The organism is Mycobacterium sp. ML4 (assembly GCF_054515735.1).
On sequence record NZ_JBTNSY010000030.1, the window covers coordinates 1 to 55679 of the forward strand.

Genomic DNA, 55679 nt, shown 5'->3' on the forward strand with positions numbered 1-55679 from the left:
GTTCCTAGCGGTCATCACGGTCGTCATCGGCGCCGCGCTCGTCTACTGGCGACTGCAGTCACCAGAGACTTATGAGGAACGGTTCGCAACGCCTGCCCGACTCCTGCGCTGGCGCCTTTGGGCGCAGCTCTCATGGCAGAAGCTCTGCAAGCGCTGCGGCTTGTCCGCTGCGGAGCAGCTCACGCGCCGCGACAGCGAAGGCCGACAGGTCACGTCGACCCGTTGGTCTCATCCAAAGCTATTGGCCACAGACGTATCTCGCACCGCCCTGCGTCTGACTGTCCGGGCCAGGATGGGGCAGACCGTCGAAGACTTGGAGCGTGCCGTTCCAGCGATTCGCGACGCTGCGGGCGCTCACTCGGCACGGTCGGTTGTCGTCTCCCCCGGCACGCTGCGGATCGAACTGGTGATGCAGGAACAGCTCTCGACAGTAGGCAACGCGGTGCCGCCGACAGCGGTAACCACGGCGCGGGTCACGCTCGGGCGATGCGAGAACGGCTCAGCGTGGAGTCTGCAATTGAGCGGTCGACACACCCTTACGGTGGGCTGCTCAGGTGCAGGCAAAGGCTCCGTCTTCTGGGGAATCGCCTGTGGTCTCGGTCCTGCTGTCGCCGCAGAAGTGGTTCGACTGGTGGGAATCGACCTGAAATACGGAATTGAATTGTCGGTCGGCTCTGATCTGTTCACGAAGATCGCCATCACGGAAGCCGATGCCGTGGAAACCCTTGCCGCGCTGGAGAAGTTGATGGACCAACGCGGGCAACTCATGGCCGGACGCTCACGCCAGCACAGCGCGAGTCGTGATACGCCGTTGGTGGTGCTGCTGATCGACGAACTCGCCGGTCTGACCAACTACTTGTCCGATCCGGCCATGTGCAAAGCGGCCAAAGCATCGTTGTCACGGATCTTGTCCAAAGGTCGCGGGCTTGGGATTGTGGTGGCCGCATTCGTACAAGATCCCCGCAAGGAAATCATTCCCATGCGGGAATTGTTCACGCAGACCATCGCGCTGCGGCTGCGTTCACGCGACGAAGTCGCCATGGTGCTCGGCGATGGCATGGTCGACAAAGCGCCCGCGCACCGAATCAGCCCCGACCAACCCGGCACCGGCTACGTCATTGCCGAAGACGGACAGGTGACCAGGGTCCGGTCCGACTTTTGGAGCGACGACCAAATCCGCTGCACCGCAATACGATACGGCCGAGCACGCACACCCGGAGGAAAGATCGATGAGTGACGACTGGCCACTCTTCGAATCGCCCGATGAGCATAAGTTGGCGAGGCACGCCGATCTCATCCACCGCGCCCAGCTCGTCAGCAGAGACGGATGGGGCCGGTACCGGTGCCTCTGGTCGTGCGGCGAAGTCATCGGAACCGCCCTGGTCCTGGGTGACGACGCCGAGCTCCAGCGCTGCGGCGAGACGAGGCACTCCGCGCTGGAGCGGTGGGCATTCGATCTATGGGGAATGACTGGCGGCCAAGCCGACGCCGAGGCCGGATTGCTACGCACCCGAGCCTGGTTCGACTCCATCCGTGCAGCGAGGTGAGAGGGTGGTCACTCACGGCCTGCGCGAGTCTCTCGTCAGTACGGGCAACTTCCCAGAATTGCTTACCGCCGAACAGGTTTCAACGCTCCTGGGGGTATCTGCCGCGACACTCAACCGCTGGGCGGCGCTCCGCGAAACAACCGGCGAGCAGATCGGCCCACCCTGCTACACACTGTCAGAGCGGGTACGCCGCTGGGACTGCGCAGAAGTCAGGTCCTGGCTGAAGCAGGTGCGCCGGTAATGGCGGGCAACACCCCTCGCGGCATCCGAAAGCGCCTCAACGCAGCCGGCCAACCCCGCTACCAAGTTCGCTACCTGATTCGTGATCCGGACGCGCCATCGGGCTGGGTCGAAACGTCGGCCACCTTTCCGACTCTGCGCGAGGCGAAGGCGTTCAAATCCGAGCGTGACAACGAAGCCGCGCTCGGTGCACGTCGATTCGACCCACGCCTCGGACGCACACCGCTGAACCGGATCTGGGTTCAGTTCTCCGATTCCAAGAAGCCCGCGGTGTCGCCGAAGACCTGGAGCGGATACGTCCAACACTGGGAACTGCGAATCGCGCCCCAATTCGGTCACATCCCCGTCGACGAGATCACTCGCGCCGACGTCCAGGCGTTCGTTGACGGCCTGACGGTAGGCCCGTGGGCGAAAGTTTCCACGCTTCGGCTCATGCGCTCGATTCTCGACGTCGCCCACCAGGACGGCCGCATCCACCGCAACCCGCTCTTGGCGTCTCAGCGGGTCGCATTCCCGAGGGGGATCGTCATCGCTACCTGACCGCACAGGAGGTCCAGACGCTGGCCCGCGCCTGCGGTGACCAGGGCGACATCGTGATCATCCTCGCCTACACCGGCCTGCGCTGGTCCGAACTCGTCGGCCTCCGCGTCAAGGACATCGACCTCGTCGCTCGTCGCCTCTACGTCCGACGGGCAGCACCCGAAGTCGAAGGCCACATCGTGATCGGGCCACCCAAGACCCGAGCCGGCATCCGAACCGTCCCGCTCCCCCAAGTCGTCGTCGAGATCTTCAAGGCGCGCATCACCGGGCGGGAACCTGACGAGCCTGCCGTCACCTCACCCAATGGCGCGATGCTGCGCTCCAACAACTGGCGTCGCCACACCAACTGGAACAAAGCCCTCAAGAAGACCGACCTGGCGCCACTAACCATCCATGACCTACGGCACACCTACGCCAGCCTGGCCCGCAAATCCGGCGCTGACCTTCGATACGTCCAGAAGACCATGGGCCACTCCACGCCGACCGTCACCGCGAACATCTACAGCGACCTCTATGCCGACGAGCTGGACCAGGTCGCCACGAACCTCGATCAGCTTCACGCGACCGAGATTCACACACCCAAGACCGGACAAGAACCGGACAAAGAAAACTGACAACCGAGTGCATAACCCGTGTCTATGCAGGTCATAAGCGGTGGCCAGGGGCGGGATCGAACCGCCGACCTTCCGCTTTTCAGGCGGACGCTCGTACCGACTGAGCTACCTGGCCGGAAGCCGGCAGGCAGCGTGTGCCTCGCCGTGCTGGCGACCCTGACGGGACTCGAACCCGCGACCTCCGCCGTGACAGGGCGGCGCGCTAACCAACTGCGCCACAGGGCCTTGCTGTACTGCTGTGCTCCGCGGGTACCCGCGTCGCCCGTACCCCCTACGGGATTCGAACCCGCGCTACCGCCTTGAAAGGGCGGCGTCCTAGGCCGCTAGACGAAGGGGGCCAGAACCGAATCTCTCCGGGGCACTGCCAACGCGATTACTGTTGGGAGCCAAGTCAGCTTAGGTCACCCCGGCCCCAATCCTCAAACGAGCCCTCCATCGGTACACAGTATTGTGATTCAGCGCCGCCCCTATAGCTCAGTTGGTAGAGCTACGGACTTTTAATCCGCAGGTCGTAGGTTCGAGTCCTACTGGGGGCACCAAACCTGCGCCTAGCTGGCCTGGTGGTTGCTCGATGCCCGATGGGCGAAACGATTCCGGACGCACCGTTTGGTTGCCGTCACGCTTAGTTATGCTCGCGGCTATGCTTCCGGACGTGAACCCAGCTGAGGTCCAACCCAACGCCCCCGTAGCCCTGGTGACGCTGGAGATCCGTCACCCGGCGACAGACTCCCTTACCGAGTCGGCAAGCCGCGAACTCAAGCAATTCCTGGTCAACGACCTGCCGATCGAACGTCAGGCCCAGGATGTCCAGTGGGGCATGACGGCCCCCGGCCAGGCGCCGCAGCCCATCGCCGACCGCTTCGTGCGTTACTCCAATCGGGACAACACCACCGCCGCCTCGCTCAAGAACCAGGCGATCGTCGTCGAGACCAGCGCCTACAGCAACTTCGACAGCTTCCTGGACATCGCGATGCGGGTGGTCGACGCGCGTTCGGCGGTCTCGTCCATCGTGGGCATCGAACGCATCGGTCTGCGCTACGTCCTGGAAATCCGGGTTCCCGCGGGCGTCGATGGACGCATCGAATGGACCAACTGGATCGACGACAGCCTGCTGGGCCCCCAGCGTCTGGCTCCGGGTGGACTGACCCTCACCGAATGGCAGGGCGCCGCGGTCTACCGGGAGGCACAACCGGGCAAGTCGCTCATCGTGCGTTACGGGCCGGGCGTCGGGCAGGCGCTCGACCCGAGCTATCACCTCCGTCGCGTCACCCCGCCGCAGGCCGGGCAGTTCTTCCTGATGGACATCGACAGCTTCTGGACTCCGCCCACCGGCGCGATCCCGGAGTACAACCGGGAGGCCCTCGTCTCGACTTACCGGGATCTCTATGCGCCCGCGCAGGCGGTTTTCCAGGACATGCTCACCCCGCGGCTGAAGGACGAGCTGCTGCGCAGCCAGTAGGCTCGCTACGGCCGCAACACCGCGCTGGCGAAGGTCATGTCAGCGAACGCTTCCGCAAGTTCGTCGTCGGGGTAGCCGAAACCGTTGAGCGCGTGCAGTTCCTCGGTGGTGTGATGCGAGGCGTGCCAGCCGCTGCGGGCCAAGTGGTCAAGGATGTGGCTGCGCTCCGCGTGGTAGACGAGATCGTTGAAGTCGATGTCGAAGCCGAGTTCGGCCATGCGGTCATGGTGTGCGCGCCACCGCTCATCCTGGAAGATCCGGGTGTCCGGGACAAATTCGAACGACAGCCGGCTGCCGGTTGCGCTCAGCGCAGTGATGCTGTCGAACAGCGCGTCCTGGGCTTCGTCAGGGAGGTAGAGCAACAGCCCCTCCGCGCTCCACGCTGACGGGGCGCGGGTGTCGAACCCAGCCGCCCGCAACGCCGAGGCCCAGTCGTCGCGCAGATCGATGGCGACGGGCCGGCGCTCAGCCGTGGGTTCCGCACCGAGGTCGCGCAGCGTCCGTGTCTTGAACTCGACCACCTCCGGCATGTCGATCTCGTAGACCACGGTGCCGGCCGGCCACGACAGCCGGTAGGCGCGAGCGTCCAGACCGGAGGCCAAAATGACCACCTGGCCGATGCCGCTACGGGTCGCGTCCAGAAAGAACTGGTCGTAGAACCTGGTCCGGCAGGCCATCCCTCGGGCCATCCGCTCCGGATCGAATTCGGAGTCGTCCTCGACGGGAATCTGCCCGTCGACCAACCGCGTGTAGACGTCGATGCCAACCGCACGCACCAGCGGCGCCGCGAACGGGTCGTCGATGTAGGCGTACTCAGGGTCGGACGCCAGCGCGCGTTGCGCGGCAACCATGGTCGCCGTCGCGCCGACACTCGTTGCAAGATCCCAGCGATCCCGATCGGTACGCGGCACGGCACTCCCTCGTATTCCAGAAAATATAGACAATCTAGTAAATATCACAGAACCGCCAATGATTCTTGCGGGCTAGTCTGCGCATGTGACCGACTTCGCGCAGCGAACCATCGACCTCGCCCGCCAGAATGTCGCTGAAGGGGGTCGCCCGTTCGCGACGGTGATCGTCAAAGATGGCGAGGTGCTTGCCGAGAGCGCGAACAAGGTGGCACAGACCAACGATCCGACCGCCCACGCCGAGATCCTGGCCATCCGCGCGGCGTGCACCAAGCTGGGCACTGAACACCTCGTCGGTACTACGTTCTACGTGCTGGCCCATCCGTGCCCGATGTGCCTGGGATCGCTTTACTATTGCTCGCCCGACCAAGTCGTATTCCTAACGGCACGCGACGCCTACGAACCGTATTACGTCGACGACCGCAAGTATTTCGAGCTCGGCACCTTCTTCGACGAATTCGCGAAGGACTGGCGGGCCCGACGACTGCCGATTCGCGAAGAAACCCGCCCGGAGATCCAACAGGCCGCCGTGGACGTGTACCGAACCTGGCGGGAGCGCAACGGCGGGCGGCGCCAGGCGACTGTCGTTCCGCCCGGCTGACCGCGGCTCAGCTTGACAGCGGGCGCCACCCTCCAACATTATCTACGTATGCATGCAGATAGTAGACCTCATCGTCTGCCTGATGATCAGGTCGGACTGGTAGTCGAGGTCTTCCGCATGCTGGCCGATGCGACTCGAGTGCAGGTGCTGTGGTCGCTGGCCAAACACGAGATGTCGGTCAACGAGCTGGCCGAGCATGTCGGCAAACCGGCGCCGTCGGTCTCTCAGCACCTGGCGAAGTTGCGCATGGCACGCCTGGTCCGCACCCGCCGCGAGGGGACCACGATCTTCTACAGCCTGGAGAACGATCACGTGCGACAACTCGTCATCGATGCGGTCTACAACGCCGAACACGCCGGTCCGGGCGTTCCGGGCCACCACCGCGGGGACACCGGCATCCAGGCGGTCAAGAACTAAAGAGCCGCAACAATATTCACGAATAGGAGACTACGAACATGTCAGAACACACCCACGACGGGGCCCACGCCCACGAGCACCAGCACGGCGACGTCCACCACAGCCACGCCCACACCACGCACGAACACGAGCACGTCGCGCACGAACACAGCCACTCCCACGGCGACGGCACCGAACACACCCATGAGCACGTGCACCAGTCCGGACTCGAAGAGGTGCACAGCCACTCGCACTGACGCCTCAGACGCTGGGACAGTAGTGCTTCGGATTGCCGCGCTCGTCCAGCGGGGGCAGGTTCCTGGCCGGCGTCTGCGGCAGCGGGGCGTCGGCCGGAATCCGCCCCGATGCGCGGTCGAGACCGGCGCGGGCCCGGGGGTGCTTGCGGTACCGGGGCGGCACGAACGTAAAGATCACCCGTACCAGGTCACCGAAACGCCGGTGTAACCACGCATCGCGGCGCGACCATCGATAGCCCAGCCGTTCGCGGACGGCCGGGTGATACAGGCCGACCGTCAGCCAGACGAAGAACGGCGCAGTCAGCTCGGTCAGGCCCGTCCAGAGCCAATCCGGAAGCCATGGCGCGATCGGCGGCTTCCCATACTTCGTCAAGTCGAGGACGGCCCGGGTCGCGAAGTTGTCCTCCAATACGTTGCGGCACATGTGGTCCCAATAGACCTGGAACTCCTCCCAGGTTTTCGGCACCGGCCGCATGCTCATGCCGTACATCCGGTACCACTGGACGTGCTCGTCGAACAGTTGCCGCTTCTCTGCTTCAGTCAGGCCGCCGCAAAACCATTCAGCCACGTGGATCGTGCCGACGAAAAAGGTCGAGTGCGCCCAATAGAAAACGTCGGGGTTCAGCGCGTGGTAGCGGCGCCCCTGGTCATCGACGCCTTTGATGTCGACGTGGTAGTCGCGGACCTCGGCGCCGGTGATCGGAGCGCGGTCACCGTCGAAGACGACGCCGCCGATCGGGTACAGCGATCGCATCACCCGCGGCAGCGGCTCCCGTAAGAACGTCGAGTGGTCCTCGACGGCGGCACCCAGCTGGGGATGCATGTTCTGCATGGATCCCGCGAACGGCCCCTGCAGGATGCCCCGCCAGTCACCGAAGTATTTCCAGGTCAGCGAATCCGGTCCCAGCGGTGTTGGCGGCGCCTCATAGCCCGACCCGGAGACCGGACACCCCATGGCCACGCCGCGGTCGTCCTCCGGGGTTGCGGAAGCCGGTCCGTCAGCGCTGGTCACCGGGCAGGCCGCGGACGTATCTTGATTCACTGGTGCTATTCCTTAGCTGTCAGAAATCTGACTACAGGCGTTGTCAGACTCGATTCTAGGAGCGATGTGCAAGCGGGGCAACGACGGGGCCGCTGGTCGGGCGTTCCCTTGCAGGACCGCCACGCGTTGCGCCGTGACACCCTCATTGCCGCCGGCGTCCAATTGCTCGGCAGCGAGGCAGGACCCGCGCTCACAGTACGCGCGGTCTGCCGGCAGGCCAGCCTGACCGAGCGCTACTTCTACGAAAGCTTTACCGACCGCGACCACTTCGTTCGCGCCGTCTACGACGACGTCTGCACCAGAGCGATGGCGACACTGACGTCGGCGAAGACCCCGCGGGAAGCCGTCGAGCAATTCGTGGCGCTGATGGTCGACGACCCGGTGCGCGGCCGCGTGCTGTTGCTGGCGCCGGCTGTGGAGCCGGTGCTGACCCGCTCCGGGGCGGAGTGGATGCCCAACTTCATCGACCTGCTTCAGCGCAAGCTGTCCCGGATTGTCGACCCCGTCGTCCAGAAACTGGTGGCCACCAGTTTGGTTGGCGCACTCACGGCCCTCTTCACCGCATACCTCAACGATCAATTGGGCGCGACCCGTCAGCAATTCATCGACTATTGCGTCGACATGCTGCTGGGCACGGCCGCTACCTACGTCCCGGCCCGGGACGCCAAGCTGGCCGAGTTTCCGCTCGCGGCCGCGCCGCGGGATTAACCGCCGCCCGGACGGGGCACTCCTCCTCCCATAGTCGACCGGAGTTACCGCACCGTGATGCGCCACACCCTGGGCAAACTTGATGCTACTGATAGGCACAGATATATTGACTGCAACCAAAAGACACAGATAACTGGAGTTGCCATGTCAGGCGAGCTGACCAATCTGCAGCTGCTACAGGAACTCGAGCCAATGGTCGAGAAGTACCTGAACCGGCACGAGAGCATGCACAAGGACTGGAACCCGCACGACTACATCCCGTGGTCGGACGGGAAGAACTTCTATGCGCTGGGTGGACAGGATTGGGAGCCCGGACAGTCCAAGCTGTCCGACATCGCCCAGGTGGCGATGGTGCAGAACCTGATGACCGAAGACAACCTGCCGTCGTATCACCGCGAGATCACCATGAACTTCGGCCTGGACGGCGCCTGGGGTCAGTGGGTCAACCGGTGGACCGCCGAAGAGAACCGGCACGGGATGGCGTTGCGTGATTACCTGGTGGTGACCCGCGCCGTCGACCCTTATGAGCTGGAGAAGCTGCGCATGGAAGTGGTGAACCGGGGGTTCAGCCCGGGCCAGAACCACCAGGTGCGCGACGACCTGTTCGCCGAGAGCCTGTTCGACTCGGTCATCTACGTCACCTTCCAGGAGTTGGCCACCCGGATTTCGCACCGCAACACCGGCAAGGCATGCGACGAGCCGATTGCTGACCAGATGCTGGCCAAGATCTCGGCCGACGAGAACCTGCACATGATCTTCTACCGGGATGTCAGCGAAGCCGGGTTCGATATTGCCCCCAACCAAGCGATGAAGTCGCTGCACAAGATCCTGCGCAACTTCCAGATGCCGGGATACCAGGTGCCCGAGTTCCGCCGCAAAGCCGTGCTGATCGCCGTCGGCGGCGTCTACGACCCACGCATCCACCTCGACGACGTAGTCCTGCCGGTGCTGAAGAAGTGGCGCATTTTCGAGCGTGAGGACTTCACCGGCGAAGCCGCCGCGCTCCGCGACGACCTGGCCGTGCTGATCAAGGAGCTGGAAGCGTCTTGCGACAAGTTTGAGGTGTCCAAGCAGCGCCAACTCGACCGGGAACTACGCACCGGCAAGAAGACCACCGCATTCGAACTGCATGAGACCGCGGGCAAGCTGACGCTGAGCGGACGGTAGCGCCCTTTGCGCATCGGCGCCATCGAGCTCGCCAGCCCGGTAGTGCTCGCTCCCATGGCCGGGGTGACGAACGTCGCGTTCCGGACGCTGTGCCGCGAGCTGGAACAGGCGAAAGCCGGCACGGTCAGCGGACTGTACGTCTGCGAAATGGTGACCGCGCGTGCGCTAGTCGAGCGGCATCCGGTCACCATGCACATGACGGCGTTTGCTCCGGATGAGTCGCCGCGTTCGCTGCAGCTGTACACCGTCGACCCGGACACCACCTTCGCGGCGGCCAGGATGATCGCCGACGACGGCCTGGCCGACCACATCGACATGAACTTCGGCTGCCCGGTGCCCAAGGTGACCAGACGCGGCGGCGGAGCGGCGCTGCCGTTCAAGCGCCGACTGTTCGGCCAGATCGTCGCCGCCGCGGTACGCGCGACCGCCGGCACCGACATACCGGTGACCGTCAAGTTCCGCATCGGCATCGACGACGAACACCACACCCACCTGGACGCCGGGCGGATTGCCGAAGCCGAAGGCGCCGCAGCGGTCGCCCTGCACGCCCGCACGGCCGCCCAGAGGTATTCGGGCTCCGCCGACTGGAATCAGATCGCACGGCTCAAGCAGCAGGTTTGCACCATCCCGGTGCTGGGCAACGGCGACATCTACGACGCCAGCGACGCGCTGGCCATGATGGCCGCCACCGGATGCGACGGCGTGGTCATCGGCCGGGGCTGCCTGGGCAGGCCCTGGCTGTTCGCCGAGCTGTCGGCCGCCTTCACTGGCGCCCCGGCACCCACCCCGCCCACTCTCGGTGAGGTTGCCGACATCGTCCGCCGGCACGGCGCGCTGCTGGCCGCCCATTTCGGCGAGGACAAGGGCATGCGTGACATTCGTAAGCATGTCGCCTGGTATCTGCACGGCTTTCCGGCGGGATCCGATCTGCGACGGGCATTGGCGCTGGTCAAAACTCTCGACGAACTCGACGAGCTGCTCAACCGGTTGGATCGCGACGTTCCGTTCCCGGAAGCCGGCAATGGCCCGCGCGGCCGTCAGGGCTCGCCCGCCCGGGTGTCCCTTCCCGACGGCTGGCTCAACGATCCCGACGACTGCCGGGTGCCCGAAGGCGCCGACGTGATGCACTCCGGCGGTTGATCCGCACGTTCGAGTAGCGCAACCGAGACGCTCTCGAAATCGCGTCTGAGCCGATAAATCAGTACGATGTGAGCCCTAATGCAATTGTGCGGCGCCGTGCACGGCGGTGCTGCCTTCACGCGTGCTTGCAATGCCCGAACAACCACCACCACCGGTGGGGACGTCCGCGTAGTGAGTTTCGGAGGTCGGTAGGACATGAGTGACGGCGAGAACGGCGCCACTCCTGCCCATCGGCGCACCGGTGATGGTGACTTCCTTACCGCAAACGCCCAGCCATTACCAGGCGCCGCGCCGTGGGAACGCTTCTCGACTGCGGAGGCCGACGACGAGCTGTGCCGCTGGTCCGCGGCGTCTCGCACCCGCGCCGAGGTGTCGAAGCAAAGCCCGGCCGCACCGCAACCAGACGAGCCAGGCAGCCACAACGAGGGCGTACTGAGCGTTGCGGATCTGATCGCCAAACTGGGCGCGACCCTTCCGGACCGCCCCCGGCACCGGCATCTTGCCGACGAACCTGTGGCCGCAGAGCCCGACGTGTTCGACGAGTCGCAGGCACCCCACGAGCCGGAGGCCGCCGACCTGCCCGCGGTCCCCGAACCCGACGACCTGCTCGACACGCAGGTCATTCCCACCCCGGCCTACTCGCTGCAGCTGCTGTCCGAACTGCCCGATCTCGGGGCAGCCAACTACCCGGAGGACGCCTGCACTGAGAAGGCGAATCGTCGCAAGCGACGCCGCGGGACCTCGCCGGCTCGCGCATCGGCCGCGGACCCCGAGAAGTCCCGGCGGAAGCGGCCGATTCTGGTGGCGGGTCGCTCCCTGGTGGCGATGATTGCGTTGCTGTCGCTGGTGCTGACCGGTGGCGCCTGGCGTTGGAGTTCGTCGAAGAACAGCCAGTTGAACACGGTAAGCGCGCTCGACCCCGGTTCGTCGGACATCGTCGACCCCAACGCGCAATACGGCGACGAGAATTTCCTGATCGTGGGGATGGACTCGCGACTGGGCGCCAACGCCAACGTCGGAGCCGGTGACACCGAGGATGCGGGGGGCGCACGGTCGGACACCGTGATGCTGGTGAACATCCCCGCGAGCCGCAAACGGGTCGTCGCGGTGTCGTTCCCCCGGGACCTGGCGATCACCCCGATCCAGTGCGAGGCCTGGAATCCTGAAAACGGCAAGTACGGGCCCATTTATGACCCGAAGACCGGCAAGACGGGCCCGCGGATGGTCTACACCGAGACCAAACTGAACTCGGCGTTCTCCTTCGGCGGCCCCAAGTGTCTGGTGAAGGTCATCCAGAAATTGTCGGGTTTGAGCGTCAACCGGTTCATCGCCATCGACTTCGTCGGTTTCGGGCGGATGGTCGAAGCGCTCGGCGGAGTCGAGGTGTGCAGCACCACGCCGCTGAAGGACTACGAGTTGGGCACGGTGCTCGACCACGCCGGACGCCAGGTCATCGACGGGCCCACGGCGCTGAACTACGTGCGGGCCCGGCAGGTCACCACTGAGTACAACGGAGACTACGGTCGGATAAAGCGCCAGCAGTTGTTCCTGTCGTCGTTGCTGCGCACGATGATCTCCGAAGACACGTTGATGAATCTCAACAAGCTCAACAACGTCGTCAACATGTTCATCGGAAACAGCTACGTCGACAACGTCAAGACCAAAGACCTCGTCGAACTGGGCCGGTCTCTGCAGCACATGGCAGCCGGACACGTCACGTTCGTGACCGTTCCCACCGGTGTAACTGATCAGGACGGCAATGAACCTCCGCGCACGGCGGACATGAAGGCGTTGTTCACGGCCATCATCAACGACGATCCGCTGCCGAAGGAAAACGACCAGAACGCGCAGAGCCTGGGCAGCTCCCCGACGTCGGGCGCGGCCACCACGCCGGGTCCCGGCTCCATCAAGAAGCCGGCCCAGCCGGCTCCGGCCAACGAGACGCACCGCGAGCAGGTGACGACGACCTCGCCGCAGGAGGTGACGGTTCAGGTGTCCAACGGAACCGGCACCGAGGGCCTGGCCGCCACCGCCGCAAGCCAACTTAAGCGCAACGGTTTCAACGTAATGACGCCGGACGACTACCCGAGCTCGCTGAAGACCACCACGGTGTTCTTCTCACCCGGTAATGAACAGGCCGCCGCGACGGTCGCGGCGGCCTTCGGAAACTCTCACGTCGAACGGGTCACCGGGATCGGCTCGGTCGTGCAGGTGGTTCTCGGTCCGGATTTCAGTTCGGTCACCCCCCCGCCGCCCAGCGGCTCCCCGGTGAGCATGCAGATCAGCCGCAATACCAGCAGTCCGCCGACCCGGCTGCCGGAGGATCTAACCGTCACCAATGCCGCGGATACCACCTGCGAATAGCACGGAACGCGCCGCTACACGCTTTTTGCCTCATAGAGAACGTAGGCTTTACCCATGAGGACCGCCTATCATGAGCAGCTCGCGGACTTGTCCGAGCGACTCGGCGAGATGTGCGGGCTGGCCGGGATCGCAATGGAGCGGGCTACCCAAGCCCTTTTGCAGGCCGACCTGGTCCTGGCCGAGCAGGTCATCACCGACCACGAGAGGATCTCGGCGCTCAGTGCCCAGGCCGAGGAGAGCGCTTTCGTGCTGCTCGCACTGCAGGCGCCGGTCGCCGGTGACCTGAGGTCGATCGTCAGCGCGATACAGATCGTCGCCGACATCGACCGGATGGGCGCGCTGGCTCTGCACGTCGCCAAGATTGCCCGTCGACGGCACCCGCAGCACGCGCTACCCGAGGAGGTCAACGGCTACTTTGCCGAAATGGGCAGAGTTGCAGTGGAATTGGGTAACAGCGCACAGGAGGTGCTGCAGACCCGCGACCCGGAGAAGGCGGCGCGGATCCGCGAAGAAGACGACGCGATGGACGATCTGCATCGGCATCTGTTCAGTGTGCTGATGGACCGGGAGTGGAAGTACGGGGTGGCGGCCGCCGTGGACGTGACATTGCTCGGTCGGTTCTACGAACGCTTCGCCGACCACGCGGTGGAGGTGGCCCGCCGGGTCATCTTCCAGGCCACCGGCAAGTTCGCCGACAGCGAGGCGAACCCCGCCGCTCACTGAAAGTGTTCCCCTAGCCGAATCGGCCGGAAATGTAGTCTTCGGTCGATTTCTGACTCGGGTTGGAAAAGATCTTTTCGGTGTCGTCGATCTCGATCAAACGCCCGGGCTTGCCGACGGACTCCAAGTTGAAGAACGCCGTCTGATCGCTTACCCGAGCCGCCTGCTGCATGTTGTGGGTGACGATCACGATGGTGTATTCCTGCTTCAACTCGCTGATCAGGTCTTCGATGGCCATCGTCGAGATCGGATCCAAAGCCGAACACGGTTCGTCCATCAGCAGGACGTCGGGCTGCACCGCGATGGCCCGCGCGATGCACAACCGCTGCTGCTGGCCGCCGGACAGACCACCTCCAGGCTTGTCCAGCCTGTCTTTGACCTCGTCCCAGAGATTGGCGCCGCGCAGCGAGTATTCGGCGGTCTCGTCGAGCGCCTTGCGGTTGCGCACGCCCTGCAGCTTCAGCCCGGCCACCACGTTGTCGCGAATAGACATGGCCGGGAAGGGATTGGGTCGCTGAAACACCATTCCGATCGCCCGCCGCACCCCGACGGGGTCGATGCGCGCGCCGTAGATGTCCTCGTCGTCGAGCAGCACGCTGCCTTCCACCCGGGCGCCGGGGATGACCTCGTGCATCCGGTTCAGGGTGCGCAACACGGTGGTCTTGCCGCAGCCCGACGGGCCGATGAACGCCGTCACACTGCGAGGTAGCACCGACAGCGTCACATCGGCGACCGCGTGGAACGCCCCGTAATAGATGTTGACCTCTTTGAGGTCCAACCGTTTCGCCAAGCTGATGCAACTCCTGCTTACGTCTTTTTCGGTGTGAAGATCTTCGCGACCGCCCTGGCCCCTAAATTGATGATGGCAATCAGCAAGATCAGAGTAAGCGCGGCGCCCCACATCCGCTCTGTGGGAATCGGGTCGGCGCCGGCGCCGGCGGTTGTCTGGTCATACATCATGCCCGGCAACGACCCCATGAACCCAGTGAACACGTCGAAATTAATAAATCGTGCATAGCCGACCAGGATGAGCAGCGGCGATGTCTCGCCCAGAACCCGGGCCAAGGCGAGCAGGATCCCGGTAAGGATGCCGGAGAGCCCAGTGGGCAGCACCACCCTGGCGATGGTCTTCCATTTCGTTATTCCGAGCGCGTAGCTCGCCTCCCGCAGGTCGACCGGCACGATCCGCAGCATCTCTTCGGTCGCCCGGGCGATCACCGGCAGCATCATCAGGACCAGGGCCAATGACACCGCGAACTGCGACCGCGGCAGACCCGACGCAGCCACCCACACCGCGTAGATGAACAAAGCCGCAACGATTGAGGGCACTCCGGCGAGCAGATCCAACGCGAAGCTGACCAGCCGCGCCAGCGGGCTGCGGCCGCCGTACTCCACCAGGTAGATTCCCACAAGCACACCAATCGGAATCGCGATCACGGCGCACGCCAATCCCAGCAGCAGCGTGCCGACGATGGCATGGTAGGCACCGCCTCCGGGTTCCAGGGGCGTCGTCCCCGCCTGGGAATGCGTCCACCACGCAGCCGTGGTCAGCGCCGAGAATCCCTTGACGACCACCGAGCACAGCAACCACAACAGCGGCACCAGGGCGGTCAGCATCGCCAGCGTCACCAGAACGGTGGCCACGTAGTTGGCGATCCGCCGACGCCGGCCGCGTCCCGCCAGGGTCCGCCACTTCAGCGGGCGATCCAGCATCGAGGTCATAACCGCGTCCTCCCGGCCCGAGTGCCTGCCACCGCCGCGCGCGCCAGAGCGTTGAGCACCAACGTGAGCAGGAAAAGCACCAGGCCCGCGGCGATGTATCCCCCCGCCTTGTACTGATTGTCGAATTCGGGTGCGGCGGCGGCGATCTTGGTGGCAAACGTGGACCCGCCGTCGAACAGCGACCAACTGAACGCCCCCTGGGTGCCGCGCAGGATGATCAGCAAGGCCATCGTTTCGCCCAGTGCCCGGCCCAAACCGAGGAAGGCCGCGCTGACAAATCCCGACCGTCCGAATGGCAACACCGTCGTCCTGACCACCTCCCACCCGGTAGCACCCAGTGCCAGTGCGGCCTCGATCTCGTCCTGCGGCGTCTGGACGAAGACTTCGCGGGTGACCGCGGTGATGACCGGCAGGATCATCACCGCCAAGACGATCCCCCCGGTGAAAACGGTCCCCCCGCCGAGGACCGATGCGCTACCGGTGGCAAACAGGAACACGTGCCCGAAGTGCACGTTCAGCCAGACGGCCACGGGCCGCAACTGTGGCGCCAGCACATACAGTCCCCAGACGCCGTAGATGATCGAGGGCACGGCGGCCAAGAGATCGACAGCGTAGGACAGCGGCGCGGCGAGCCTGCGCGGCACGTACTGCGTGAGATAGATGGCGACCCCCAGCGCCACCGGCATCGCCAGTAACAGCGCGAACACCGCCACGAAGACCGTCACATGCAGCTGCTCCTGGATGCCGAACCGCATCGCCGACGGGTCGGTGGTGGCCCACGGGCCGCGGTAGGTGAAGAAGTTCTCCCGGTCGCGGCGCAGCGCCGGCAAGGCGTGCCATAGCAAGAACCCGCCGATCGCGCCGATCGACGCCACGATCAACACGCCCGACCCTTCCGATACCCGGCGGAAGATCCGGTCACCCAACGCCGGCTTGCCGTAGCCCCAGGGGCTGATGGGGAGGACGGGCGGTCCCGAGAACGGCGCCGCGACGACCTCCGCGGATCCCGCATCGTCAGGGTTTGGCGTCGTCACACTCGCTCCCATCGGTCCCCGTTGCGGAAGGCTCGGCCGCTGCCGGGTAACCGCCGTCCCTTCGCTCGCGTCATCGATTTACTGCAGTGCGTCGATCGCGGTGATCAGGCGCGCCTTGACTGTATCCGGCAGCGGGACATACCCCGCGGAGGTGAGTCCCGTCTGGCCGTGGTTGACGGCGGTGGTGAGGAAGGCCTTGACCGCCGCGGCGGTATCCGGGTCGTATCCCTTGGAGCACACGATCTCGTAGGTGGCCAGCACCAACGGGTAGGCCGCCGGATCCCGCATCGCATACAACGAATTCAGGTCCAAGACGAGATCGTTACCGCCGGCCGCGAAGTTGACGCCGTTGACGGCGTGGCGCACCGTCTGATCGGTGAGCGCGACGACGCCGTTGCCGGTGTCGATCTGCGCGAAGGGCACCCGGGCACGGTCGGCGAAACCCTTCTCGACGTAGCCGATGGCTCCGGGGGTGGCCTGGACCGCCTGAACCACACCCGCAGACCGCGGGGCGCCCTCGCCGACGCCGCCCAGAAACTCGGTGCCGACGCCGCGGGACCAACTCTGCGGCGCAGCCGCGGTCAGATACTTCTGAAAATTGTCGGTGGTTCCCGACGAATCCTTGCGATAGATCGGCGTGATCCGCGTTTTCGGCAGCGCCACGCCGGGATTCAGCGCGACCAGCATCGGGTCGTCCCAGGTACGGATGCCGCCACTGAAGATCTTCGCCAGCGTGTCGGCATCTACAGCCAGCGTGGGGATGTCCGGCAGGTTGTACACCAACGCGATCGGCCCGAATACCAGTGGCAGGTCCCATGCCGGGTTTCCGCTGCATCGCTGCGCCGCGGGACCTATCTGGGTGGACACCAGCGGCGAGTCCGACCCGGCGAAGTCGACGTGGCCGGCAATGAACTGTTCGCGTCCGGCGCCGGACCCGGTCGGGTTATAGGCCAGCGTCTTTCCGGGACACAGCTGCCCCCACACCTGATTGAACAGCGCGATGGCGATCTGCTGGGCGGTAGAACCTTCAGCGGTGAGCGCGTTCTTCCCGCCACACGAGCCCCCGGAGGGTGGCCCCGCGCCCGGTGGGGAGCCACGGTTGTCGTCACTGCCGCACGCCGTCACGACCGCACAACAGATCGTCATCGCAACGGCCGTCACCCTGGCCAGCGAGCCACGCCTCCCGCACGATCCTCGACGGTCGTTCACCCACTGGGACATTGCCAGGTCGCCCGGAAAGTATGCCCCGCACAGGAAAACGCGCCGGATGACGGATCAGTTGCCGGCGGAGCCCGTGGCGTAAGCCGTGTCGACGCTGTAAACGGTGAAACCCGTCTTCTCATAGGTCCGCACCGCGGCCGCGTTGTCGGACTCCACGTACAACATCGCGGTGGGGTCAGGCATGCCGGCCAGCCGCTGCGCCAGCGACGCCAGACCAATCGATGTCAGGAGCTGTCCCAGACCGCTGCCCTGCGCCGCGGGGTCAACGCCCAGTACGTAGACCTCGCCCAGACCCGCAGGATCGGAATGCACTTTGGTCCAGTGGAATCCCAGCAGCCGGTCGTTCCGGTCGGACGCCAGGAACAGGCCCGCCGGATCGAACCACGACTCCGCGCGCCGCTCCTCGAGCTCACGTTCGGTCCAGCCACCCTGTTCCGGGTGGTAGGAAAAGGCGGCGTTGTTGACCCGTAGCAGCTCGGCGTCGTCGGACCGGCCGGCGTACGTGCGAATCCGCACCTCACCCAGACTGTCCGGGCGCACCGGTTCGGTCAGGTCGCGCAGCGGCCGTCTCATCTGCAGCAGTTCCCGCACCGCGACCAGATTCAGCGCCGACGCGGTGGCCCTGGCCGGCGTCAACGTTCCGTGCGCCCAGAACCGGGTCCGCCCGTCGGTTTTGGCCAGGGCGGCGCGTGCCAGCGCGGTGCCCAGGCCGCGCCGTCGCGCATGCGGGTGTACCACCAATTCCGCCATCGCGTCCGCGTCATCCCGCGACGGGCTGAGATTCAGATAGCCCGTGATGATGTCGCCGGCGCTGTGATCGGAAATCACCAGATGCTCAGTACGGTGCTGTGGCAGTTCCCGCAACACCTGCTCGCCGAGCGGAGCTACGCCATCGGATTCTGTTGCCGCCGTGATGAGTTCACGAATTTGACGTTGCTCATCGCCGGTCAGGACAGCGCGCCACTGCGGCGCGGTCACTGACTGCGCAGCGGGTCGGCCAGCGGGTCGTGGAGTTGGCCCTCGGAGTCGTCGTCGGGCTCGGCGCTCTGGGTCCGGCCGCGTGCCGGGCGAACCGCCTTGTAACCCACGTTGCGCACCGTCCCGATCAGCGCTTCATGCTCCGGGCCGAGCTTGGCCCGCAGCCGACGTACGTGCACGTCGACGGTGCGGGTTCCGCCGAAGAAGTCGTACCCCCAGACCTCGTGCAGCAGTTGCGCGCGGGTGAACACGCGGCCGGCGTGCTGGGCCAGGTACTTCAGCAACTCGAATTCCTTGTACGTCAGGTCCAGCGGACGACCCCGCAGCCGCGCGGTGTAGGTGCCTTCGTCGATCACCAGCTCGCCCAGGCTCACCTTGCCGACACTGTCCTGGTCGGCCAGGCCGCCGCGGCGACCTACCACCAGCCGCAGTCGGGCATCGATCTCGGCCGGTCCGGTGGTGGGCAACAAAATCTCGTCCAGACCCCAATCGGCACTGATAGCCACCAACCCACCTTCGCTGACTACCGCGAGAACCGGCGTCGAACGGCCGGCCGTGCTCAGCAGGCGGCACAGACCGCGGGCCGCCGACAGGTCGTTGCGCGCATCGACAAGCACCGCGTCGGCGTTACCCGCCTCCAACAGTGAAGACGCCTCCGGCGGGGCGGTCCGCACGGTGTGGGGCAGCAACGACAACGAGGGTAGGACCGGGTCGGGATACAGCTCCGAGGTCAGCAGTAATAGCTCCAACACGCCCCTCCAGCCTCGTGGGCAAGGCCTCCCAGGCTCATCCGACACATGCCGTTAGCGGCAAGATCATCTAACGATAACGTGCCACCTGGTATTCGGCCTGACGACGATGCGTTCCGTAATACAGCAGCCGAAAGTCGGGTGATTAGCCGGCAGCCCTTCGCAGGGCCGCCGACCTGGGGACAGACGCCGGGACCGTGAGAACACTGTGAGCAACACAACAGGGCGCCGGCGATGTCAGAATGTCCGCGTGCGTAAAGTCCTGGCCGGCGTTACTGCGGCGGCAATCGCGGTCGGCGTCATTGCGCTCGGCGCCGTAGGCGTCGACTACGGCGCAAGCATCTACGCCGAATACCGGCTGTCCACCAACGTGCGCAAAGCCGCCAACCTGGGGTCTGACCCGTTCGTGGCCATCATCGCCTTCCCGTTCATCCCGCAGGCGATGCGCCACCACTACGACGAGCTGGAGATCAAGGCCGGGGCCGTCGATCACGCCGGCGTGGGCAGAGCCACCCTGGAGGCCACCATGCACTCGATCGACCTGACCGACGCATCCTGGCTGATCACACCCGATGCGAAACTTCCGATCAGGAAGCTGGAGAGCCGCATCATCATCGACTCGATGCATCTGGGCCGCTACATGGGCATCGCCGACCTGATGGTGGAGGCCCCTCCGCAAGAGTCGAACGACGCCACCGGCGGCACCACCGAGTCCGGGATCTCGGGTAACCACGGACTGGTGTTCAGCGGCACCCCGAAATCAGCCGGATTTGACCAGCGGGTCTCCATCTCGGTGGACCTGTCGATCGCGCCCGACGACCCGGCGACCCTGATGATCACCCCCACCGGCGTCCTCACCGGTCCCGACACCGAAAACCGGACCGTTCCCGACGAAAAACGCGACGCCGTGATGCGCGCATTCACCGGCAGACTGCCCAACCAGCGGCTCCCGTTCGGGGTCGCACCCAACACGGTCGGCGCGCGTGGCTCCGACGTCATCATCGAGGGCATCACCACGGGAGTCACCGTCACGTTGGAAGGTTTCAAGCAGTCGTGACCTTGTCAATAACCGGCCCGCGGCCGCTTTCTCGGCCGCTGTTGGCTTGATCACTGTTTTATTAGGTAAGCTGACCGGCGTGTCAACCCGCATCGAGCTTGTGCTCACCGAGCGCCGCACAGCATCGCTGTGCCGCATTGCGGGTTGTTGCTGTTGCTGTAGCTGTTGAGTGGCCGCGCCTATCTGCGCAGCACTCGAAGCGGCCAGGCCCCCTGCCGTGGCATGTCTTCCTCGCGCAACAGGCGTACCTAGGAGTAAGTCCGTGTCGAATACCACCATGAGCCGGGCGGGTGGGTGTCCGTGCCCCGCCGCCCACACCTGACCACGCCGTTCACCTGAAAATCGAAAGGATCCCCATGGCACGCTCCGATGTCCTGGTCTCCGCCGACTGGGCTGAGAGCAATCTGGATGCCGACAATGTCGTCTTCGTCGAGGTAGACGAGGACACCAGCGCATACGACGGCGGCCACATCGCCGGCGCAGTCAAGCTCGACTGGCGAGACGACCTGCAAGACCCGGTGAAACGTGACTTCGTCGACGCCCAGCAGTTCTCCAAACTGTTGTCCGACCGCGGCATCTCCAACGACGACACCGTGATCCTCTACGGCGGCAACAACAACTGGTTCGCGGCCTATGCGTACTGGTACTTCAAGCTGTACGGCCACGAGAAGGTCAGACTGCTCGACGGCGGTCGCAAGAAGTGGGAGCTCGACGGCCGGTCGCTGTCCAGCGACCCTGTCAGCCGGCCCGCCACGTCCTACACCGCATCGGCGCCGGACAACAGCATTCGCGCCTTCCGCGACGAGGTCATCGCCGCGATAGGCACCAAGAACCTGGTCGACGTGCGGTCTCCCGACGAATTCTCCGGCAAGATCCTCGCTCCGGCGCACCTGCCGCAGGAACAGAGCCAGCGGCCCGGCCACGTTCCCACCGCCATCAACGTGCCGTGGAGCAAGGCCGCCAATGAGGACGGAACGTTCAAGTCCGACGACGAGTTGGCCAAGCTCTACGCCGACGCCGGGCTGGACGGGACGAAGGAAACGATTGCCTACTGCCGGATCGGGGAACGTTCGTCGCACACCTGGTTCGTCTTGCAAGAACTACTCGGACACAAAAACGTCAAAAACTACGACGGCAGTTGGACGGAATACGGCTCCCTGGTGGGCGCCCCGATCGAGTTGGGAAGCTGACATGTGCACTGCACCGAAGCAAGGACTGACGTTGCCTGCCAGCGTCGACTTGGAGAAGGAAACGGTCATCACCGGTCGCGTGGTGGACGGCGACGGACAGGCGGTCGGTGGCGCGTTCGTACGGCTGCTGGACTCGTCTGACGAGTTCACTGCGGAGGTCGTTGCGTCGGCCACCGGCGATTTCCGGTTCTTCGCCGCGCCTGGATCGTGGACGCTGCGCGCGTTGTCGCGGGTGGGCAACGGCGACGCCGTGGTGGCACCCTCTGGCGCCGGCATCCACGAGGTGGACATCAAGGTCGCCTGACCGACCCGCTGCGCCCGGCTCCGCCGCGCTCGCGATCGCTCCTGGAATAGACTCGTCGCTGTGGTGCTGTTCTTCGAGATCATGCTCGTCCTCGCGACCGTGGTCATCTCCTGGTTCGCGCTGTATGCGCTGTATCGGCTGATCACCGACGAGTCGTGACCCCGAGCGAGGGCAAGGGTGCCGCTGACGAGCTGTCTCAGGCGGCGGAGCGGGCGAAACTGACCGCTAACCGTAATATCCCCGCGTACGACGACCTGCCGGTACCCGCGGACACGGCGAACCTGCGCGAAGGGGCCAACCTCAACGACGCGCTGCTGGCCCTGCTGCCGCTGGTCGGCGTGTGGCGCGGCGAAGGCGAAGGTCACGCTCATGACGGTGATTACCGGTTTGGCCAGCAGATCGTGGTGTCCCACGACGGTGGCGACTACCTGAATTGGGAGGCCCGTTCGTGGCGCCTCGACGAGGACGGTGAATACCACCAGCCTGGGTTGCGCGAAACCGGCTTCTGGCGATTCGTCGCCGACCCCGACGATCCGAGCGAGTCCCAGGCCATCGAGTTGTTGCTGGCGCACTCGGCCGGTTACGTCGAGCTGTTCTACGGGCGGCCGCGCAACCAGTCGTCCTGGGAGTTGGTCACCGATGCGCTTGCCCGCAGCCGGTCCGGAGTGCTGGTCGGCGGCGCCAAACGCCTTTACGGCATCGTCGAGGGCGGCGACCTGGCATATGTGGAAGAGCGGGTCGACGCCGACGGCGGGCTGGTCCCGCATCTGTCGGCGCGATTGTCCCGATTCGTCGGCTGAGGCCCCGCCCGGCGCAATGTAATCGGACCCCCTACTTGTCTTGCCTTCGCGAGGAGTTGCGCGTGTACTGTTCGCGTTCTGGCAGGCTGCGGGAAGGGAGGTTCGCCCGGATGCGCGAGAAGAAGATCGCTCCACGTCCGGTGCGCTGGGCGCTGTCAATTCTCGCTGTGCTGCTGATCATCTACCTGGCAGCGGTGGCATACCGGCCGGCCATCCTCGACCTGCTGCCCGCCGGCCTCGGATGGTTCGGCCGGCCGGGGTCGATGCCGACGACAGCGATCGTGGTCGGCGTCCTGGTCGCGGTGAGCGTGATGACCTTCCGCTCCAACAGCAGCCACCGCCTGGTCGGCGTCTCGTTCACGGTGATAGCACTGCTCATCACGATCAGCGCGATCCTGGGTCTCAGTTCCTACTGGAACTGTCACGACGCGAACCATCCCGCGGTCTTCACCCCGCTGATGCTGACCGCCCAACTGATCAAGGGCAGCAGCAGCGATTACTCGCTGGGCGGGCAGATCTGCCCCAGCCCGACACCGGTCGGTCTCGAGTTGGCACGGATGGCAGCGGTTTCGGCGATTTTCACCGGTCTGGGTGGTGTGGTGGTCGGCGTCTTCCGGTCCCAGGTAGACCGGATACGGGCCAACTTCGCCGATTCCGTCACCGCCATCGTGGGTGTCGACGACGACACCGAATCCATGGTCAGTGGGGTGGCACGGACATTGGACCGGCGCAGCACCCTCGTGGTCATCACCAGCGCCAATGACGACAGGGTCCAACGAATCCGCCGGCTGGGCGCCCGCGTGGTACTCGTGGACTTCAACACACCCGCCACGTTGGTGTCGCTGCGGCTGTGGCGTCATCTCGGCCGGCTCTACCTGATGGCCCCCGACCCGGCGATCAACCTGCTGTGGCTGGACATGATCAGCCGTCGGCTCTCAGAGGTCGCCCACAAGAGGCGGCTGCCGCTCATCGTGCGGATCGACGATCCGTGGCTGGCCGAGGCCTGGCGCGCTCAGCAATTCGGTGGATCGGACACCCGGTGGGCGGCCGATGTGGTCGGCAAGTACGAGGTGACCGCGAGCCGGCTGCTCGACGGGATCATCGCGACGGGCCGCACCAAGCGCGTATTCGTCTGCGGCACATCCCAATTGACCTTGGCACTGTGCGCGGATCTGACCCGTCGCGCGCTCGAACGCGACTTCTACACACCGCCGGGAGCGATCCCGCTCCCGTCGCTGACCCTGGTGGAAAGGGATGCCGAGGAGTACCTGAAGGATCACGAGTTCTATCGACAGCAAGCAGGATTCGCCTCCGCTGGACCGTCCATCGACGCCGTGTCGGAGGGCCCGACGATTCCCACCATCCTGCGGCTCATCGGCGACACCGATCCCACCGCCAGCGCAGTGATCCTGGTTGACACGCACACCGCTACCACCGGCACCAGGCTGGCCGCCCGCTTCCCCGACATGCCGGTGTACACCTCCGACCTCAACACCAGCATCACCGACGACTCGATCCAGGTGGTCGGCATGCTGCAGTCCTACTCGCTGGTGCTGGACAGCCGCGAAGGCCAGGTCCAGGACGCCTGGGAACGGGCGGCCCGACTGATCCACGAGCGGTATGTGGCCACGATCGATCCCAGTTGGCCGCGCGGGCCAGCGTCCGTGCCGTGGATCGAACTCGACGAGTTTTACCGCGGATCCAACCGGCGCCAGGTACGCAACGCGTTGTGGATGGTGGAACAGGTCGCCGGCCATACGTGGAACACCTGGGGCAGCCCGCCCGCCCAGCTGTCCGGGCGTGACATGGCCGATTCGCCGCCGCTGGAACAACTCAACCTCATGGGGTTCGACCAGTATTCTGCGCTGGCCATGGCCCGGGCCGAGCACGAAGACTGGTGCCGGTACTACCGACGCAACGGGTGGAAGTACGGCACGCCGCGTGACGACGCCCGCAAGATTCACGACAAGCTCGTCGACTGGTCGGCCGTCGAAAGCAACCCGGACCTGCTCAACGCCGCCGTGCGCAGCCTGGCGGCGACGCTGTGGAGCCTGCGTCAACTGGGATACCGCTCACGCCCGCTCTGGCGAACCTTCACCCGGGTCGGCACCGTCGCGGCCGAACAACGCAACGCGCCCTGGACATGGACATCGGATTCGGGGCACACCATGCATGCCGACGCGGGCGACTGGGAGGTGCGATTGGACGGCAAGACGTGGTCAGTGCGTGACGACATCTTCCGCGCCACATACGAGCCCGCCGGGGAGGGACTGTGGCGCCGCAAAGGACGCGTCCAGGCCCGTCCGGCGCAACCGGGTGAGACGATCAACACCCTGGAAGGACCGACCAACGCGGCGGACGGCGATTGGGTGGTGCGGGGAGCAGAAGGCGAGCAGTGGCCGGTACCGGGCGACGAGTTCACGCGCCGCTACGTCGAGTTCCAGCCCGTCGACGACTCGCACGTCCCCGCCCACGAGTGACCGTTGCGGCGCGCGCGGGTGTATCGAGTCGGTTTGCCAGCGCCGATTGCTGCGACCACTACCATGCGCTACCGTCGCATGACGGTTTCGCCGTATGTGCTTCCCCCTTACCTCAATTGAGGAGACTGCCGTGGCCATATTCATCAGCTACTCGAGCCAGGACAGGACGTCGCTCGACGCGCTGACGACTGCTTTGAAGCGTGCACAACAGAAGGTCTGGTTCGACCAGGAACTCGGGGGCGGCGACGCCTGGTGGAGCGCGATTCTGGAGCAGATCCGCTCGTGCGACGTGTTCGTCGTCGCGCTGTCCAACAACTGGCTGCAGTCCAAGCCGAGCCAGGCCGAATTGCGCTACGCGCAGGCCCTGAACCGGCCGATCCTGCCGGTCAAGGTAGGCCCGGTGGACAGCGTGCGGGTCAACCCCGTCTCCACCCTGCAGATCATCGACTACCAGAACCCGACGGTCGACGCCGGCATCCAATTGGTCACGGCTATCCACGCGATGCGGGAGAAAGCCGCGCCGCTGCCATCGCCGTTGCCCGACGAGCCACCGGTGCCGTTCGGCTACATCATGCGCCTGGGCAACACCCTGTCGGAGAAGGAGCTCACGCCCCAGACGCAGCTGCAGTTGCTGGTCGAGTTGCGCTCCGGACTCGACGAGGACGGCGACGACCCCAGCGCGCGCAGCGACATCGCCCAGCTGTTGCGCATGCTGCGGATGCGCCACGACGTGACCTATCGCACCCGGACCGAAATCGACAACGTGCTGGCCGAGATCGAGGCCAAGGACGGCGCGCCGGCCGAAGCACCGGTAGCCCAGGCCCCGGCGGCCAAAGCCCCGGCAGCCAAAGCACCCGAGGCGCCCGCGGCTGCGGCGCCGCCCACCCGGCCCGCCGCGGGTCACGCGGCACCGGCACCCGCGTCCGGTGGATCCAGCAAGAAGCTGCTGATCATCGGCGGTGCCGCCCTGGCCGCGGTGGTGGCCATCGTGTTGATCGTGGTCTTCGCCACGAGCGGCGGCAATACCCGCAAGCCGGCGGCGGCCAAGCCAACCGGGGCCGGCACCGCGGCCGGCGGATCAACGCCTTCGGCCGAAACCGCGTCCGTGCTGCTCGGAGCTGCCGATATCGGGAATGTGCTCGGGGACCCCAACATGAAGGAAGGTGCGCGCAGCGACCAGCTGCGCGCACCGCAGGGTACGTTGTCCGACCCGTCGTGCCTGGCGGCCTTCGAACCGTTCCAGGAAACGGTGTACCGGCCGCACGATCCGACCGCGATACACAGTCAGGTGGTCCAATCCGCTGGTGACGCCCATCGGGTGGTCGAGGCCGTTGCGAAGTTCCCCTCGGCTGACAAGGCTCGGGCATTCGTCGAGTCGTCGGCCGGCAAGTGGCGGGCGTGCGCCAACAAGACGGTCACGTTCACCGGTCCGAGCAAAAGCACGGAGTGGAGCTTCGGTGAGGTCAATGGCGAGGCGCCCAAGATCACCATGACCCGCGCGGAAACCGAGAACGGCGGACGTACTTGCCAGCATGCACTCCTAGCGGAAGGCGAACTCGTTATCGAGGTGCAGGCATGCGGCAACGACATCACCGACGGCGGGGTCCGGTTAGCCGACCAGATCGCGGCCAGGGCAAAGAAGTAGTACCGCTGGAGATGGAGCGGCCCCCGAGCGTTGCTCCGGTTGGACAGACCGGAAGCTCGGGGGCCGGGTGGCTGCGGGAAATTCGCCAGCGCGCGTAGATCGCTGACTCTTCCGAGCCGATGCAGCTAGCGCGCAGCCACCTCACATGTCCATGAAGCTATCAATTCGCGGACCACCTCCTTCCTTGTGTAAGCCCGACGCTACCGCGACCCCGGCCCGGCGACAACAGGATTAAGCGCTCAGCGATCGAGGACGATGGCGGCGTCGACCAGATCGGCGAAGGTGTCAGCGAAGGGCGCGCGGGGCAGCCAGCGGCCGTCGAGAGTGTGTACCCGGGCAGCCAGCGTCATGCTGGAAACCAGCCAGATGCCGTGCGCGGTGGCCAGATCCGACGCACGTAGCGCCCGGTAGTCGCAGTCATACCCGCTCGCGCGGGCTACTTCGAACAGCGCCTGTTGGGTGGTTCCCCGCAAAATCGGATACCACGGCGGCGGAGTGAGCAGGCACGGGCGACCGTCCGTACCGTCGACAGCGATGACCACAGTCGAGCGGGGCCCTTCCAGGATGTAGCCATCAGTGCTGACGAAGATGACGTCGCCGGCGCCTTGCCGGGCCGCGTGCCGAAGGGCAGCCATATTGACCGCATAGGACAGTGTTTTCGCGCCGGCCAGCAACCATGGCGACGTGTCGGCTCCGGTGACCGCCAGCCCGCGATCGAGGGTGATCGCCGAAAGGCCGTCGCGGCGCACCGCGTGCACCCGGTCAGGCACGGGGTTGACCATCACGTAGGCGGTCGGTGCCGCCGGGTCATTCTCTCGGCCGCGGCTGTAGATCAACCGCATCGCGGCCTCGTCGACGGTCTGCGTCAGCCACCGCCGGGTCGCCACCTCGATCGCCCGCCGCCATCGCGGCAGGTCAGGTGCGGACAGATCCATCAGTTTCGCGGAGTGGGTCAGCCGTTGGAGGTGCGACTCGACCAGGCATGCCCTGCCGTCGCGGACCAGCAGCGTCTCGAACACCCCGTCGCCGCGCACCGCCGCCAGGTCGTCAGCATGCAGCAACGGCGTCCCGGGTTCGACAATCTCCCCATCCAGAGTGACGACCACACCCGTCATGGGGAGTGAGCCTAATGGCCCGGGCATGCGGCGAGCGTGCGGCTGGCTTCACGCTCGACTGCGAGCGTGCGGCTGGCTTCACGCTCGACGGTGGGCGGGGACGACCGCGCCGTAGAGTTGACGTGTGAATCCGGTATCCGCCGTCCACCCCGGCCCCGACGCTGGCGCGGTCTGGCATTACGGCGACCCACTCGGTGAGCAGCGGGCAGCCCAGACCGATGCGATCCTGATAGACCGCTCGCACCGGGCCGTGATCGCGCTGACGGGCAAAGATCGCCAAACATGGCTGCACAGCATCTCCAGCCAGCACGTCAGCGAGCTACCGGACGGCGCGGGTACCCAGAACCTCAGCCTGGACGGCCAGGGCCGCATCGAGGATCACTGGGTGCAGACCGACCTAGGTGGCACGACCTATCTGGACACCGAACCATGGCGGGGCGAACCTCTGTTGGCCTATCTGTCCAAGCTGGTGTTCTGGTCCGACGTCACCCCGTCTGCCGCGGAACTGGCAGTGCTGTCGCTGATAGGGCCGCGGCTGGCCGACCGGCCGGTCCTGGACGCTCTGGGTGTCAACGCGCTCCCGCCCGAGTGGTCGGCGGTCCCGCTACCGGGCGGTGGGTTTCTGCGGCGGATGCCGAGCACCCCGAACGGACCGGTAGAGCTGGACATGCTGGTGCCACGTGATAAATCGGCCGACTGGCGGGAACGACTGACCCGCGCGGGTGTGCGTCCCGCCGGTGTGTGGGCCTATGAAGCCCACCGCGTGGCGGCCCTGCGGCCACGGCTCGGCGTCGACACCGACGAGCGCACCATCCCACACGAAGTGCGGTTGATCGGCGGTCCCGGTCAGGGAGCCGTGCACCTGGACAAGGGTTGCTACCGCGGCCAGGAGACGGTGGCCCGGGTGCATAATCTGGGCAAACCGCCGCGGATGCTGGTGTTGCTGCATTTTGACGGCTCAACGGACCGGCCGTCCACCGGTGATCCGGTGCTTGCCGCCGGTCGGGCCGTCGGACGGTTGGGAACAGTGGTGGAACACGTCGACCTCGGACCGGTGGCTCTGGCGTTGGTGAAGCGCGGAATACCCGCCGACACGGCGTTGACCACGGGTGCCGACGGCGCGGTTGCCGCGACGATCGACGCGGACTCGCTGCCGCCGCGGGATGACGTTGGTGCCGGACGGCTGGCTGTCGATCGGTTGCGGGGCGGCAGCCGATAGAGCGCCGCGCGGCAGCGCCCGATAAGACTGTGAGATCCGCCATGCGCGGCTGGGCAGGGCGCGCCCACCTTCGGCCGCGCGGCACGGTAAGCTATCGGCAGGACAATAACGACACTAGAGATCGGAGCCGCCTACTTGTTAGGCCGCTCCGTTATTTCGCGAGGGGGTCCCCCCATGGGCCGCGGCCGGGCTAAGGCAAAGCAGACCAAGGTTGCTCGAGAACTGAAATACAGCTCCCCGCAGACCGACTTCACGCGGCTTCAGCGCGAGTTGTCAGGGACGAGCACCAGCACCGATGAATCCGACAACGGGGAGGGCGATTCATGGGACGACGAGGACACCTGGCGCCGCTGATCTGACATCACGTCAGAGCGGCTCGGGTTCGAGATTCTCAAAATCGGGGGTGCTGGCCGACGAGCCTGGCACGCGGGCCCTCTTTCCCACCCTTGCAGATGGTGCCCAGCACCCAGCAATCCAGGTGCCGGGCGGTGAGGATAGCCCGGGCGCGGTCGGTGTCTTCGGGTGCGACGACGGCGATCATGCCAACGCCCATGTTGAACGTCTTCTCCATCTCCGCCCGCGCGACACGGCCACGCTGGGCGATCATGGCGAACACCGGCGCAGGCGTCCAGGTGCCCCGATCCACTTCGGCGACCAGACCGTGCGGGATGACACGCTCCAGGTTTCCGGCCAGCCCTCCCCCGGTGACATGGCAGAACGTGCGCACCTGGGTCTCGGCGATGAGCGCCAGGCAGTCCTTGGCGTAGATCCGGGTGGGCTCCAGCAACTCCTCACCCAGCGTGCGACCGAACTCCTCGACGTAGCCGGCCAGGTTCATCCTGTCGATCTGGAGTAGCACCGTCCGGGCCAGCGAGTATCCGTTGGAGTGCAGTCCCGAGGACCCCATGCCGATGATGACGTCGCCGGGTTTGACGCGGTCCGGCCCCAGGACGTCGTCGGCTTCCACCACGCCGACGCCGGTGGCCGAGATGTCATAGTGGTCCGGCTCCATCAGGCCCGGGTGTTCGGCGGTCTCGCCGCCGAGCAGGGCGCAGCCTGCGCGGACACACCCCTCGGCGATGCCGCTCACGATGGCCGCGACCCGTTCCGGGACGGTGCGCCCGACAGCGATGTAGTCCTGCAGGAACAGCGGTTCGGCGCCGCAGACGACGAGGTCGTCAACCACCATGGCGACCAGGTCCAGGCCCACGGTGTCGTGCTTGTCCATCGCCTGGGCGACGGCCAGCTTGGTACCGACGCCATCGGTGGAGGCAGCAAGCACCGGTTCGCGGTAGCCCCCGCGGAGCGCGAACAGCCCGGCGAAGCCGCCGAGCCCACCACGCACCTCGGGTCTGGTGGCCTTGCTCGCCAGCGGCTTGAACAAGTCGACAGCGCGGTCACCGGCTTCTATGTCCACCCCGGCCGATGCGTAGGTGATGCCCTGGTCGCCCGCGCCGCGTTTGGCGCTTTGTTCGGGATCCGTCATCGCGATAAAGGCTACCGGTCGCAGGCACGGCCGGTATCGATTACCTCCGCAGAGCCTCTTTCAGCGACCGACCGGAACTTCCGGGACGTCGCGACCCGTCAACTCACCCAGACCGGCACCGCGCGCGGCATTGGCCAGCACGTGCTCGATGACGTTCTTGCCCAGCGCGCTTTCGCTGGGTAGCTCGATCGGGTAACTGCCGTCGAAGCAGGCCGTGCACAGCCGCGAGGAGGGCTGCTCGGTGGCCGCGATCAGGCCACGCAGCGAGATGTAGCCGAGTGTGTCTGCGTTGATGGCATGCCGAACGGCCTCCAGCATTTCCCCCTCGTCCTCGACGGCGTTGGCGATCAACTCGGCCGGCGAGGGGAAGTCGATGCCGTAGAAGCAGGGCCATTTCACCGGCGGTGAGGCGATCCGCACGTGTACCTCGACCGCGCCGGCCTCGCGCAGCATCCGCACAAGCGCACGCTGAGTGTTGCCGCGCACGATCGAGTCGTCGACCACGATGAGTCGCTTGCCGCGGATCACCTCTTTGAGCGGGTTCAGCTTGAGACGGATGCCGAGCTGGCGGATTGTTTGCGAGGGCTGGATGAAGGTACGTCCGACATAGGCGTTCTTCATCAGGCCCTGCCCGTATGGGATGCCGGATTCCTGCGCATATCCGACTGCGGCGGGTGTACCGGATTCGGGCACGCCGATCACCAGGTCGGCGTCGACCGGGCATTCGCGGGCCAGCCGGCGACCGATGTCCAGCCGGGCACCATGGATCGACCGGCCACCGATGGTGCTGTCGGGCCGGGCCAGGTAGACGTACTCGAAGATGCAGCCCTTCGGTGTGGGGTTGGCGAAGCGGGTGGAGCGCACCCCGTCGGCATCGATCGCAAGCAGTTCACCCGGCTCGATATCCCGGACAAACGAGGCGCCGACGATATCGAGCGCGGCAGTTTCGGAAGCCACCACCCAGCCGCGGTCCAATCGCCCGAGCGACAGCGGCCGCACGCCGTGCGGGTCGCGGCATGCGTAGAGAGTGTTCTCGTCCATAAACGTCAGGCAGAACGCGCCACGCACCGTCGGCAGCAGTTCCAGCGCGGCCTGCTCCAGGCTGGCGTCCGCCGCTCCGTGGGCCAACAGCGCGCCCAGAATGTCCGAGTCGGTCGTCGCCGGGGCGGGGCACCGTTTAGCGATCAACCCCGCATCACGGGCGCGCGCGGCCAATTCGGCGGCGTTGACCAGGTTTCCGTTGTGTCCCAGGGCAACCCCGGTCCCGGCGGCGGTGTTGCGGAACACCGGCTGGGCGTTCTCCCAGGTGGTGTCCCCGGAGGTGGAGTAGCGGCAGTGCCCGATGGCGACGTGGCCCTCCATCGCGGCCAATGTCTGCTCGTCGAACACCTGACTCACCAGGCCGAGGTCCTTGAAAACCAGCACCTGGGATCCGTCGGCCACGGCGATGCCCGCGGCTTCCTGGCCGCGATGCTGCAACGCGTACAGGCCGTAGTAGGTCAGTTTGGCGACATCTTCACCGGGGGCCCAGACCCCGAATACACCACACTCTTCACGAGGCGAACTGAAGTCTTGCTCGGGCTGATGCGCGGTCACGATATAGCGGCTCCCTAGGGCGCGGTTGGTGACGTCTACGGAGTCTACGGGCAATTCGGGTATGGCGCCGAATCGAGGTGGTGTGTCCGGACGTTTTGGCTCGTGCGCAAAGCTCCCATGCGGTCGAGATGGTGCTGCGGTTTCTCCCCACCGGGCGCAGACCGGATCGTCACGGTTTCGGGACGAAAGATGTCATATGTCGCCTTGGAGCCGGATGTCCTGGAGGCTACCGCCACCGAATTGGCCAGCATCCACAACTCGGTGGCAACAGCGAACCTGGTGGCAGCGGGGGCGCCGCCATGGTGTTCGGTCCGCCCGAAGGTCAGACCTCCTCCAGACTGACCAGCGGTAGCCACCGCGTGATCTCACACGCTCGCGACCCCGAAAGGGCAACTGCGCCAAGGGCCGCGGCCTCCGCGAACCCCATCAGACCCGCTGCCACCAACAGCCACGTTCGCGGGTCGGTTTCCACCACGTTGGGGGGTGTCCCGCGGGTATGCCGGGGACCGGACACGCACTGCACAGCGACGAACGGCGGTATTCGCACTTCCACGCTGGCACCGGGCGCGACGTCGGCCAGTGTGCGCGCGGTCAGACGGACCGCGCTCGCGAGCGCGGCCCGGTCGGGGGCGGGGCGGGATTCGTCACGCAGCCAGTCCGAGATCGCCGCCACGGCCTGGTGCGTCTTTGCCGGATCGGCTTTCTGACGGGCGGACATAACCTAGGGTCTCAGAATCATGGAGCGTCGTCGCTCGGGCGCGCGGCCACCCTACCGGACCATCGGCCTCATCGCGCTGGTGGCGTTGACGCTCGTCCTGGGCGCCCTCTACTGGCAGTTCCGCGGCAATTTCACCCCGAAGACGAAACTGACCATGGTTGCTCCGCGGGCGGGCCTGGTGATGGACCCGGGTGCGAAGGTGACCTATAACGGCGTGCAGATCGGCCGGGTGTCGGCCATCTCCGAGATCACCCGCGACGGTATCCCCGCCGCCCAGGTCGTCCTGGACATCTTCCCGAAGTACATCCCGCAGATTCCGGCGAATGTGGCCGCCGAGATCAAAGCGACTACGGTTTTCGGCAACAAATACGTCTCCTTGAGTTCGCCGAAAGAGCCTGCACGGCAACACATCACGCCGTCCATGGTGATCGATGCCACCAAGGTCACCACCGAATTCAACACAGTGTTTCAGACGCTGACCGCGATCGCCGAGAAAGTCGACCCGGTCAAGCTCAATGTGACGCTCAGTGCGGCCGGTCAGGCGCTGGCCGGGCTGGGTGACAAGTTCGGCGCCTCGCTGACCAACGGACACGCGATACTCGACGATCTGAATCCGCGGCTGCCGGAGGCCCGGCTCGATGTGCAGCGGCTGGCGGCACTGGGAGACGTCTACGCCGATGCCGCGCCGGATCTACTCGCGACTCTCGACCAGGCGACGACTACGGCGCGAACGGTCAGTGAGCAGCGCAACGAGCTGGACGCGGCATTTCTGGCGGCCGCCGGGTTCGCCGGCACCGCTGCGCCGGTGTTCGACCGGGCCGGTCCCTACCTGGCGCGGGGGGCCGCAGACCTCATTCCCACCGCTCAACTGCTCGATGAGTACAGCCCGGAGATCGTCTGCACGCTGCACAATTATGACGAGGTCGCGCCGCGGATCCGCAATGCGCTCGGCTTCAACGGCTACGCGCTCGGCGCAACGTCAGCGGGCGCGATTTCGGGGGCACCCAATCCGTACATCTGGCCGGAAAACCTACCCCGCGTCAACGCCCGGGGCGGGCCGGGCGGGAAGCCGGGCTGCTGGCAGAAGATCACCCGCAACCTGTGGCCCGCCCCGTACCTGGTGATGGACGTCGGCGCGAGCCTGGCCCCGTACAACCATTTCGAAATAGGTTCACCGCTGATTATCGGTTACGTGTGGGGCCGGGTCATCGGGGATAACACAATCAACCCATGACCCCACTGCTGCGCGTGCTCAGTGCTCTGTCGGCGGCCGCGCTGCTAATCACCGCGTGCCACGGCACCAAGGCCGCCGACCATGGCGGCTGCCGGACGTTGGCCGCCGACTCCGGCTGGTACGGGGGCAACCGCGACCGGATCAACGCGATGATCAAGCAGCTCGGCACCTGCGACAAGTCCGGGGCGGCGGGGCCGCTGGCGTTGTTCGACTGGGACAACACCATGATTCGTAACGACATCGGCCACGCGACCTTCTACTGGGTGGTGCGCAACTCCAAGGTGCGCCAGCCCGCAGCCGGCGATTGGACGACCACCAGCCCCTTCCTCACCGCACCGGCCGCGGCGGCGCTGGCGACGGCCTGCGGGAGCCTGGCGCCGCCCGGTCAGCCCCTGCCGACCGGAAGCGGCCCTGGCACCGGGTGCGCCGACGAGTTGGTGTCCATCTATTCGAGCGGCGAAACACGCTCACATGCACGGGCATTTGCCGGCTTCAATCACAGACGGTTCAAGCCCGTCGACGCATGGCTGCTGCAGATACTCGCCGGCTGGACCGACTCGGACATCACCGCCTTCGCGACCGCCGCGCGGCAGGAGAATCTGGATGCGCCGCAGAGCGCCGAACAGTCCGTGGGCAGCACGCGGCAGACCGGGTGGGTGCGTTACTACTCGCAGATGCGTGACCTCGTCGGCACATTGCAGGCCAACGGATTCGACGTACGGGTCATCTCCGCCTCACCGGAGGTGGTGGTGCGGGTGTGGGCAGCAGATGTCGGCATCCCCGCCGACCGGGTGATGGGCGTGCTCACCGAGCACGACGGCGATCTGGTGACTCCGCGCCTGGTGCTCTGCGGCGGCGAGCCCTCAATGCCGTTCAACGAAGGCAAGCGATGCCGCGTCAACCAGCAGGTGCTGAGCATCCAGGGCCCAGCGGCCTTTGAGCCGGCACCGCAACAGCGCCGCCAAGTGTTCGCCGCCGGTGACTCCGACGGCGACGCCACCTTCGTCTCGGACGCCACCGCGCTGCGGCTCGTCCTGAACCGCAACCAGATAGAGCTGATGTGCCGGGCCTACTCCGACCCCGACGGGCGCTGGCTGGTCAACCCGACATTCATCAACCCGCTGCCGCAGAGTCCGCCGTATCCATGCGCCACCCAGGGGTTCGACGAACCCGATGGCGGTCAGACCGCGCTACACGACGCCGGCGGCAATCTCGTCCCCGACCAGCAGGACCGCGTGTACTGAACCCGCAGCCGAGATGACACCGACATGAACTGGCAGTTACAGCCATGTATCGAATATCATTCTAAATCTTCTGTGCGGCAACAGTTATCACCCCGTCGCGCCGTCCGGACGGAAGTGTGAGATTCTCCGGTTGACCAATCACGCGACTTAAGGCGGTGTTCCGATGCCCAGAACCTTCTCCAGCGACGGTGCTCGGTCCGCCGGGCGCTCGTTGAACCCTCTTGTGGTGACCCGCCGAGGCAGAATCGCCCGCCTGGAAAGCGGTCTGACCCCACATGAGGCCCAGATCGAAGATTTGGTGTTCCTGCGAAAGACGTTGAACCGGGCCGATATTCCGTACCTGCTGGTCCGCAACCACAAAGACCGGCCGGTTCTTGCGGTCGACATCCAGTTACGCGCCGCCGTCCAGCAGGCATTGGCGGCGGCGTGCATCACCGAGCCGATGTACGCGAAAACCCTTGACGGACAATCACTACCTCCGTTGCTGGTGGCGCACGGACGGCTATCAGCAGCGTCGGATCCGCGTATCGTGCGACTGTACCGGCGCCGGATTGCGCCGGGCGGATTCCGCTACGGCCCGGGTTTCGGCGTCGATCTGCAGTTCTGGGTGTTCGACGAATCGGTGATCCGATGCCCGGTGGAGAACTCGCTGACCCGCACTGTGTTACCCCGGGCCGAGGTCACTCCGGCGACCGTCAAGCTTTACGGCTACAAGTGGCCGACCCTGGAGGGAATGTTCACCCCGCACACCAGCGACGTGACCTTCGACATCGACATGGTCTTCTCCTGGGTCGACGGCAGCGACCCGGAGTTCCGGGCCCGGCGGGCCGCACAGCTGTCCGAACACGTTGTCGGTGAGGGTGACGACGCGGAAGCGCGGATCCGTCAGATCGACGAATTGAAGTTCGCGCTGCGTTCGGTGAACATGTTTGCCCCGTGGATCCGCCGCATCTTCATCGCGACCGATTCGACACCACCGCCGTGGTTGGCCGACCACCCCAAGATCACGATCGTGCCGGCCGTCGAACACTTTTCGGACCCGACCGCGCTGCCGACCTACAACTCACACGCGGTAGAGAGCCAACTGCACCACATCGCTGACCTGAGCGAGCATTTCCTGTACTCCAACGACGACATGTTCTTCGGCCGACCGTTGAAGGCCAGCATGTTCTTCTCGCCCGGTGGGGTCAGCAAGTTCGTGGAAGCCAAGACCCGGATCGGGTTGGGAACCAACGATCCCACCCGCAGCGGTTTCGAGAATGCGGCGCGGGTGAACCGGCGACTGCTCTTCGAGCGGTTCGGACAGCTCACCACACGCCATCTCGAGCACACCGCCGTTCCATTGCGCAAGAGCATACTGCTGGAGATGGAGCGAGAATTCCCGGACGACTTCGCTCGCACCCAGGCCAGCGCATTCCGCTCGGCCACCGATATCTCGGTGACGAATTCCTTCTACCACTACTACGCGTTGCTGACCGGACGCGCTGTTCAGCAGGAGAACGCCAAAGTTCAGTATGTGAACACCACGAGCCGAGCCGGCCTGGATCTACTGCCCGAACTGCGCAAACGCCGCCGGCACCACTTCTTCTGCCTCAACGACAGCAGCTTTCCCGAAGTTTCCGCGGCCGAGCGCGCCGAGCTGGTGATCAGCTTCTTGGAGCGGTACTTCCCGATCCCTGCACCCTGGGAGAACGTCGGTGAGGTCAGTCGGCCGGATTTTGCGTTGCCGTCGACGTCAGCGCCAGTGGAGGGTGCTTGAACAGGGAGTCACGACGCGAGGGTTCGATGAAGATGCCGGCGTCGGCGATGTTGCGCTGCGCCCGGCCGGGGGTGACGAACGTGCCCACGGTGTCGCCGCCGCCGAGCGGAATGACGGAGTGCACAACGGTTTCCGGGTAGATGTGCACCAGGTTGCACCCCTGGGCGCCGTCTCTGCCGCGGGTGCCGCCGGCGGCGACGGTGAGGTCCTGCGTGTAGCAGGTGGCCGAGGCGACCGACACCGGAATCCCGGCGAATGTGGCGTTCGTCGAATAGTGCAGATGCCCGGCCAAGATGGCGCGAACATCCGTGCGCTTGAGCACACGGCCCAGGGGCGCCTGATCACGCAACTCAACGGTGACAGCCATGTCCAGCACGCTGGGAATCGGCGGATGATGCAGCGCCAGGATGGTGCCGTCAGGAGCCGGGTCAGCCAATTCGTCAGCAAGCCAGGCTAATTGAGAAGCACGGATCTCACCGTGGTGGTGCCCGGGCACCGAGGTGTCCAGCGTGATGATGCGCAGACCGTCGATCCTGCGCACCTGGTCCAGCGGCGCCATCGACGGAATCTCGTCCAGCAGCACGCGACGCAGCTCGGCCCGGTTGTCGTGGTTGCCCATCACCCAGATGAGTTCGGCACCCAGCTCGCCCGCCAACGGTTCCACCAGATCGCGGAGCTTGCGGTACGCGGCCGGCTCCCCCTTATCGGCCAGATCGCCGGTGAAGATGATGGCGTCCGGGCGCACCCCGGAGTCATTCAGCTGGCCTAGTAGTTCACCGAGCCGCCCGTCGGCATCGACATCGCCGTAGAGCGGACCGTCCCCACCGATGAGGTGGGTGTCGCTGATGTGCAGGAGAACGTAATCCGGCCGCGGGTGTTCCGCGGCCCTGAGTCTGTGCACCGGCGGTGCCACCCTCCTCGAACTGGGGATTTAACTGAGGATTTAACAAGCCAGTAACAAGTGTAGGACGTCATTGCCGAGATCGCGCGTCATGTGAGCTGTTGCACGTTCGACGCTGCACGGCAACGGCGGCGATTGCGCCGGCTTCGTTGACGGCCAGATGCGCCAGGATCGCCGCCATCAGGCTCCCGCTGCGCTCGGCCAGCCACCCGAACACCCAGCCGGCCAGGCCGGTCACCAACACAACCGGCAGCAGGGGTTCACCCGCGGCACGCGCGTCGGCGATGTGGGACAGACCGAACGCGCTCGCCTGCAACACCCTTCCGGCCACGGGGCCGAAGGCTTTCGCGGTGGTGGTGCCCAGCGCCGCACGAAAGGCAGCCTCCTCGGCCCACACCGTGCCGACGGGTATCTGCCATGCCAGCCAACCCGGCACCGAGGACGGCAGCTCGCGCGCTGACATCGACATCCGCACCCGCGGGACGGGCGTGGTGGCCGCCACCGCGGCCGCCGCCAGGGCTGCTGCCGCCGAACCCAGCCCCAACCCCGTCCAGACCTGCGGTGGGCGAAAACCCAACGGCGCGCGGCACATTACGGCCAGCGCGCCACCGGTACCGGCCTGCGCCGGTACCCGGTATGGGGACGGTAAGCGCGGACTGACGAGGCTCCATCCGATCAGAGCGGCGGCCAACCCCAGTGCGCGAAGCCTCAACCGAAAAATCGCAGGAGCACCGCCTCGGACGTCTTCCGCAATTCGCTCAGCGATACCGTGAACAGGTCCTGGACCTCGATCACATCCGATGCCTGATCGACCACGCCGATGCGGACGGCGGGAAGTCCCCGCGCCTCGCACATGGACCGGAACCGGCTCTCCTCGGTGCGCGGCACCGCCACCAGTACTCGGCCCGCCGATTCGGAGAACAGCGTCACAAAAGGATCGGCACCCTCGGGAAGCACGATGCGGCAACCGGTTTCGCCCGCAATAGCCGATTCGACGATGGACTGGGCCAAACCGCCTTCGGACAAGTCATGGGCGGCGGTGACCAGGCCGTCGCGTGATGCGGCGGCCAGCACCTCGGCCAGCAGCTTCTCGCGTTGCAGGTCAACCACTGGAGGCAGGCCGCCCAAATGGTCGGCGGTCACCTGCGCCCAGACCGACCCGTCGAATTCGTCGTGGGTGTCACCGAGCAACAGCAGGCTTTCTCCGGGCTCGGTGCCGAAACCGGTCGGGATGCGCCGGCTGACGTCGTCGATTACGCCGAGCACTCCGACCACCGGAGTCGGGAGGATTGCCGAGGAGCCGGTCTGGTTATAGAAGCTGACGTTGCCGCCGGTGACCGGAATGCCCAGCGCCGCAGAGCCGTCCGCCAGCCCACGCACCGCCTGTGAGAACTGCCACATCACGCCGGGATCCTCCGGTGAGCCGAAGTTGAGGCAGTTGGTCACGGCGACGGGGGTGGCGCCGGTGACGGCCACGTTGCGATAAGCCTCGGCGAGCGCGAGTTGGGCACCGGTGTAGGGATCCAGTTGGGTGTAACGGCCGGAGGCGTCGGTGGACAAGGCGATACCCCGGCCGGTCGCCTCGTCGATGCGCAGGACCCCGCCGTCCGCGTGTTCGGCCAGCACGGTGTTGCCGCGTACGTAGCGGTCGTACTGCTCGGTGATCAACGCGCGGCTACACAGGTGCGGACTGCCAAGCAGCGCAAGAAGAGTCGCGCGTAACTCGTCCCCGCTGACGGGTCGGGGCAGCTTCTTCGAGGAGTCCGCATTGAGGGCGTCCTGGGTTTCGGGACGGGCGACCGGGCGCTCGTACACCGGGCCCTCGTGGGCCACGGTGCGTGGTGGCACGTCCACGACGGTCTCGCCGTGCCAGGTAATGCGCAGTCGATCCCCGTCGGTGACCTCGCCGATGACGGTCGCCAGCACCTCCCACTTGCGGCATACCGCCATGAACGCGTCGACGTTCTCCGGCGCGACCACCGCACACATCCGCTCCTGCGATTCGCTGCAGAGGATCTCGGCGGGCGTCATCTCCCTGGCGCGCAGCGGCACCGCGTCCAGGTCGATCGCCATGCCGCCGTCCCCAGCGGATGCCAATTCCGATGTGGCGCAGGATAATCCCGCGCCGCCCAGATCCTGGATGCCGATCACCAGGCCAGCGGCGTAGAGCTCGAGGCAGCACTCGATGAGCACCTTCTCCATGAACGGGTCACCGACTTGCACCGACGGCAGCTTCTTGCGCGCGGCGTCTCCGGCGCCATCAGCACTGAAGGTGTCCGAGGCCAGCACCGAGACCCCGCCGATGCCGTCCAGCCCGGTGCGCGCCCCGAACAGGATGATCTTGTTCCCGGCACCGGAGGCGAACGCCAGGTGCAGGTCCTCCTGCCGTAACACGCCGACGCACAACGCATTCACCAGCGGATTGCCGGCGTAGCACGCGTCGAAGACGGTCTCACCGCCGATGTTGGGCAGCCCCAGCGAGTTGCCATAGCCGCTGATGCCGCGGACCACCCCGTCCAGGACGCGGCGGGTGTCGGGCGCGTCGGCGGCGCCGAACCGGAGCTGGTCCATCACCGCCACCGGCCGGGCTCCCATCGCCATGATGTCGCGCACGATGCCGCCGACGCCGGTGGCCGCACCCTGGTAGGGCTCCACATAGGACGGATGGTTGTGTGATTCGACCTTGAAGGTGACCGCCCAGCCGTCGCCGATGTCGACGACGCCCGCGTTCTCGCCGATGCCGGCCAGCATGCCGGTCCGCATCTCGTCGGTGGTGGTCTCACCGAAGTAGCGCAAGTGGACCTTGGAGGACTTATAAGAGCAGTGCTCGCTCCACATGACCGAGTACATGGCCAGCTCGGTGTCGGTCGGGCGACGGTCGAGAATCTCGCGGATCCGCTGGTATTCGTCGTCTTTGAGGCCCAGTTCGTGAAACGGTTGCGGCTGGTCCGGGGTGGCTGCGGCGTGCTCGACGGTGTCTGTCACGGGGGTGTGCGCGCTCGTCACGGACACAGTCTAGGTTCCCGGCGGTGACGAGGCTGACTGCGCCGGAACGGACCAGACCGTTCACCTGACGATCCTGACTGGATTCGTCATGGCAACGCCGCTTATCCACAGTTGGGCGTTTGTCCACAGGTGAGGGCCGCGTGAGCGGCTCAGCGCCCGGGTTCGCAATAGGATTCGAACATGAGTGCGATAACGGCTCCGCGGGATGTGGTTGTCGCCTTTGAGGCACTCGACGCCGCCGTTGCCGGGCTGCGCGAACTCAACGTTGCGGCCCTCGACCCCGTGGTCCGGCTGCGCGCTTTGGAGCGCCTGGAAACCTCGCGCCGCGAGCAAGCCGTCCTCAGCCACGACATTATCGGGAGCGTGGCCGCCCAAGATCCCGCCGACATCGGTGGGCCCGCTGTCCAGGTCATAGCCGACTGGTGCCGCATCACCTACACCGAAGCCCGCCGCCGCATCCGCGACGCCGCCCAACTAGCCCCCCGCACCACCCTGACCGGTCAGGAGCTGCCCCCCGAACTGCCTGCCACCGCCCGGCAATGGCGCGACGGCCTGCTCGATGCCCAGCACCTGCGGGTCATCCAGACCTTCCTCCACGACCTGCCCGCCGACACCCCCACCGCCGTAGTCGAGCACGCCGAACGCTTTCTGGCCTACCAAGCCACCCAACTGCGCCCCGACCAACTGGACAAGGTCGCCAAACGCGCCGCCGTCACGATCAACCCCGACGGGAAGTTCTCCGACCGCGACCGCGCTCGCCAGCGCGGCTTCACCTGGAAACCCCAACGCGCCGACGGCATGAGCGAAGGCACCCTCGTCGCCACGCCCGAACTACGCGCCAACATCGACGCCTGGCTGGCCTGCTTCGCCGCACCCGGCATGTGCAATCCCGCCGACCAAACGCCATGCGTCACGGGCGAACCCAGCGACGAGGCCGCCGGCACCGACATCCGCACCCACGCCCAACGCCAGCACGACGCCCTCAACAGCCTGGTCCGCGGCCAACTCGGCGACCCCAAACTCGGACAACACAACGGCCTACCCGTCACGCTCGTCGTCACCACCACCCTGCAAGAACTCACCACCGCCACCGGCCACGGCATCACCGCCAGCGGCACCGTGATTCCCATGCGCGAGCTCATCCGGGTGGCCAGCCACGCCGTCCACTACCTGGCAGTCTTCGACGACCACTCCAACCGCCCCCTCTACCTGGGGCGCAGCCGCCGCATCGCTTCACCCGACCAGCGCCTCGCCCTGTTCGCGTCCGAACGCGGCTGCACCTTCCCCGGCTGCGACGTACCCGCCGACAAATGCGAAGTCCACCACATCGACGAGTGGGCCACCGGCGGACACACCGACATAGACAAGCTCACCCGGGCCTGCGCCCCTAACCACAAACTCATCGGAAAAGGCTGGACCACAACAAAACTCCCCAACCACCGCACCGCATGGACCCCACCTCATCGCTTCGATCGCGGTGGGCCCCGCACCAACGACTATCACCACCCCGAACGACTCTTTGCGAGCGAAGAGGACCCGTAGCGGGTCTGCTAAGTACCCGCCACGCAGAACTGGTTACCTTCCGGGTCGGCCAGTACCACCCAGCGGAAGTTGTCGCCGACACTGTGCCGTTCGATCTCGCTGGCACCGGCCGCCGTCAGCCTGGCGACTTCGGCCTCCATATCCTGCGCGCCGAAGTCGAGATGGACGCGGTTCTTGCCCGGGGTGGGGTCGTTAACCTTCTGAAACCCCAGCCGCGGCCCTTCGGGCCGTGCCACTGCGATGAATTCGCCCGGCATCAGCTCGTGCGGCGTACCCCCGAAATTCTCGGCCCACCATTTAGCCAGCGTCACCGGGTCGGTGCAGTCGAAGGTGACCATCTCCACATTGAGCAACATAACCCGACCCTATGCCCCAGGCGCGAAAAAGGCCTGCAGAGCCGCAGCATACGCGGCAACGTCGTGCGCACCCATAAGCTCCCGCGCGGAGTGCATGGCCAGCTGGGCGGCGCCCACGTCGACCGTGGGGATACCGGTTCGCGCCGAGGCCATCGGTCCGATCGTCGACCCGCACGGCAGGTCGGCGCGGTGCTCGTAGCGTTGCAACGGCACACCCGCCTGCTCGCAGGCGACGGCGAATGCCGCGGCGGTGCGTCCATCGGTGGCGTACCGCAAGTTCGGGTGGACCTTGAGCACCGGTCCCGCGTTGACCGCGATCTGGTGTCCCGGCTCGTGACGCTCCGGGTAGTTGGGATGCGTCGCGTGTGCCATGTCGGCCGACGCCAACATCGAAGCGGGCAGCAACCGCAGGAAGTCTTCGCGGTTGCCCCCGGCGGCCAGCACGATGCGTTCCAGGACGGTGCCCAGCAGATTGGATTGCGCGCCGTGGTCGGACGTCGAGCCCACCTCTTCATGATCGAAGAGCACCAGAATCGGCAGGCATGCGTGCGGATCGGCAGCCAGCAGTGCTTCCAGTCCCGCGTAACAGCTGGCCTGGTTATCCAGCCGCGGCGCGCTGAGCAGGCTGCCGTCGGCGCCGATTACCGTCGACGTAGTCAAGTCGTGCGTCATCAGGTCCGCCGCCAGCACATCGTCGGCGGCCACTCCCGCCCGCTCGGCGACGCACCCGACAAAGGACTCCGCCGCGCTACCGACGCCCCAGACCGCGTTGAGGTGCCGCTGCGGATCCAGGGCCAGCGACGTGCGGTCCTCGGCGAGATGGATGGCCAATTGCGGAACTCGCAGAATCGGCTCATCGATGCGGACCAGCCGATGGCTCACCCCTCCGCCGTCTCGCATTGACAACCGGCCACTGATCCCCAGATCGCGGTCAAGCCAGGAATTGAGCCACGCCCCGCCGTACGGTTCCAGCGCCACCACCTTCCAGCCGGCCACCGAGCGGTCCGGGTGTTGCTTGACCCGCAGGTTCGGACTGTCCGTGTGGGCGCCGACGATCCGGAATGGCGTCAATGCGGCCGGCGCAGACCAGGCGACCAGGGAGCCGGCGCGCACGGTGAAGTAGCGGCCCGGCTGTTCGGGCCAGCGTTCGAATTCGCTGAGTTCGGTGTATCCGGCATCGAGTAGCCGGGCCGCCGCCGTGGCGCACGCGTGGAACGGCGACGGCGACGCATCGATGAATTCACCCAGGCCGGGGGCGGTGGCCACCATGTAGCCAGGTTAAGCACCGCCCCCCTTCGCAAGGGCGTTAGGGTCATGCCTGTGCCCGCTGTTCAGCCGCAGCCCATTCTGGCGCCGTTGACGCCAGCCGCCATCTTCCTGGTGGCCACCATCGACGAGGGTGGTGAGCAAACGGTCCACGACGCGCTTCCCGACATCTCGGGTCTGGTGCGGGCGATCGGCTTCCGCGACCCGACCAAACGACTGTCAGCGATCACCTCGATCGGCTCCGACGCTTGGGACCGGTTGTTCTCCGGCCCGCGCCCCGCCCAGTTGCATCCCTTCACCGAACTGACGGGTCCGCGCCACACTGCGCCCGCGACGCCCGGCGACCTGCTGTTCCACATCCGGGCCGAGAGCATGGACGTCTGCTTCGAACTGGCCGGCCGCATCGTCAAGGCGATGGGTGCCGCGGTGACCGTGGTCGACGAGGTGCACGGCTTCCGGTTCTTCGACAATCGCGACCTGCTCGGTTTCGTTGACGGCACGGAGAACCCGCAGGGCCCGATTGCGCTCAGCGCCACGATGATTGGCGAGGAGGACCCCGACTTCGCCGGCGCGGGTTACGTGCACGTGCAGAAGTACGTCCACGACATGACGTCCTGGGATTCGCTGTCGGTCACCGAGCAGGAGCGGGTGATCGGGCGAACCAAGCTTGAAGACATCGAACTCGGCGACGACGTCAAGCCGTCCAACTCGCACATCGCGCTCAACGTGATCACCGACGAGAACGGCACCGAGCTGAAGATCGTCCGGCACAACATGCCGTTCGGCGAGGTGGGTAAGGGCGAATACGGTACGTATTTCATCGGGTATTCGCGTACCCCGTCAGTAACCGAGCGCCTGCTGCGCAACATGTTCCTCGGTGATCCGCCCGGCAACACCGACCGCGTCCTCGACTTCTCCACCGCGGTCACCGGCGGGCTGTTCTTTTCCCCCACGGTTGACTTCCTCGATGCTCCACCGGCCTTGCCGCAAACTCCCGCGCCGGTCCCGGCCGCCGCTCCGGCCTCTCATGACGGCTCGCTTTCGATCGGCAGCCTGAAAGGAATCTCCCAATGAACAATCTCTACCGCGACTTGGCGCCGATCACCGAATCCGCCTGGGGGGAAATCGAATTAGAGGCGGCTCGGACATTCAAGCGGCACATCGCCGGCCGCCGGGTCGTGGACGTCAGTGCGCCCGGCGGCCCGGTGACTGCGGCCGTCAGCACCGGCCGCCTGATCGACTTGGAATCGCCTACCGAGGGTGTGATCGCTCACCTGCGCGACAGCCGGCCTCTGGTCCGGCTGCGAGTCCCGTTCACCTTGTCCCGCAACGAGATCGACGACGTCGAGCGCGGCTCCAACGACTCAGACTGGGAGCCGGTGAAGGTGGCCGCCAAGAAGCTGGCGTTCGTGGAGGACCGCGGCATCTTCGAGGGATACGCGCCGGCGTCGATCCAGGGCATCCGCAGTGCCAGCTCCAACCCGCCCCTGACATTGCCGGAGGACCCGCGCGACATCCCCGACGTCATTACCCAGGCCCTGACCGAACTGCGACTGGCCGGCGTCGACGGCCCATACGCGGTGCTGTTGTCCGCCGACGCGTACACCAAGGTGAGTGAAACCACCGAGCACGGGTATCCGATCCTGGAGCACCTGAACCGGCTGGTCGACGGCGACATCATCTGGGCGCCGGCCATCGACGGGGCGTTCGTATTGACCACGCGCGGCGGTGATTTCGACTTGCAACTGGGCACCGACGTGTCGATCGGTTACCTCAGCCACGACGCCGACACCGTGCAGCTCTACCTGCAGGAGACCCTCACGTTCCTGTGCTACACGGCCGAGGCATCGGTCGCGCTCACTCCGCCCAGAGATTCAGCACCATGACGACCTTCAGCGGCTACACGGCCCTGGTCACCGGCGCCACGTCCGGGATCGGCCGCGCCATAGCGCTGCGGCTCGCGCAGCGGGGGGCCGAGGTGGTGGTACACGGGCGCAGTGCGGATCGCGGTGGCGAGGTGGTGCGGCAGATCGAAAGCGGTGGGGGCACGGCACGTTTCGTCGCCGCCGAGCTCAACGATCCCGGCCAGGTGCGACGACTGGCCGCCGAAGCCGGCCACGTCGACATCCTGATCAACAACGCCGGCGTGTTCATCTTTGGCGACACGGTGGACACCGACGACGCCGTCTTCGATGAACACGTGAGCGTCAACATGCGCGCTCCGTACATCCTGGTGCAGGAACTGGCACCGGGCATGGCCGACCGGGGCCGCGGCGCGATCGTCAACATCAGCACACTCGCGGCATCGGCACCGAAGCGCAAAGGCGGCATCTACGGCGCCACCAAGGCTGCCCTGGAACTGCTGACCAAGGTGTGGGCGGACGAATTCGGCGAATCCGGCGTGCGGGTCAACGCCGTGGCGGCCGGCCCCACCGACACTCCGGGAACGGAGGCCACGCCGGGCCTGCTGGAGAAGCTGGCGGGTGTCACCGCATTGCGCCGCATCGCTGACGCCAATGAGATCGCCAGCGCGGTGGTCTTTCTCGTCTCGCCCGAAGCCAGTTACGTCAATGGCTCGATCTTCAACGTCACCGGCGGCGAGACGTCGTTCGCCCGGTAGCTACAGGTCGAGCATCAGGTCGCTCGCGGGGGCGGCAGAGCAGATGAGCACCTCGTCCGGCTCGGGCAACTCAAGAGGTGGCTGGACATAGCTGGTCGTTCCGGCGACGACGCTGGTGACGCACACGTGGCATACCCCGCTGCGGCACGAGAAACGCGTTGACACATCACATGCTTCGGCGATCTCCAGGATGCTCGAGTACCGCGAAGACCAGTTCACCGTCAGCCCGCTTCGTGTGAAGGTGATGGCCGGACCGTCGCCGGGGGCGCCCGGCGGCTGGTGTGGCAGCCGGGCTGCCGCGTTGACCACGCCCGGGTTGATGGCCGGCCGGGCACCGAATACTTCGCTGTGAATATCGGCCGAGTCGAATCCGAGCCCGGTGAGGACGTCGCGCATATCAGCCATGAATGGCGTTGGCCCACAGAGATAGGCGGTGCCGTTGGTCGGCAGGCCCAGTGCGGCGACCGCCCGCCGGTCCAGCCGGCCGTGCGTCTCGGTGTAGAACACGCGCCGAGTCGCATGCGGCATGACGTCGATCAGCTCGTTGACCTCCGCGGCAAACGCCTCGGAGTCTCGATTGCGCGTGGTGTGCAGCCACCAGACGCCCCTGCTAGCGGTCGACAGTGCATGCAGCATCGCCAGCACCGGAGTCGCACCGATACCCGCGGAGATCAACAAGACCGGCTTGTCGTTGTCAATCAGGCAAAAATCGCCCCGGGGAGCGGCGACTTCGAGGATGGCACCCGGCTCGATGTGGCGGTGCAGCCATCGGCTCACCATCCCGTGTTCCTCGCGCTTGACGCTGATGCGGTAATCGGCGGCGCCCGGATCACCGGATAAGGAGTAGCTGCGTACCTGCGGCACCTCGCTGGGGATGCGCACGGTCAGATACTGGCCCGGAAGCGGCCGCGGCAGGGGAGTTCCGTCTTCGGAGGTCAACCAGATCGAAAGGACGACGGGCGTTTCGTGTTGGGTAGCCGTGACTCTCAGTCGGCGAAAACCGCTCGGCACGGTCTCGGCGGAAGTGGTCGCACCGTCGTGTGCGGCCAGCATTTCGGTGAAGGATTGTTGCCATCCGGGGCTCAGCTCGGGGACGTCCACGATCTTGCGTAGCTGCTCGAGGTCGCGATCCGGTAGGTACAGCAGCGCGTCGACGTCGGCCACATTGAGTTCGTGCCGGCCACGGCGAGTCAGCACGATGCCGTCGCCGGCCTGCACGCTGCCCTCCGTGATGACCCGCAGGTAGAAACCTGGGCGACGTTGCGAGACAAGCAGACTGGGAATTCGCGGCTCACCCAGGCGCATGCCGACGCGAAAACAGGTAACGCGCGGCTGGGTGACCTCGAATTCGGCAGCACCGATGCGATAGCGGTCACCGATGCACACCTCGTCGTCGGCAAGCCCGGAAACCGTGAAGTTTTCCCCGAAATGACCGGGCCGCAGGTCATCACGGCCGAGATAGTTCGTCCAGTACTCGTAGGACTCGATCTGATACACCAGTACGGCGCGCTGTTCGCCGCCATGACCACCGAGATCACCCTGACCGTCGCCGTCGAGATTGAGACGGCGCGCCATCACCGGTCCATCGACCGGAGTCTTCCAGATTCCGGTGTAAACGGTCCTGTCATTCCATCGCGCATCTTTGGGCATCCCCACGTTGACCGAAACCAGCTTGCCCATCTGTGCGCCTCCTCGGCCGGCGCCACTTCGTCGGCCGTCAACGACTGAGACTAGTGCCCGCGGCCCCGGTGAACCTGAAATTCTTCGGCAGCTTCGTGTTCGGCACGCCCGGCTGTCCGACGTGCCGCGACAGGACATCGCGCAACAGGTTGCCGACAGCAAGCTGGACGCGAAACCGCCCCGGGTCTTCTCCTTCGATCAGATTCGCCAAGCCCACCGGGTGATGGAGGCCGGGGAAGCCGGGGGCAAGATGGTGGTGGTCATGGATCGCGAATGACGTTGAGGAGGCTGATCAGTGGCCGCACCGCCCGTGCTGGTTTTCGATGTGAACGAGACTCTGATCGATACTCAGTCGTTGGCGCCGTTGTTCGAGGAGCTTTTCGGCGACCGGCGCGTGTTGCGGGAGTGGTTCAACCAGCTCGTCATGTATTCGATGACGGTGACCTTGTCCAACCACTACGTCGACTTCGCCACGCTGGCCGCCGGAGTGCTGCAGATGCTGGCCGACATCCACCACGTACAGGTCAACGACAAGGACGCGCAGCTCCTCACCGCAAGCATGCGGAGCATGCCGGCGTACCCCGACAGCGCCGACGGGCTCACACAACTGCGCGACAAAGGCTTTCGACTCGTCACCCTGACGAACTCCCCCCACCCGCCCGGCGTGCAGACCGCGCTCGAAAACGCCGGGCTCGCAGACTTTTTCGAACGCCGGTTCACCGTCGACGCATGTCGGGCATTCAAGCCCGCACCGTCTGTCTACCGTTACGTGTGCGAGGAACTCAAGGTGGTGCCGGCCGACTGCCTGATGGTCGCATCGCACGTGTGGGATTTGCTGGGCGCCCAGAACGTCGGATTCGGCACGGCGCTGATCACCCGACCTGGCAATGCGCCACTACCGATCGACGCCTTGCCGCAACCCGATCTGATCGCCGGCACTCTGCTTGACCTTGCCCGGCAGCTGCCGCCCACCGCGAAGGGAACCGATTGACCATGCCGGCATACGAATACGACGTTGTGGTGCTCGGCGCCGGCCCGGTCGGACAGAACGCAGCAGACCGGTCCCGGGCCGCGGGGCTGAGCGTCGCGTTGGTCGAACGCGAGCTCGTCGGCGGTGAATGCTCCTATTGGGCCTGCGTCCCGAGCAAGGCGCTACTGCGTCCTGTGCTTGCGATCGCCGACGCCCGTCGAGTGGACGGCGCCCGCGAGGCAGTTACCGGTTCGATCGAACCCGCCGGTGTGTTCGGCCGCCGCGACCGTTATGTGAGCGACTGGGACGATACCGGCCAGGCCGACTGGGTGGACGGCATCGGCGCCACGCTGATCCGCGGGCATGGGCGCTTGGATGGTCCGCGACGAGTGGTCGTCACCGCGTCAAGTGGCAATCAGGTCACGCTGACAGCGCGGCACGCGGTCGTCGTCTGCACCGGCAGCCGCACGCGGCTCCCCGACCTGCCCGGAATCCGTGAGTCCAACCCGTGGACCAATCGGCAGGCCACCGACAGCAGGTCGGTCCCGGACCGGCTCGCGGTGGTCGGTGCAGGCGGTGTCGGCGTCGAAATGGCGACGGCCTGGCGCGGATTGGGCTCGGCGGTAACCCTGTTGGTCAGGGGTCCACGGCTGCTGCCGCGCATGGAGCCGTTCGTCGGCGAGTTCCTGCACCGCGGGCTCGCCGCGGGCGGAGTCGATGTCCGTACCGGGTTGTCGGTGCGGACGCTGCGCCGCCCCGACCCGGACGGTCCGGTGCGTCTGTCACTTGATGACGGCAAGGAGTTGGAGGTGGATGAGATCCTCTTCGCGACCGGGCGCGCACCCAACACCAGTGACATCGGCTTGGAGACAATCGGATTGGCGCCGGGCAGCTGGCTCGACGTCGACGACACCTGCCGGGCGAAGGCCGTCGACGGCGGCTGGCTGTACGCTGCCGGGGACGTCAACCACCGCGCCCTGCTGACCCATCAGGGCAAGTACCAGGCGCGCATCGCCGGTGCCGCCATCGGCCGCCGGGCCGCGGGACGTCCGCTCGACACGACTCCGTGGGGCGAGCACGCCACCACAGCCGATCATTACGCCGTGCCGCAGGCCTTCTTCACCGACCCCGAAGTGGCCGCCGTCGGGTTGACCGCCGAGCAGGCCGCACAGCACGGCCACCGCGCCAAGATCATCGACGTCGAGATCGGCGACGTGGTGACGGGAGCAAAATTGTTCGCCGACGGATACACCGGCAGGGCACGCATGGTGGTCGATGTCGATAGCCGGCACGTACTGGGCGTGACGCTGGTGGGCCCCGGAGTTACCGAACTGCTACATGCGGCCACCATCGCCGTTGCGGGCCAAGTCCCGGTCGAGCGGTTGTGGCACGCCGTGCCGTGTTTCCCTACCATCAGTGAACTGTGGTTGAGACTGCTTGAAGCCTACCGCGATTCGTTTATGGTGATCGTCTGAAAGGAGTCCTGATGGACGGATTCCACCCCGACTTCGACACGACAGACGTCGATGTGCGCCGTAAGCGGGTTCATCACATCCGGGCATCCGACCTCGACTCCGGAACCGCCCAAACGGAAGGGCTCCAACGCTTCGCCGCCATCAGCGGCAAGTCGGTCGGCGCTCAGCAGCTGTGGATGGGCGAGACGTACATCGAGCCCCAAACGGCTTCGGGCAATCATCATCACGGGGAATCCGAGACGGCGATCTATGTGCGAAGCGGCAACCCGGAGTTCGTCTTTCACGACGGCGTGCAAGAAGTGCGGATCAAGACCGAACCGGGTGACTACATCTTCGTCCCGCCGTTCGTGCCCCACCGGGAAGAGAACCCGGACCCGAATACACCGGCCGAGGTGGTTATCGCCCGAAACAGTCAGGAGGCCATCGTGGTGAATCTGCCGGAGCTCTATCCGCTCTGAAAGGCGATCGGTAGACGGCGATCTCCGGGGTCGCCCTCGACATCGCGGCAATTGATCACCACATGGTCGAAGCGTCCGACGACGAAGTCATTGCAGCGCTTGACCTCGAGGTGGTGCTGTTTCATCATCGTCCGGAGCGGTACAAGTTCTCCGTCACACTGCCCCGCACAGTCGCCGCGCCGGGTGTCGGGCTGACTGAAAGTGATTCATAATCAATGCATTCCGACACGCGATTCGGTCTCATCCTGGCTCTGACCGTCAACGGACTGGCGGTGAGCGCTTACCGCGACATGGTCGCCGTCTCGCAGCAGGCCGAACGGTACGGCTTCGATTCGGTGTGGCTGTGCGACCACTTCCTCACGATCAGTCCCGACGACTACGTCAAAGACGCCGGCATCGCCGGCGAACCGAGCGGGGCCGACTCCAGTGCGCCACCCTCCTCACTTCCATTGCTGGAATGCTGGACTGCGCTGAGCGCACTGGCGCGGGACACCACACGCATTCGCCTCGGCACGAGCGTGCTGTGCAATTCCTACCGCCACCCTTCGGTACTGGCGAAGATGGCGGCGACGCTCGATGTCATCTCCGAGGGTCGCCTCGATCTCGGGATGGGCGCCGGGTGGTTCCAGCGTGAGTTCGACGCCTACGGGATTCCATTTCCGACTGTGGGAGAACGGGTTTCGGCGCTGGCCGAGTCACTGGACGTGATGAAGGCGGTGTGGACCGAGCCGAATCCCACCTACCGCGGCCGGTTTTACACCCTGGACGGTGCCATCTGCGATCCGCCTCCGGTGCAACGGCCCCACCCGCCGCTGTGGATCGGCGGTGAAGGCGATCGAGTGCAACGCATCGCCGCCAGGTCCGCCCAGGGCCTGAACGTGCGCTGGTGGTCGCCCGAACAGGTCACCCGACGTCGCGACTTCCTCAACGGGGCCTGCGAGTCGGCGGGCCGTGACCCGCAGACGCTGCGCCTGTCGGTCACGGTGCTGCTGGCGCCGACCGACTCCGCCGAGCAGGAGGCCCGGATCCGCGCCGAATTCGCCTCCATCCCCGAATCGGGACTGATCGTCGGATCGCCCGCGCGCTGTGCCGACCGCATCCGCGGGTACCAAAGCTGCGGCGTCGACCAGTTCCTGTTCACCATTCCCCACGTCGTGCAGTCCGAGTATCTCGATATTGTTGGCAGCGAAATCATTCCGTCGTTCAACGCAGCGTGATGCTCAGCGAATTCTCAACTGATTCTTCGGAATCCCTGGCTTTGACACAAGGGTCCGCATAGCCCGGCGGCGGAACATGAGGCGCATGGGTGAGCCCTTGAGCACAAATCTGATCGAACGTTACCTGTGCACCAGGGCGCGACGGTATTTCCGCGGCCGGCACGACGGCGAGTTCTTCTTCGTCCTCAACACCGAGCTCCGCCTGCACGTCCATCTCGAGATTCCGCCGATGCATCCGGACGTTTTCACGATCCGAGTCACCCCGGCGTGCTTCTTTCCCATCACCGAACAGGCGCGGTTGACGGCGCTAGCCGACGCTTGGAACGAGCAACATCGCGACGTCACCGCGGTTGTGCACGGTTCATCGGACCCGCACCGCATCGGCGTCATGGCCGAACAGTCGCGGTGGATCGGGGAACGGGTCCGCTTCGACGAACTTGCGGCTTTCGCCGACCGCGCCACGGCGGCGGCCATTGACCTCTTCAGCCGAGTGACCGTCGCCGCCGAATTACCGCCCGGGCCGTTGCTGCAAGACGCCAGCTAACCAAGGCGACCGGTAAGCACTCGGTCCGGTCGCGGCTCGCCGCGCGGTCAACATCACCGGTCTAACGCTATGCGGACGAGCTCGGCAGTCCGGTGCTGACCGATGACCCGACGTTCAGCGACGTCCATGACGCGACCGGCAGCGCCGTGCGCCAGCCTCGCAGCGGGCGGGCTCAGGCGGTGAGAACCGTGTCCAGCGCCGAATAGAACAGACCCAGGCCGTCGTCGGATGGACCGGTCAAGGGTTCGACGGCGTGCTCGGGGTGTGGCATCAGGCCCACGACGCGTCCGTTGGCTGAGCTGATGCCGGCGATGTCGTGCTGCGAACCGTTCACGTTGTCGCGGTAGCGGAACACCACCCGGCCGTCGCCCTCCAATTCGTCGAGCACCTGCTTGGGCGCAACATAGCGACCTTCGCCGGACTTCAGCGGTATCAGCAGGTCGGCATCGATCTCGAATCGCGACGTCCATGCCGTCGACGTCGACGCGACGCGCAGCCACACGTCGCGGCAGATGAAATGCAGCCCGACGTTGCGGGTCAGGGCGCCGGGCAGCAGGCCTGCCTCGCAGAGCACCTGGAAACCATTGCAAATGCCCAGCACCGGCATGCCTCGTCCGGCCGCCGCGACCACTTCACCCATCACCGGGGCGAACCTCGCGATCGCACCGGCGCGCAGGTAGTCACCGTAGGAAAACCCACCCGGCACCACGACGGCGTCGACACCCTTGAGGTCGGCATCGGCGTGCCACAGGCTGACCGCCTCCGCACCCACCATGCGTGCTGCCCGGGCCGCATCGACGTCATCGAGGGTGCCCGGGAAGGTGATCACCCCGATTCGTGCCGTCACCGCGGATCCCGGCTGATGGTCCAATCCTCGATCACCGTATTCGCCAGCAGCGATTCCGCGATTTCGGCGAGCTGGGCGTCATCGACGGTTTCATCGACCTCCAACTCAAACCTCTTGCCCTGCCGCACATCTGAGATTCCCGGATGACCCAGCCGCCCCAGAGCACCGACAATCGCCTGCCCCTGCGGGTCGAGAATCTCCGCTTTGGGCATCACATGCACGACCACGCGGGCCACTGCGTTCCTCCTCAGATCTGACGGTCCGCGCCAACTCTACCGACCTCGCCGGCAGCTATGCGACCAGAACCAATCCCTGGCCACCGAGCTCGGTGATGCGCCGGTGCGCGTCTCCGTCCGGGTCCAGGGCGTCGTCGCTCAGGGCTGTCCAAGCGTTGACCTCGAAGGGTCGGCCGGCCAGCGCTGACGCTGCGCGCGCGGCGCGGGCCGCCGTGACGAACTCACCGATGCGAGGATGATCCAGCGCGACGTTCATCGCGTCGCATCGTGCACCGGCGATCCTGGCCAGAGCAACACTGCTGACCCCGAGCAGGACCGGCGGCGGGGGTGAGGGCAACGGGAAACCGGCCCACTTGCCGGCGCGATCAGGGTCCCACTGGGCATCGCACAGGTCGAGCACATCGATCAGGTGCCGGTGCCGCCGCTGGATGGAGTCTTGCAGTGGGATGTCGAGCAGTTCGTGCTCGCGCGACCACCGAGTGCCGGGCGCCGAGCCGGCCCCGAGGCCGAACACGAACCTGCCTCCGCTGATCTCCTGCACCGACGCCGCCGCGGCGACCGCCACTCCCGCCGGCCGGTTGGCCACGTTCACCACCAGGGTGCCGATACCGATCGAGGATGTCGCGGCCGCCAGCGCACCGGCCAGGGTGAAGCACTCCAGCATTCGGCTCCCGGACAACAGCGCGCCGCACAGGTGGTCGAAAACCCACGCTCTGCCGAAGCCGTCAGCCTCAGCCCGCAACACGTGGTCGCGAAGCTGCGGCCAGGGGTGTAGGGCCGCGCTGTACAGAACGTCGAGTTTCACTGTGTCAAAACATGTTTCGGCTACGGGCAGGAGGCGATGTAGGCTTCGCAGAGCGGGGCGGTGACGGCGTCCAGCACGGCGGCGTCCGAGAGCACCGGCCAGGGCACCTGCGGGGTTCCGGCCGACCACAACGTGAGTTCGCTGATCGTGCTGCTAGCCACGTGCGCTACCAGGTAGGTGTGCACGATGATGGGTCCGCTGATCACGGCGGCCATCCGGGCAGGTTCATCGTTGGTGACCAACGGTGACTCCGCGGGCGCTCCCAGCTGACACCCACGCAGCGCGGCCACGGCAGTGCTGAACACCGAAGCGGCGAGAGCGCCGCCGCGGGCGGTGTCCCCACGCCAGTGCACGATCTGGGCCTGCAGCTGCCACTGACCGTCCGGGCGAGCCACCGTGGCATGCGCGGCGACTGCGGAGGTACGGCTGTCCTGCGGGAACACCATGGTGTTGCAGACCTGCTCGAACTTGAACTGCGCTGTGGTGCCCGTAACCGTGGTCG

At 65.9% G+C, this 55679-nt stretch carries 55 protein-coding genes, 4 tRNA genes and 3 pseudogenes (1 of these 62 running past the window's edge); 36 read left to right on the forward strand and 26 right to left on the reverse strand.

The features are described from left to right. The first annotated feature begins 13 nt into the window (after positions 1 to 13). The 4 genes and pseudogenes from ACX9NE_RS25480 to ACX9NE_RS25495 all read left to right on the forward strand — a co-directional run bounded on the left by ACX9NE_RS25480 (position 14) and on the right by ACX9NE_RS25495 (position 2941). Positions 14 to 1237, forward strand: coding sequence for an FtsK/SpoIIIE domain-containing protein (locus ACX9NE_RS25480; protein WP_459364508.1), 1224 nt, complete (start codon positions 14 to 16; stop codon positions 1235 to 1237). Next, complete coding sequence (locus tag ACX9NE_RS25485; RefSeq protein WP_459364502.1) at positions 1230 to 1547, forward strand: hypothetical protein; 318 nt, start codon at positions 1230 to 1232, stop codon at positions 1545 to 1547. Before ACX9NE_RS25480 ends, ACX9NE_RS25485 begins: the two co-directional genes overlap by 8 nt. A 4-nt stretch (positions 1548 to 1551) precedes the next feature. Then, positions 1552 to 1788: a helix-turn-helix transcriptional regulator gene (locus ACX9NE_RS25490; RefSeq protein ID WP_459364501.1), complete on the forward strand. Its 237-nt coding sequence runs from the start codon at positions 1552 to 1554 to the stop codon at positions 1786 to 1788. Beyond that, positions 1788 to 2941 (forward strand): annotated as a pseudogene (locus ACX9NE_RS25495) (tyrosine-type recombinase/integrase). The gene ACX9NE_RS25490 and the pseudogene ACX9NE_RS25495 overlap by 1 nt, the downstream one beginning before the upstream one ends. Positions 2942 to 2982: 41 nt before the next feature. Here ACX9NE_RS25495 and ACX9NE_RS25500 read toward each other — a convergent pair. The 3 genes from ACX9NE_RS25500 to ACX9NE_RS25510 all read right to left on the reverse strand — a co-directional run bounded on the left by ACX9NE_RS25500 (position 2983) and on the right by ACX9NE_RS25510 (position 3279). After that, positions 2983 to 3056, reverse strand: a tRNA-Phe gene (locus ACX9NE_RS25500). A 33-nt stretch (positions 3057 to 3089) separates the two neighbouring features. After that, a tRNA-Asp gene (locus ACX9NE_RS25505) sits at positions 3090 to 3166 on the reverse strand. A 40-nt stretch (positions 3167 to 3206) separates the two neighbouring features. Continuing rightward, positions 3207 to 3279, reverse strand: a tRNA-Glu gene (locus tag ACX9NE_RS25510). A gap of 125 nt (positions 3280 to 3404) precedes the next feature. Between ACX9NE_RS25510 and ACX9NE_RS25515 the strand changes: the two genes are divergently transcribed. Both ACX9NE_RS25515 and ACX9NE_RS25520 read left to right on the forward strand, forming a co-directional pair. Further along, positions 3405 to 3480, forward strand: a tRNA-Lys gene (locus tag ACX9NE_RS25515). 101 nt (positions 3481 to 3581) lie between these two features. Beyond that, the gene (locus ACX9NE_RS25520) at positions 3582 to 4400 is read left to right on the forward strand and encodes a TIGR04255 family protein (protein WP_459364500.1); all 819 of its coding nucleotides are present in this window, start codon (positions 3582 to 3584) and stop codon (positions 4398 to 4400) included. A 5-nt stretch (positions 4401 to 4405) separates the two neighbouring features. On the opposite strand, the gene ACX9NE_RS25525 is transcribed toward ACX9NE_RS25520, so the two are convergent. Further along, a complete protein-coding gene (locus ACX9NE_RS25525) occupies positions 4406 to 5251 on the reverse strand; it encodes an SAM-dependent methyltransferase (RefSeq protein ID WP_459364507.1) in 846 nt (281 codons plus the stop codon). A gap of 145 nt (positions 5252 to 5396) precedes the next feature. Between ACX9NE_RS25525 and ACX9NE_RS25530 the strand changes: the two genes are divergently transcribed. From ACX9NE_RS25530 to ACX9NE_RS25540, 3 genes are read left to right on the forward strand one after another with little or no spacing between them, the layout of a single operon-like run. Further along, complete coding sequence (locus ACX9NE_RS25530) at positions 5397 to 5909, forward strand: nucleoside deaminase (RefSeq protein WP_459364499.1); 513 nt, start codon at positions 5397 to 5399, stop codon at positions 5907 to 5909. Between the two features lie 48 nt (positions 5910 to 5957). After that, complete coding sequence (locus ACX9NE_RS25535) at positions 5958 to 6326, forward strand: ArsR/SmtB family transcription factor (RefSeq protein ID WP_459364498.1); 369 nt, start codon at positions 5958 to 5960, stop codon at positions 6324 to 6326. 38 nt (positions 6327 to 6364) lie between these two features. Next, on the forward strand, positions 6365 to 6562 hold the full coding sequence (locus ACX9NE_RS25540; protein ID WP_459364497.1) for a zinc transporter Slc39a7: 198 nt from the start codon (positions 6365 to 6367) through the stop codon (positions 6560 to 6562). Positions 6563 to 6566: 4 nt separating this feature from the next. Here ACX9NE_RS25540 and ACX9NE_RS25545 read toward each other — a convergent pair whose 3' ends face one another. After that, on the reverse strand, positions 6567 to 7604 hold the full coding sequence (locus tag ACX9NE_RS25545) for an oxygenase MpaB family protein (protein ID WP_459364496.1): 1038 nt from the start codon (positions 7602 to 7604) through the stop codon (positions 6567 to 6569). A 66-nt stretch (positions 7605 to 7670) separates the two neighbouring features. Between ACX9NE_RS25545 and ACX9NE_RS25550 the strand changes: the two genes are divergently transcribed. The 5 genes from ACX9NE_RS25550 to phoU all read left to right on the forward strand — a co-directional run bounded on the left by ACX9NE_RS25550 (position 7671) and on the right by phoU (position 13706). Continuing rightward, on the forward strand, positions 7671 to 8312 hold the full coding sequence (locus ACX9NE_RS25550) for a TetR/AcrR family transcriptional regulator (protein ID WP_459364495.1): 642 nt from the start codon (positions 7671 to 7673) through the stop codon (positions 8310 to 8312). Positions 8313 to 8456: 144 nt separating this feature from the next. Then, positions 8457 to 9479 (forward strand): acyl-ACP desaturase, encoded by a 1023-nt coding sequence (locus ACX9NE_RS25555; RefSeq protein WP_459364494.1) that lies wholly within the window; start codon positions 8457 to 8459, stop codon positions 9477 to 9479. A gap of 6 nt (positions 9480 to 9485) precedes the next feature. Beyond that, the gene (dusB, locus tag ACX9NE_RS25560; RefSeq protein ID WP_459364493.1) at positions 9486 to 10619 is read left to right on the forward strand and encodes a tRNA dihydrouridine synthase DusB; all 1134 of its coding nucleotides are present in this window, start codon (positions 9486 to 9488) and stop codon (positions 10617 to 10619) included. Between the two features lie 195 nt (positions 10620 to 10814). After that, complete coding sequence (locus ACX9NE_RS25565) at positions 10815 to 12983, forward strand: LCP family protein (RefSeq protein WP_459364492.1); 2169 nt, start codon at positions 10815 to 10817, stop codon at positions 12981 to 12983. Between the two features lie 54 nt (positions 12984 to 13037). Beyond that, positions 13038 to 13706 carry a phosphate signaling complex protein PhoU gene (gene phoU / locus ACX9NE_RS25570; RefSeq protein ID WP_459364491.1) on the forward strand — a complete coding sequence of 223 codons (669 nt, stop codon included), beginning with the start codon at positions 13038 to 13040 and terminating at the stop codon, positions 13704 to 13706. Between the two features lie 10 nt (positions 13707 to 13716). Here phoU and pstB read toward each other — a convergent pair whose 3' ends face one another. The 6 genes from pstB to ACX9NE_RS25600 all read right to left on the reverse strand — a co-directional run bounded on the left by pstB (position 13717) and on the right by ACX9NE_RS25600 (position 19410). Further along, positions 13717 to 14493, reverse strand: coding sequence for a phosphate ABC transporter ATP-binding protein PstB (gene pstB, locus ACX9NE_RS25575; protein WP_459364490.1), 777 nt, complete (start codon positions 14491 to 14493; stop codon positions 13717 to 13719). 17 nt (positions 14494 to 14510) lie between these two features. Then, the gene (pstA, locus tag ACX9NE_RS25580; protein ID WP_459364489.1) at positions 14511 to 15425 is read right to left on the reverse strand and encodes a phosphate ABC transporter permease PstA; all 915 of its coding nucleotides are present in this window, start codon (positions 15423 to 15425) and stop codon (positions 14511 to 14513) included. Continuing rightward, positions 15422 to 16471, reverse strand: coding sequence for a phosphate ABC transporter permease subunit PstC (gene pstC / locus ACX9NE_RS25585; protein ID WP_459364488.1), 1050 nt, complete (start codon positions 16469 to 16471; stop codon positions 15422 to 15424). Before pstC ends, pstA begins: the two co-directional genes overlap by 4 nt. Before the next feature lie 66 nt (positions 16472 to 16537). Next, positions 16538 to 17605 carry a phosphate ABC transporter substrate-binding protein PstS gene (gene pstS / locus ACX9NE_RS25590; protein ID WP_459364506.1) on the reverse strand — a complete coding sequence of 356 codons (1068 nt, stop codon included), beginning with the start codon at positions 17603 to 17605 and terminating at the stop codon, positions 16538 to 16540. 129 nt (positions 17606 to 17734) lie between these two features. Further along, positions 17735 to 18658: a mycothiol synthase gene (mshD, locus tag ACX9NE_RS25595; RefSeq protein WP_459364487.1), complete on the reverse strand. Its 924-nt coding sequence runs from the start codon at positions 18656 to 18658 to the stop codon at positions 17735 to 17737. Then, complete coding sequence (locus ACX9NE_RS25600; RefSeq protein WP_459364486.1) at positions 18655 to 19410, reverse strand: winged helix-turn-helix transcriptional regulator; 756 nt, start codon at positions 19408 to 19410, stop codon at positions 18655 to 18657. Before ACX9NE_RS25600 ends, mshD begins: the two co-directional genes overlap by 4 nt. A 247-nt stretch (positions 19411 to 19657) precedes the next feature. Between ACX9NE_RS25600 and lmeA the strand changes: the two genes are divergently transcribed. From lmeA to ACX9NE_RS25630, 6 genes are all read left to right on the forward strand, one after another. After that, the gene (gene lmeA, locus ACX9NE_RS25605) at positions 19658 to 20464 is read left to right on the forward strand and encodes a mannan chain length control protein LmeA (protein WP_459364485.1); all 807 of its coding nucleotides are present in this window, start codon (positions 19658 to 19660) and stop codon (positions 20462 to 20464) included. A 356-nt stretch (positions 20465 to 20820) separates the two neighbouring features. Further along, positions 20821 to 21654 carry a sulfurtransferase gene (locus ACX9NE_RS25610; protein WP_459364484.1) on the forward strand — a complete coding sequence of 278 codons (834 nt, stop codon included), beginning with the start codon at positions 20821 to 20823 and terminating at the stop codon, positions 21652 to 21654. A gap of 1 nt (position 21655) precedes the next feature. Then, positions 21656 to 21958, forward strand: coding sequence for a DUF1416 domain-containing protein (locus ACX9NE_RS25615; RefSeq protein WP_205874850.1), 303 nt, complete (start codon positions 21656 to 21658; stop codon positions 21956 to 21958). 155 nt (positions 21959 to 22113) lie between these two features. Further along, entirely contained in the window at positions 22114 to 22758 is a 645-nt protein-coding gene (locus tag ACX9NE_RS25620; protein WP_459364483.1) for a heme-binding beta-barrel domain-containing protein, read from the forward strand. 110 nt (positions 22759 to 22868) lie between these two features. Continuing rightward, positions 22869 to 25238 (forward strand): RyR domain-containing protein, encoded by a 2370-nt coding sequence (locus ACX9NE_RS25625; protein ID WP_459364482.1) that lies wholly within the window; start codon positions 22869 to 22871, stop codon positions 25236 to 25238. A gap of 130 nt (positions 25239 to 25368) precedes the next feature. Further along, positions 25369 to 26883 (forward strand): sensor domain-containing protein, encoded by a 1515-nt coding sequence (locus tag ACX9NE_RS25630; protein ID WP_459364481.1) that lies wholly within the window; start codon positions 25369 to 25371, stop codon positions 26881 to 26883. 239 nt (positions 26884 to 27122) lie between these two features. Here ACX9NE_RS25630 and ACX9NE_RS25635 read toward each other — a convergent pair whose 3' ends face one another. Beyond that, a complete protein-coding gene (locus ACX9NE_RS25635; RefSeq protein WP_459364505.1) occupies positions 27123 to 27989 on the reverse strand; it encodes an aminodeoxychorismate lyase in 867 nt (288 codons plus the stop codon). A gap of 133 nt (positions 27990 to 28122) precedes the next feature. Between ACX9NE_RS25635 and ygfZ the strand changes: the two genes are divergently transcribed. Together ygfZ and ACX9NE_RS25645 are read left to right on the forward strand one after the other, a co-directional pair. Next, entirely contained in the window at positions 28123 to 29217 is a 1095-nt protein-coding gene (gene ygfZ, locus ACX9NE_RS25640; RefSeq protein ID WP_459364480.1) for a CAF17-like 4Fe-4S cluster assembly/insertion protein YgfZ, read from the forward strand. 174 nt (positions 29218 to 29391) lie between these two features. Continuing rightward, complete coding sequence (locus ACX9NE_RS25645) at positions 29392 to 29571, forward strand: DUF3073 domain-containing protein (RefSeq protein WP_459364479.1); 180 nt, start codon at positions 29392 to 29394, stop codon at positions 29569 to 29571. 37 nt (positions 29572 to 29608) lie between these two features. On the opposite strand, the gene purM is transcribed toward ACX9NE_RS25645, so the two are convergent. From purM to ACX9NE_RS25660, 3 genes are all read right to left on the reverse strand, one after another. Continuing rightward, positions 29609 to 30703: a phosphoribosylformylglycinamidine cyclo-ligase gene (purM, locus tag ACX9NE_RS25650; RefSeq protein ID WP_459364478.1), complete on the reverse strand. Its 1095-nt coding sequence runs from the start codon at positions 30701 to 30703 to the stop codon at positions 29609 to 29611. A 60-nt stretch (positions 30704 to 30763) separates the two neighbouring features. Continuing rightward, the gene (gene purF, locus ACX9NE_RS25655; protein ID WP_459364477.1) at positions 30764 to 32299 is read right to left on the reverse strand and encodes an amidophosphoribosyltransferase; all 1536 of its coding nucleotides are present in this window, start codon (positions 32297 to 32299) and stop codon (positions 30764 to 30766) included. 322 nt (positions 32300 to 32621) lie between these two features. Further along, positions 32622 to 33017: a sterol carrier family protein gene (locus ACX9NE_RS25660; RefSeq protein ID WP_459364476.1), complete on the reverse strand. Its 396-nt coding sequence runs from the start codon at positions 33015 to 33017 to the stop codon at positions 32622 to 32624. Between the two features lie 19 nt (positions 33018 to 33036). Here ACX9NE_RS25660 and ACX9NE_RS25665 point away from each other — a divergent pair, with 19 nt between their 5' ends. The 3 genes from ACX9NE_RS25665 (at position 33037) to ACX9NE_RS25675 (ending at position 37254) form a co-directional block, all read left to right on the forward strand. Then, the gene (locus ACX9NE_RS25665; RefSeq protein ID WP_459364475.1) at positions 33037 to 34251 is read left to right on the forward strand and encodes an MCE family protein; all 1215 of its coding nucleotides are present in this window, start codon (positions 33037 to 33039) and stop codon (positions 34249 to 34251) included. Further along, positions 34248 to 35495 (forward strand): haloacid dehalogenase-like hydrolase, encoded by a 1248-nt coding sequence (locus ACX9NE_RS25670; RefSeq protein WP_459364474.1) that lies wholly within the window; start codon positions 34248 to 34250, stop codon positions 35493 to 35495. Before ACX9NE_RS25665 ends, ACX9NE_RS25670 begins: the two co-directional genes overlap by 4 nt. Positions 35496 to 35658: 163 nt before the next feature. After that, entirely contained in the window at positions 35659 to 37254 is a 1596-nt protein-coding gene (locus ACX9NE_RS25675; protein ID WP_459364473.1) for a stealth family protein, read from the forward strand. Here ACX9NE_RS25675 and ACX9NE_RS25680 read toward each other — a convergent pair. The 3 genes from ACX9NE_RS25680 to purL all read right to left on the reverse strand — a co-directional run bounded on the left by ACX9NE_RS25680 (position 37199) and on the right by purL (position 41140). Next, positions 37199 to 38155, reverse strand: a complete 957-nt coding sequence (locus ACX9NE_RS25680) for a phosphodiesterase (protein WP_459364472.1) — start codon at positions 38153 to 38155, stop codon at positions 37199 to 37201. The genes ACX9NE_RS25675 and ACX9NE_RS25680 overlap by 56 nt on opposite strands. A 70-nt stretch (positions 38156 to 38225) precedes the next feature. After that, positions 38226 to 38867, reverse strand: coding sequence for an Rv0804 family intramembrane glutamic endopeptidase (locus tag ACX9NE_RS25685; RefSeq protein ID WP_459364471.1), 642 nt, complete (start codon positions 38865 to 38867; stop codon positions 38226 to 38228). Beyond that, complete coding sequence (gene purL, locus ACX9NE_RS25690; protein ID WP_459364504.1) at positions 38864 to 41140, reverse strand: phosphoribosylformylglycinamidine synthase subunit PurL; 2277 nt, start codon at positions 41138 to 41140, stop codon at positions 38864 to 38866. Before purL ends, ACX9NE_RS25685 begins: the two co-directional genes overlap by 4 nt. A gap of 201 nt (positions 41141 to 41341) precedes the next feature. Between purL and ACX9NE_RS25695 the strand changes: the two genes are divergently transcribed. After that, positions 41342 to 42703, forward strand: coding sequence for an HNH endonuclease signature motif containing protein (locus ACX9NE_RS25695; protein WP_459364470.1), 1362 nt, complete (start codon positions 41342 to 41344; stop codon positions 42701 to 42703). Positions 42704 to 42711: 8 nt separating this feature from the next. Here ACX9NE_RS25695 and ACX9NE_RS25700 read toward each other — a convergent pair whose 3' ends face one another. Beyond that, entirely contained in the window at positions 42712 to 43059 is a 348-nt protein-coding gene (locus ACX9NE_RS25700) for a VOC family protein (protein ID WP_459364469.1), read from the reverse strand. A gap of 9 nt (positions 43060 to 43068) precedes the next feature. Further along, the gene (locus ACX9NE_RS25705) at positions 43069 to 44328 is read right to left on the reverse strand and encodes a M18 family aminopeptidase (protein ID WP_459364468.1); all 1260 of its coding nucleotides are present in this window, start codon (positions 44326 to 44328) and stop codon (positions 43069 to 43071) included. Between the two features lie 45 nt (positions 44329 to 44373). Here ACX9NE_RS25705 and ACX9NE_RS25710 point away from each other — a divergent pair, with 45 nt between their 5' ends. Genes ACX9NE_RS25710 through ACX9NE_RS25720 form a run of 3 tightly spaced genes read left to right on the forward strand, consistent with a single transcriptional unit; the run spans position 44374 to position 46945 of the window. Next, a complete protein-coding gene (locus ACX9NE_RS25710) occupies positions 44374 to 45399 on the forward strand; it encodes a Dyp-type peroxidase (RefSeq protein WP_459364467.1) in 1026 nt (341 codons plus the stop codon). Continuing rightward, positions 45396 to 46211, forward strand: a complete 816-nt coding sequence (locus tag ACX9NE_RS25715) for a family 1 encapsulin nanocompartment shell protein (protein ID WP_459364466.1) — start codon at positions 45396 to 45398, stop codon at positions 46209 to 46211. The genes ACX9NE_RS25710 and ACX9NE_RS25715 overlap by 4 nt, the downstream gene beginning before the upstream one ends. Beyond that, the gene (locus ACX9NE_RS25720; RefSeq protein WP_459364465.1) at positions 46208 to 46945 is read left to right on the forward strand and encodes an SDR family NAD(P)-dependent oxidoreductase; all 738 of its coding nucleotides are present in this window, start codon (positions 46208 to 46210) and stop codon (positions 46943 to 46945) included. Before ACX9NE_RS25715 ends, ACX9NE_RS25720 begins: the two co-directional genes overlap by 4 nt. Here the strand turns inward: ACX9NE_RS25720 and ACX9NE_RS25725 are convergent, their stop codons facing one another. Beyond that, the gene (locus ACX9NE_RS25725; protein ID WP_459364464.1) at positions 46946 to 48625 is read right to left on the reverse strand and encodes an MOSC domain-containing protein; all 1680 of its coding nucleotides are present in this window, start codon (positions 48623 to 48625) and stop codon (positions 46946 to 46948) included. Between the two features lie 59 nt (positions 48626 to 48684). Between ACX9NE_RS25725 and ACX9NE_RS25730 the strand changes: the two are divergent. The 4 genes and pseudogenes from ACX9NE_RS25730 to ACX9NE_RS25745 all read left to right on the forward strand — a co-directional run. After that, positions 48685 to 48902 (forward strand): annotated as a pseudogene (locus ACX9NE_RS25730) (zinc-binding dehydrogenase); the annotation flags it as partial. A gap of 18 nt (positions 48903 to 48920) precedes the next feature. After that, positions 48921 to 49616, forward strand: a complete 696-nt coding sequence (locus tag ACX9NE_RS25735) for a haloacid dehalogenase type II (protein WP_459364463.1) — start codon at positions 48921 to 48923, stop codon at positions 49614 to 49616. A gap of 2 nt (positions 49617 to 49618) precedes the next feature. Beyond that, on the forward strand, positions 49619 to 51070 hold the full coding sequence (locus ACX9NE_RS25740) for a dihydrolipoyl dehydrogenase family protein (RefSeq protein ID WP_459364503.1): 1452 nt from the start codon (positions 49619 to 49621) through the stop codon (positions 51068 to 51070). A gap of 11 nt (positions 51071 to 51081) precedes the next feature. Beyond that, positions 51082 to 51528 (forward strand): cupin domain-containing protein, encoded by a 447-nt coding sequence (locus ACX9NE_RS25745; RefSeq protein ID WP_459364462.1) that lies wholly within the window; start codon positions 51082 to 51084, stop codon positions 51526 to 51528. On the opposite strand, the gene ACX9NE_RS25750 is transcribed toward ACX9NE_RS25745, so the two are convergent. Then, positions 51516 to 51656, reverse strand: a complete 141-nt coding sequence (locus ACX9NE_RS25750; RefSeq protein WP_459370846.1) for a hypothetical protein — start codon at positions 51654 to 51656, stop codon at positions 51516 to 51518. The genes ACX9NE_RS25745 and ACX9NE_RS25750 overlap by 13 nt on opposite strands. Here ACX9NE_RS25750 and ACX9NE_RS25755 point away from each other — a divergent pair. From ACX9NE_RS25755 to ACX9NE_RS25765, 3 genes and pseudogenes are all read left to right on the forward strand, one after another. Beyond that, positions 51633 to 51740: pseudogene (locus ACX9NE_RS25755) on the forward strand (GntR family transcriptional regulator); the annotation flags it as partial. The gene ACX9NE_RS25750 and the pseudogene ACX9NE_RS25755 sit on opposite strands and share 24 nt — an antisense overlap. Before the next feature lie 3 nt (positions 51741 to 51743). Next, positions 51744 to 52745 (forward strand): LLM class flavin-dependent oxidoreductase, encoded by a 1002-nt coding sequence (locus ACX9NE_RS25760; RefSeq protein WP_459364461.1) that lies wholly within the window; start codon positions 51744 to 51746, stop codon positions 52743 to 52745. An 85-nt stretch (positions 52746 to 52830) separates the two neighbouring features. Beyond that, on the forward strand, positions 52831 to 53289 hold the full coding sequence (locus tag ACX9NE_RS25765; protein WP_459364460.1) for an immunoglobulin domain-containing family protein: 459 nt from the start codon (positions 52831 to 52833) through the stop codon (positions 53287 to 53289). Positions 53290 to 53461: 172 nt separating this feature from the next. Here the strand turns inward: ACX9NE_RS25765 and purQ are convergent, their stop codons facing one another. The 4 genes in view from purQ to ACX9NE_RS25785 are tightly spaced (at most 55 nt apart) and all read right to left on the reverse strand, a layout consistent with a single transcriptional unit that may run on beyond the window. Beyond that, positions 53462 to 54136 carry a phosphoribosylformylglycinamidine synthase subunit PurQ gene (purQ, locus tag ACX9NE_RS25770; RefSeq protein WP_459364459.1) on the reverse strand — a complete coding sequence of 225 codons (675 nt, stop codon included), beginning with the start codon at positions 54134 to 54136 and terminating at the stop codon, positions 53462 to 53464. Then, positions 54133 to 54372, reverse strand: coding sequence for a phosphoribosylformylglycinamidine synthase subunit PurS (gene purS / locus ACX9NE_RS25775; protein ID WP_459364458.1), 240 nt, complete (start codon positions 54370 to 54372; stop codon positions 54133 to 54135). The genes purQ and purS overlap by 4 nt, the downstream gene beginning before the upstream one ends. 55 nt (positions 54373 to 54427) lie before the next feature. Next, complete coding sequence (locus ACX9NE_RS25780; RefSeq protein WP_459364457.1) at positions 54428 to 55177, reverse strand: LLM class flavin-dependent oxidoreductase; 750 nt, start codon at positions 55175 to 55177, stop codon at positions 54428 to 54430. A gap of 20 nt (positions 55178 to 55197) precedes the next feature. Next, a protein-coding gene (locus ACX9NE_RS25785) for an ATPase (protein ID WP_459364456.1) crosses the window boundary here: on the reverse strand, positions 55198 to 55679 show its 3' portion. The gene runs 247 nt beyond the window's last position; the window shows 482 of its 729 coding nt (coding positions 248-729); its start codon lies beyond the right edge, outside the window — the gene reads right to left on this strand; its stop codon occupies positions 55198 to 55200.

What these genes read in the sequence shown, in the direction of transcription:
- ACX9NE_RS25485 (WP_459364502.1), top strand. Translation starts at nt 1,230, where the DNA reads ATGAGTGACGACTGGCCACTCTTCGAATCGCCCGATGAGCATAAGTTG.
- ACX9NE_RS25520 (WP_459364500.1), top strand. Translation starts at nt 3,582, where the DNA reads ATGCTTCCGGACGTGAACCCAGCTGAGGTCCAACCCAACGCCCCCGTA.
- ACX9NE_RS25525 (WP_459364507.1), bottom strand. Translation starts at nt 5,251, where the DNA reads ATGGTTGCCGCGCAACGCGCGCTGGCGTCCGACCCTGAGTACGCCTAC.
- ACX9NE_RS25535 (WP_459364498.1), top strand. Translation starts at nt 5,958, where the DNA reads ATGCATGCAGATAGTAGACCTCATCGTCTGCCTGATGATCAGGTCGGA.
- ACX9NE_RS25540 (WP_459364497.1), top strand. Translation starts at nt 6,365, where the DNA reads ATGTCAGAACACACCCACGACGGGGCCCACGCCCACGAGCACCAGCAC.
- ACX9NE_RS25555 (WP_459364494.1), top strand. Translation starts at nt 8,457, where the DNA reads ATGTCAGGCGAGCTGACCAATCTGCAGCTGCTACAGGAACTCGAGCCA.
- ACX9NE_RS25565 (WP_459364492.1), top strand. Translation starts at nt 10,815, where the DNA reads ATGAGTGACGGCGAGAACGGCGCCACTCCTGCCCATCGGCGCACCGGT.
- phoU (WP_459364491.1), top strand. Translation starts at nt 13,038, where the DNA reads ATGAGGACCGCCTATCATGAGCAGCTCGCGGACTTGTCCGAGCGACTC.
- pstA (WP_459364489.1), bottom strand. Translation starts at nt 15,425, where the DNA reads ATGACCTCGATGCTGGATCGCCCGCTGAAGTGGCGGACCCTGGCGGGA.
- pstC (WP_459364488.1), bottom strand. Translation starts at nt 16,471, where the DNA reads ATGGGAGCGAGTGTGACGACGCCAAACCCTGACGATGCGGGATCCGCG.
- pstS (WP_459364506.1), bottom strand. Translation starts at nt 17,605, where the DNA reads ATGACGATCTGTTGTGCGGTCGTGACGGCGTGCGGCAGTGACGACAAC.
- ACX9NE_RS25610 (WP_459364484.1), top strand. Translation starts at nt 20,821, where the DNA reads ATGGCACGCTCCGATGTCCTGGTCTCCGCCGACTGGGCTGAGAGCAAT.
- ACX9NE_RS25615 (WP_205874850.1), top strand. Translation starts at nt 21,656, where the DNA reads ATGTGCACTGCACCGAAGCAAGGACTGACGTTGCCTGCCAGCGTCGAC.
- ACX9NE_RS25625 (WP_459364482.1), top strand. Translation starts at nt 22,869, where the DNA reads ATGCGCGAGAAGAAGATCGCTCCACGTCCGGTGCGCTGGGCGCTGTCA.
- ACX9NE_RS25645 (WP_459364479.1), top strand. Translation starts at nt 29,392, where the DNA reads ATGGGCCGCGGCCGGGCTAAGGCAAAGCAGACCAAGGTTGCTCGAGAA.
- purM (WP_459364478.1), bottom strand. Translation starts at nt 30,703, where the DNA reads ATGACGGATCCCGAACAAAGCGCCAAACGCGGCGCGGGCGACCAGGGC.
- ACX9NE_RS25660 (WP_459364476.1), bottom strand. Translation starts at nt 33,017, where the DNA reads ATGTCCGCCCGTCAGAAAGCCGATCCGGCAAAGACGCACCAGGCCGTG.
- ACX9NE_RS25665 (WP_459364475.1), top strand. Translation starts at nt 33,037, where the DNA reads ATGGAGCGTCGTCGCTCGGGCGCGCGGCCACCCTACCGGACCATCGGC.
- ACX9NE_RS25670 (WP_459364474.1), top strand. Translation starts at nt 34,248, where the DNA reads ATGACCCCACTGCTGCGCGTGCTCAGTGCTCTGTCGGCGGCCGCGCTG.
- ACX9NE_RS25675 (WP_459364473.1), top strand. Translation starts at nt 35,659, where the DNA reads ATGCCCAGAACCTTCTCCAGCGACGGTGCTCGGTCCGCCGGGCGCTCG.
- ACX9NE_RS25695 (WP_459364470.1), top strand. Translation starts at nt 41,342, where the DNA reads ATGAGTGCGATAACGGCTCCGCGGGATGTGGTTGTCGCCTTTGAGGCA.
- ACX9NE_RS25700 (WP_459364469.1), bottom strand. Translation starts at nt 43,059, where the DNA reads ATGTTGCTCAATGTGGAGATGGTCACCTTCGACTGCACCGACCCGGTG.
- ACX9NE_RS25705 (WP_459364468.1), bottom strand. Translation starts at nt 44,328, where the DNA reads ATGGTGGCCACCGCCCCCGGCCTGGGTGAATTCATCGATGCGTCGCCG.
- ACX9NE_RS25710 (WP_459364467.1), top strand. Translation starts at nt 44,374, where the DNA reads ATGCCTGTGCCCGCTGTTCAGCCGCAGCCCATTCTGGCGCCGTTGACG.
- ACX9NE_RS25715 (WP_459364466.1), top strand. Translation starts at nt 45,396, where the DNA reads ATGAACAATCTCTACCGCGACTTGGCGCCGATCACCGAATCCGCCTGG.
- ACX9NE_RS25720 (WP_459364465.1), top strand. Translation starts at nt 46,208, where the DNA reads ATGACGACCTTCAGCGGCTACACGGCCCTGGTCACCGGCGCCACGTCC.
- ACX9NE_RS25725 (WP_459364464.1), bottom strand. Translation starts at nt 48,625, where the DNA reads ATGGGCAAGCTGGTTTCGGTCAACGTGGGGATGCCCAAAGATGCGCGA.
- ACX9NE_RS25740 (WP_459364503.1), top strand. Translation starts at nt 49,619, where the DNA reads ATGCCGGCATACGAATACGACGTTGTGGTGCTCGGCGCCGGCCCGGTC.
- ACX9NE_RS25745 (WP_459364462.1), top strand. Translation starts at nt 51,082, where the DNA reads ATGGACGGATTCCACCCCGACTTCGACACGACAGACGTCGATGTGCGC.
- ACX9NE_RS25750 (WP_459370846.1), bottom strand. Translation starts at nt 51,656, where the DNA reads ATGATGAAACAGCACCACCTCGAGGTCAAGCGCTGCAATGACTTCGTC.
- ACX9NE_RS25760 (WP_459364461.1), top strand. Translation starts at nt 51,744, where the DNA reads ATGCATTCCGACACGCGATTCGGTCTCATCCTGGCTCTGACCGTCAAC.
- ACX9NE_RS25765 (WP_459364460.1), top strand. Translation starts at nt 52,831, where the DNA reads ATGGGTGAGCCCTTGAGCACAAATCTGATCGAACGTTACCTGTGCACC.